The 57671-nt window shown below is 51.7% G+C and carries 50 protein-coding genes, 15 tRNA genes, 1 pseudogene and 1 riboswitch (1 of these 67 running past the window's edge); of the genes and pseudogenes, 15 read left to right on the top strand and 51 right to left on the bottom strand.

Translation table 11 applies throughout. From position 1 onward, the window contains the following. From secA to DG046_RS00320, 4 genes are all read right to left on the bottom strand, one after another. Positions 1-1228: the start of a preprotein translocase subunit SecA gene (gene secA, locus DG046_RS00335; protein WP_108830635.1), read on the bottom strand. The gene continues 1511 nt to the left of window position 1, outside the view; only the first 1228 of its 2739 coding nucleotides appear in the window; its start codon is at positions 1226-1228; its stop codon lies beyond the left edge, outside the window. A gap of 79 nt (positions 1229-1307) precedes the next feature. Beyond that, complete coding sequence (locus DG046_RS00330; RefSeq protein ID WP_108830634.1) at positions 1308-1553, bottom strand: DUF951 domain-containing protein; 246 nt, start codon at positions 1551-1553, stop codon at positions 1308-1310. After that, the gene (locus DG046_RS00325) at positions 1550-2389 is read right to left on the bottom strand and encodes a mechanosensitive ion channel family protein (RefSeq protein ID WP_159082003.1); all 840 of its coding nucleotides are present in this window, start codon (positions 2387-2389) and stop codon (positions 1550-1552) included. Before DG046_RS00325 ends, DG046_RS00330 begins: the two co-directional genes overlap by 4 nt. A gap of 15 nt (positions 2390-2404) precedes the next feature. Then, positions 2405-3475: a hypothetical protein gene (locus tag DG046_RS00320; protein ID WP_108830632.1), complete on the bottom strand. Its 1071-nt coding sequence runs from the start codon at positions 3473-3475 to the stop codon at positions 2405-2407. A 58-nt stretch (positions 3476-3533) separates the two neighbouring features. On the opposite strand from DG046_RS00320, the gene pgeF reads away from it, so the two are divergent. The 9 genes from pgeF (at position 3534) to DG046_RS00275 (ending at position 12179) form a co-directional block, all read left to right on the top strand. Further along, on the top strand, positions 3534-4256 hold the full coding sequence (gene pgeF / locus DG046_RS00315; RefSeq protein ID WP_159082002.1) for a peptidoglycan editing factor PgeF: 723 nt from the start codon (positions 3534-3536) through the stop codon (positions 4254-4256). A 54-nt stretch (positions 4257-4310) separates the two neighbouring features. Next, positions 4311-4386: transfer RNA gene (locus DG046_RS00310), tRNA-Ala, on the top strand. A gap of 120 nt (positions 4387-4506) precedes the next feature. Further along, a complete protein-coding gene (murI, locus tag DG046_RS00305) occupies positions 4507-5301 on the top strand; it encodes a glutamate racemase (protein WP_108830630.1) in 795 nt (264 codons plus the stop codon). Further along, the gene (locus tag DG046_RS00300; protein WP_108830629.1) at positions 5294-6376 is read left to right on the top strand and encodes a bifunctional glycosyltransferase family 2/GtrA family protein; all 1083 of its coding nucleotides are present in this window, start codon (positions 5294-5296) and stop codon (positions 6374-6376) included. Before murI ends, DG046_RS00300 begins: the two co-directional genes overlap by 8 nt. Positions 6377-6483: 107 nt before the next feature. Continuing rightward, positions 6484-7347, top strand: a complete 864-nt coding sequence (locus DG046_RS00295; protein WP_108830628.1) for a methylenetetrahydrofolate reductase — start codon at positions 6484-6486, stop codon at positions 7345-7347. Continuing rightward, complete coding sequence (locus DG046_RS00290) at positions 7340-7966, top strand: hypothetical protein (RefSeq protein WP_108830627.1); 627 nt, start codon at positions 7340-7342, stop codon at positions 7964-7966. The genes DG046_RS00295 and DG046_RS00290 overlap by 8 nt, the downstream gene beginning before the upstream one ends. Further along, positions 7963-10335: a homocysteine S-methyltransferase family protein gene (locus DG046_RS00285; RefSeq protein WP_108830626.1), complete on the top strand. Its 2373-nt coding sequence runs from the start codon at positions 7963-7965 to the stop codon at positions 10333-10335. Before DG046_RS00290 ends, DG046_RS00285 begins: the two co-directional genes overlap by 4 nt. Before the next feature lie 285 nt (positions 10336-10620). After that, a complete protein-coding gene (locus DG046_RS00280) occupies positions 10621-11136 on the top strand; it encodes a sigma-70 family RNA polymerase sigma factor (protein ID WP_108830625.1) in 516 nt (171 codons plus the stop codon). After that, positions 11133-12179 carry a hypothetical protein gene (locus tag DG046_RS00275; RefSeq protein ID WP_108830624.1) on the top strand — a complete coding sequence of 349 codons (1047 nt, stop codon included), beginning with the start codon at positions 11133-11135 and terminating at the stop codon, positions 12177-12179. The genes DG046_RS00280 and DG046_RS00275 overlap by 4 nt, the downstream gene beginning before the upstream one ends. A gap of 201 nt (positions 12180-12380) precedes the next feature. Here the strand turns inward: DG046_RS00275 and DG046_RS00270 are convergent, their stop codons facing one another. From DG046_RS00270 to DG046_RS00215, 12 genes are all read right to left on the bottom strand, one after another. After that, positions 12381-12686: a hypothetical protein gene (locus DG046_RS00270; protein ID WP_108830623.1), complete on the bottom strand. Its 306-nt coding sequence runs from the start codon at positions 12684-12686 to the stop codon at positions 12381-12383. After that, a complete protein-coding gene (locus DG046_RS00265) occupies positions 12683-14026 on the bottom strand; it encodes an aminotransferase class I/II-fold pyridoxal phosphate-dependent enzyme (RefSeq protein ID WP_108830622.1) in 1344 nt (447 codons plus the stop codon). Before DG046_RS00265 ends, DG046_RS00270 begins: the two co-directional genes overlap by 4 nt. Then, positions 14026-14904 carry a radical SAM protein gene (locus DG046_RS00260; RefSeq protein ID WP_108830621.1) on the bottom strand — a complete coding sequence of 293 codons (879 nt, stop codon included), beginning with the start codon at positions 14902-14904 and terminating at the stop codon, positions 14026-14028. The genes DG046_RS00265 and DG046_RS00260 overlap by 1 nt, the downstream gene beginning before the upstream one ends. A 124-nt stretch (positions 14905-15028) precedes the next feature. Next, positions 15029-15781, bottom strand: coding sequence for a formate/nitrite transporter family protein (locus DG046_RS00255; protein WP_108830620.1), 753 nt, complete (start codon positions 15779-15781; stop codon positions 15029-15031). A 99-nt stretch (positions 15782-15880) separates the two neighbouring features. Beyond that, complete coding sequence (locus DG046_RS00250; RefSeq protein ID WP_108830619.1) at positions 15881-17032, bottom strand: ABC transporter permease subunit; 1152 nt, start codon at positions 17030-17032, stop codon at positions 15881-15883. Next, entirely contained in the window at positions 17025-18095 is a 1071-nt protein-coding gene (locus DG046_RS00245; protein ID WP_234411427.1) for an ABC transporter permease subunit, read from the bottom strand. The genes DG046_RS00250 and DG046_RS00245 overlap by 8 nt, the downstream gene beginning before the upstream one ends. After that, entirely contained in the window at positions 18088-19683 is a 1596-nt protein-coding gene (locus DG046_RS00240) for a sugar ABC transporter ATP-binding protein (RefSeq protein ID WP_108830617.1), read from the bottom strand. The genes DG046_RS00245 and DG046_RS00240 overlap by 8 nt, the downstream gene beginning before the upstream one ends. A gap of 76 nt (positions 19684-19759) precedes the next feature. Further along, a complete protein-coding gene (locus DG046_RS00235) occupies positions 19760-21103 on the bottom strand; it encodes a DUF3798 domain-containing protein (RefSeq protein WP_108830616.1) in 1344 nt (447 codons plus the stop codon). A gap of 190 nt (positions 21104-21293) precedes the next feature. Continuing rightward, the gene (locus tag DG046_RS00230) at positions 21294-23474 is read right to left on the bottom strand and encodes a YhgE/Pip domain-containing protein (RefSeq protein ID WP_108830615.1); all 2181 of its coding nucleotides are present in this window, start codon (positions 23472-23474) and stop codon (positions 21294-21296) included. Beyond that, complete coding sequence (locus DG046_RS00225; protein WP_108830614.1) at positions 23467-25995, bottom strand: YhgE/Pip domain-containing protein; 2529 nt, start codon at positions 25993-25995, stop codon at positions 23467-23469. The genes DG046_RS00230 and DG046_RS00225 overlap by 8 nt, the downstream gene beginning before the upstream one ends. A 201-nt stretch (positions 25996-26196) precedes the next feature. After that, positions 26197-26556, bottom strand: a complete 360-nt coding sequence (locus tag DG046_RS00220; protein ID WP_159082001.1) for a hypothetical protein — start codon at positions 26554-26556, stop codon at positions 26197-26199. A 108-nt stretch (positions 26557-26664) separates the two neighbouring features. Further along, entirely contained in the window at positions 26665-27831 is a 1167-nt protein-coding gene (locus tag DG046_RS00215; RefSeq protein WP_199909554.1) for a CD0519/CD1768 family membrane protein, read from the bottom strand. An 809-nt stretch (positions 27832-28640) separates the two neighbouring features. On the opposite strand from DG046_RS00215, the gene nifJ reads away from it, so the two are divergent. Then, positions 28641-32162: a pyruvate:ferredoxin (flavodoxin) oxidoreductase gene (gene nifJ / locus DG046_RS00210; protein ID WP_108830612.1), complete on the top strand. Its 3522-nt coding sequence runs from the start codon at positions 28641-28643 to the stop codon at positions 32160-32162. Positions 32163-32242: 80 nt separating this feature from the next. Here nifJ and DG046_RS00205 read toward each other — a convergent pair whose 3' ends face one another. The 5 genes from DG046_RS00205 to ribD all read right to left on the bottom strand — a co-directional run bounded on the left by DG046_RS00205 (position 32243) and on the right by ribD (position 36282). Then, positions 32243-32668: a hypothetical protein gene (locus DG046_RS00205; RefSeq protein WP_234411426.1), complete on the bottom strand. Its 426-nt coding sequence runs from the start codon at positions 32666-32668 to the stop codon at positions 32243-32245. 205 nt (positions 32669-32873) lie between these two features. Next, positions 32874-33335: a 6,7-dimethyl-8-ribityllumazine synthase gene (gene ribH / locus DG046_RS00195; protein ID WP_108830609.1), complete on the bottom strand. Its 462-nt coding sequence runs from the start codon at positions 33333-33335 to the stop codon at positions 32874-32876. After that, positions 33332-34567: a bifunctional 3,4-dihydroxy-2-butanone-4-phosphate synthase/GTP cyclohydrolase II gene (locus DG046_RS00190; RefSeq protein WP_108830608.1), complete on the bottom strand. Its 1236-nt coding sequence runs from the start codon at positions 34565-34567 to the stop codon at positions 33332-33334. The genes ribH and DG046_RS00190 overlap by 4 nt, the downstream gene beginning before the upstream one ends. A gap of 9 nt (positions 34568-34576) precedes the next feature. After that, positions 34577-35215, bottom strand: a complete 639-nt coding sequence (locus DG046_RS00185) for a riboflavin synthase (protein ID WP_108830607.1) — start codon at positions 35213-35215, stop codon at positions 34577-34579. Further along, complete coding sequence (ribD, locus tag DG046_RS00180; protein WP_108830606.1) at positions 35197-36282, bottom strand: bifunctional diaminohydroxyphosphoribosylaminopyrimidine deaminase/5-amino-6-(5-phosphoribosylamino)uracil reductase RibD; 1086 nt, start codon at positions 36280-36282, stop codon at positions 35197-35199. The genes DG046_RS00185 and ribD overlap by 19 nt, the downstream gene beginning before the upstream one ends. 75 nt (positions 36283-36357) lie before the next feature. Then, a riboswitch (FMN riboswitch) is annotated at positions 36358-36472 on the bottom strand. Between the two features lie 186 nt (positions 36473-36658). On the opposite strand from ribD, the gene DG046_RS00175 reads away from it, so the two are divergent. Continuing rightward, a complete protein-coding gene (locus DG046_RS00175; RefSeq protein WP_108830605.1) occupies positions 36659-37198 on the top strand; it encodes an RNA polymerase sigma factor in 540 nt (179 codons plus the stop codon). Then, positions 37191-38024 (top strand): hypothetical protein, encoded by an 834-nt coding sequence (locus DG046_RS00170; protein ID WP_108830604.1) that lies wholly within the window; start codon positions 37191-37193, stop codon positions 38022-38024. The genes DG046_RS00175 and DG046_RS00170 overlap by 8 nt, the downstream gene beginning before the upstream one ends. Positions 38025-38107: 83 nt before the next feature. Here DG046_RS00170 and rpsI read toward each other — a convergent pair whose 3' ends face one another. Together rpsI and rplM are read right to left on the bottom strand one after the other, a co-directional pair. After that, a complete protein-coding gene (rpsI, locus tag DG046_RS00165) occupies positions 38108-38497 on the bottom strand; it encodes a 30S ribosomal protein S9 (protein ID WP_108830603.1) in 390 nt (129 codons plus the stop codon). Positions 38498-38512: 15 nt separating this feature from the next. Continuing rightward, the gene (gene rplM, locus DG046_RS00160; protein WP_108830602.1) at positions 38513-38941 is read right to left on the bottom strand and encodes a 50S ribosomal protein L13; all 429 of its coding nucleotides are present in this window, start codon (positions 38939-38941) and stop codon (positions 38513-38515) included. Positions 38942-39284: 343 nt separating this feature from the next. On the opposite strand from rplM, the gene DG046_RS00155 reads away from it, so the two are divergent. Then, positions 39285-40061, top strand: coding sequence for a restriction endonuclease (locus DG046_RS00155; protein ID WP_159082000.1), 777 nt, complete (start codon positions 39285-39287; stop codon positions 40059-40061). Between the two features lie 266 nt (positions 40062-40327). Here the strand turns inward: DG046_RS00155 and DG046_RS00150 are convergent, their stop codons facing one another. The 13 genes from DG046_RS00150 to DG046_RS00090 all read right to left on the bottom strand — a co-directional run bounded on the left by DG046_RS00150 (position 40328) and on the right by DG046_RS00090 (position 53859). Then, positions 40328-41869, bottom strand: a complete 1542-nt coding sequence (locus DG046_RS00150; protein ID WP_108830600.1) for an AlbA family DNA-binding domain-containing protein — start codon at positions 41867-41869, stop codon at positions 40328-40330. 138 nt (positions 41870-42007) lie between these two features. Beyond that, positions 42008-44536, bottom strand: a complete 2529-nt coding sequence (gene mprF / locus DG046_RS00145) for a bifunctional lysylphosphatidylglycerol flippase/synthetase MprF (protein WP_108830599.1) — start codon at positions 44534-44536, stop codon at positions 42008-42010. Further along, complete coding sequence (locus DG046_RS00140) at positions 44533-45252, bottom strand: alpha/beta fold hydrolase (RefSeq protein ID WP_108830598.1); 720 nt, start codon at positions 45250-45252, stop codon at positions 44533-44535. Before DG046_RS00140 ends, mprF begins: the two co-directional genes overlap by 4 nt. A 139-nt stretch (positions 45253-45391) precedes the next feature. Next, on the bottom strand, positions 45392-46906 hold the full coding sequence (locus DG046_RS00135) for a 4Fe-4S dicluster domain-containing protein (RefSeq protein WP_108830597.1): 1515 nt from the start codon (positions 46904-46906) through the stop codon (positions 45392-45394). A 38-nt stretch (positions 46907-46944) separates the two neighbouring features. After that, positions 46945-47199, bottom strand: a complete 255-nt coding sequence (locus tag DG046_RS00130) for a (2Fe-2S) ferredoxin domain-containing protein (protein ID WP_108830596.1) — start codon at positions 47197-47199, stop codon at positions 46945-46947. A 21-nt stretch (positions 47200-47220) separates the two neighbouring features. Next, positions 47221-47718, bottom strand: a complete 498-nt coding sequence (locus DG046_RS00125) for a QueT transporter family protein (protein ID WP_108830595.1) — start codon at positions 47716-47718, stop codon at positions 47221-47223. Beyond that, positions 47708-48223: a phosphatidylglycerophosphatase A family protein gene (locus DG046_RS00120; protein ID WP_108830594.1), complete on the bottom strand. Its 516-nt coding sequence runs from the start codon at positions 48221-48223 to the stop codon at positions 47708-47710. Before DG046_RS00120 ends, DG046_RS00125 begins: the two co-directional genes overlap by 11 nt. Positions 48224-48235: 12 nt before the next feature. Further along, a complete protein-coding gene (locus DG046_RS00115; protein WP_108830593.1) occupies positions 48236-48733 on the bottom strand; it encodes a hypothetical protein in 498 nt (165 codons plus the stop codon). Continuing rightward, a complete protein-coding gene (locus DG046_RS00110) occupies positions 48723-49898 on the bottom strand; it encodes an FAD:protein FMN transferase (protein ID WP_108830592.1) in 1176 nt (391 codons plus the stop codon). Before DG046_RS00110 ends, DG046_RS00115 begins: the two co-directional genes overlap by 11 nt. A 298-nt stretch (positions 49899-50196) precedes the next feature. After that, complete coding sequence (locus DG046_RS00105) at positions 50197-50988, bottom strand: TPM domain-containing protein (RefSeq protein WP_108830591.1); 792 nt, start codon at positions 50986-50988, stop codon at positions 50197-50199. 9 nt (positions 50989-50997) lie between these two features. Beyond that, the gene (locus DG046_RS00100) at positions 50998-51549 is read right to left on the bottom strand and encodes a LemA family protein (protein ID WP_108830590.1); all 552 of its coding nucleotides are present in this window, start codon (positions 51547-51549) and stop codon (positions 50998-51000) included. Next, on the bottom strand, positions 51546-52733 hold the full coding sequence (gene thiI, locus DG046_RS00095; RefSeq protein ID WP_108830589.1) for a tRNA uracil 4-sulfurtransferase ThiI: 1188 nt from the start codon (positions 52731-52733) through the stop codon (positions 51546-51548). Before thiI ends, DG046_RS00100 begins: the two co-directional genes overlap by 4 nt. A 1-nt stretch (position 52734) precedes the next feature. Next, positions 52735-53859: a cysteine desulfurase family protein gene (locus tag DG046_RS00090; RefSeq protein ID WP_108830588.1), complete on the bottom strand. Its 1125-nt coding sequence runs from the start codon at positions 53857-53859 to the stop codon at positions 52735-52737. A 44-nt stretch (positions 53860-53903) separates the two neighbouring features. Here DG046_RS00090 and DG046_RS00085 point away from each other — a divergent pair, with 44 nt between their 5' ends. Next, on the top strand, positions 53904-54707 hold the full coding sequence (locus DG046_RS00085; RefSeq protein ID WP_108830587.1) for a hypothetical protein: 804 nt from the start codon (positions 53904-53906) through the stop codon (positions 54705-54707). Positions 54708-54871: 164 nt separating this feature from the next. Further along, positions 54872-55039: pseudogene (locus DG046_RS09965) on the top strand (transposase); the annotation flags it as partial. A gap of 154 nt (positions 55040-55193) precedes the next feature. On the opposite strand, the gene DG046_RS00075 reads toward DG046_RS09965, so the two are convergent. The 15 genes from DG046_RS00075 to DG046_RS00005 form a co-directional block, all read right to left on the bottom strand. Beyond that, positions 55194-55706: a hypothetical protein gene (locus tag DG046_RS00075; protein WP_159081999.1), complete on the bottom strand. Its 513-nt coding sequence runs from the start codon at positions 55704-55706 to the stop codon at positions 55194-55196. Between the two features lie 514 nt (positions 55707-56220). Beyond that, positions 56221-56295, bottom strand: a tRNA-Trp gene (locus DG046_RS00070). A gap of 122 nt (positions 56296-56417) precedes the next feature. Continuing rightward, positions 56418-56493 (bottom strand) — tRNA-Phe (locus DG046_RS00065). Between the two features lie 4 nt (positions 56494-56497). Then, positions 56498-56574: transfer RNA gene (locus DG046_RS00060), tRNA-Ile, on the bottom strand. 8 nt (positions 56575-56582) lie between these two features. Next, a tRNA-Ser gene (locus DG046_RS00055) sits at positions 56583-56673 on the bottom strand. Between the two features lie 4 nt (positions 56674-56677). Then, positions 56678-56766: transfer RNA gene (locus DG046_RS00050), tRNA-Ser, on the bottom strand. Between the two features lie 5 nt (positions 56767-56771). Next, positions 56772-56847, bottom strand: a tRNA-Lys gene (locus tag DG046_RS00045). Positions 56848-56851: 4 nt separating this feature from the next. Beyond that, positions 56852-56928 (bottom strand) — tRNA-Gln (locus tag DG046_RS00040). Positions 56929-56937: 9 nt separating this feature from the next. Further along, a tRNA-Arg gene (locus tag DG046_RS00035) sits at positions 56938-57014 on the bottom strand. A gap of 3 nt (positions 57015-57017) precedes the next feature. Beyond that, positions 57018-57091, bottom strand: a tRNA-Gly gene (locus DG046_RS00030). Between the two features lie 94 nt (positions 57092-57185). Next, positions 57186-57271, bottom strand: a tRNA-Tyr gene (locus tag DG046_RS00025). A gap of 16 nt (positions 57272-57287) precedes the next feature. Next, positions 57288-57363, bottom strand: a tRNA-Thr gene (locus DG046_RS00020). Positions 57364-57422: 59 nt separating this feature from the next. Then, a tRNA-Asp gene (locus tag DG046_RS00015) sits at positions 57423-57499 on the bottom strand. A gap of 4 nt (positions 57500-57503) precedes the next feature. Continuing rightward, positions 57504-57579 (bottom strand) — tRNA-Val (locus tag DG046_RS00010). A 5-nt stretch (positions 57580-57584) separates the two neighbouring features. After that, a tRNA-Glu gene (locus DG046_RS00005) sits at positions 57585-57659 on the bottom strand. Positions 57660-57671 lie beyond the last annotated feature (12 nt).

The raw sequence follows: 57671 nt of genomic DNA, 5'->3' as shown, positions 1-57671 counted from the left end.
CGACGTCGATGTTGTAGATTTCTCTGAATTCCGATTCTTCCGTCATAGCCGTCCCGGTCATGCCGGCGAGCTTTTTGTACATACGGAAGAAGTTTTGGAAGGTTACCGTAGCCAGGGTTTTCGATTCGGCCCGCACTTCGATGCCTTCCTTCGCTTCGATGGCTTGGTGCAGGCCTTCGGAGTAGCGGCGGCCGTACATGAGACGACCGGTAAATTCGTCGACGATGATGATTTCGCCGTCGTCCACCACGTAGTCGATGTCTTTGTGCATGGTTCCCTGTGCCTTTAAGGCTTGGTGAATGTGGTGGAGAAGCTCGGTGTTGTCGGGATCGGTTAAATTGTCGATGCCGAAGTATTTTTCAGCCTTGCCTTGGCCGATTTCGGTCAAAGTGGCGGTCTTTTGCTTTTCGTCGATGACGTAGTCCACGGTTTCGTCGCGGAATTCGCGGTTAAAGCGGTCTTCCGCTTCTTCCGCCTGATCCTTGATTCTAAAGCTCAAGGTGTCCACGAAGTTTTTCGCTTGGGTGTAGAGTTCCGTGGATTCATCCCCTTGACCGGAGATAATTAACGGGGTACGGGCTTCGTCGATTAAGATCGAGTCCACTTCGTCCACGATACAGTAGTACAGTTCCCGTTGAACTTGGTTTTCCTGATAGACGACCATGTTGTCGCGAAGGTAGTCGAAACCGAATTCGTTGTTGGTCCCGTAGGTAATGTCGGCGCCGTAGGCCACTTGCCGCTCTTCCGGCGTCATGTCGTGGAGAATACAGCCAACGGACATGCCTAAGAAGGTATACACCTTGCCCATCCATTGCTTGTCCCGTTCGGCCAAGTAGTCGTTGACCGTGACCACGTGGGCGCCCTTGCCGGCCAAGGCATTTAAGTAGGCGGGCAGGGTGGCGACCAAGGTCTTCCCTTCACCGGTTTTCATTTCGGCGATACGGCCTTGGTGCAATACAATCCCCCCGAGAATTTGCACGGGGAAGTGTTTCATCCCGAGAACCCGGTCGGCGGCTTCGCGAACCACGGCAAAGGCTTCGGGGAGGATGTCGTCGAGGCTTTCGCCGCCGGCCACACGGCCTTTAAATTCAGCGGTCTTTGCCTTTAATTCTTCGTCGGTTAATTTTTGCATGGCACTGTCCAAAGCGAGGACTTTTTCCATGATCGGGCGGATTTTTTTAATCTCCCGATTGGAGTAGGTGCCGAAGATTTTATCTAATAGAGACATTTATACACGTTCCTTTCACTAACTTTCTATTTTAGCAAATCCGCCCGAATCCCGCAACGAATGGCGAATATTTCATCATTTATTCACCTTCGTTTGAGGCGTCTTTCGGAAGATGGTGGACGATGGCCACCATTTTTTCTCCTTCTTTTATTTTCCTCACGCGCTTTTCAAAATCCATGCGCGCCATCCAGATGGTTCTGTCGCAGCCCATGCAGGCCAGTTTAATGTCCACGCCGGTGCGCAAAATCTTCCACAGATTTTCGCCGCAGGGGTGGCCTTTTTTCAGGGTGACCACGTCGCCTTCTTCGTAATACAGTCGGTTCATTTCACCTCTCCTTTAAGGGGGCCCGCCTGGTAACGGGCGATGGGTATGTTGATATTTTCCGCGTTCATGGCCTTGGCGATGGCCTTTCTCAGATCGTATTCCAAATCAAATTGATAGCGCGCCTCGTCCCAGGCCACCACGGTGATTTCATAGCCGTTGGCGATAAAATCCGTCACGCCCCACACTTCCGTCGTGGCGTGGGGGTACGTGTCTTTTAAGGATTTTGCCGCGCCGTCGATGGCGGCAATCGCCCGGTCCGGATCCTCGCTGCGGTCGATGGGCACCACGACTTTGGCCCGCTTTCTGCCTCGTCCGCGATTGGTGACGATGCGAATGGCGGAATTGGGAATGGTGTGCAGGGTGCCGTCGAAGTCGCGGATCACTGTGGCGCGAAAGCCCAGAGACGCCACGTAGCCTTTTCTGTCGGCACACTCCACGTACTCGCCCACGGCAAATTGGTCGTCGAAAATAATGAAAAAGCCGTTGAGAAAGTCTTTAATAATTTCCTGGGCGCCCATGGCAATGGCCAGAGAGCCGATCCCCGCCGTGGCGATTAAGGTAGATGTGTTGACCCGGCAGAGATTTAAAAAGATCAAGAGGGCCACGCCGTAGATGGCATATTTCGATGCGCTTCCCGCCAAATGGGTTAAGGTAATGACCCGTCTTTTGTTTCGCACCTGTTTTTGCTCCCGATTGGCGATGTACTTGCCCAGGGCCGTGCCGATAAGGCTCACGGCAATCCGCGATACAAAAAAGAGAATGATCCCCGAGAGGATCATGCCGGGAATGCTAAATTTCCCGGGCGCCGTAAATAAAAAGGCTTTGACTTCAGCCATAACAACTCCCATCTGTTACTCTGTGTGTTTTAATTCCTGAATCTTGTCCTTGCTGAATGAAAAGTGGGGCTTCAGGCGATAAAAAGCCACGTGCTTGTGTTCGTAGGCGGCCAGGTAGCCGTCTTTTAAAAGGAGCTTTTCCTGATTGTCGTCGAAGCGAATGTGAAAAGGCGCCTTGGACATGGGCCGGGACAAAATCTCCCGATTGCCGTAGGCGAAAAGCCCTTCCTTCATCACCGCCAGCCGATCCACATTGGCCTCCATAAGGTAGTGTTTCTTCTCCTTCAGGTGGCCGTCGTACACGCTCAACAAACCGCTGTGCAGAGAGTACAAGCGGCCGTTGTACAAGGTGATGTCGGATAAAATCGGCGTCTTTTCCGTAATCAATTCCTTGTCCAGGCCGTAGAGATGCTTTTCCGTCACCACGACGGGGTACTTCCCGATCACCATGCCCATGGCCACTTCCATGGGAAATTCCGTGGAGGCCATGGCGCCGCGATCGCCCTTTCCCTCTTCGCGGTACACCGTGGTCTTGTAGCCGTTGGCCGCGTTGGAAAGCTCCGTCACCACAAAGGACTTCGACGAATCGAAGCGGTAGTCCAAAATGTAATTCTTCGTCTGAAACACTTCCGTGAGGCTGCCGCCGTCCGATGCGACAAAAAGTTTCTCCCCGTCGTCGTAGCGGCAGTGGAAAATTCGCGTGCCGTCCTGCACCCTGGCGTTGAACAGGGTGCCGTCGACGCGGTAAGTTTGTTTTTCTTTTCCGTCTTCCCCGAAGACCGCCACTTTGTCCACGTCTTCGTCGTAGAGCATGGCGTCGGCCTCGCCGAAAAAGGCCTTTTGCCCTTCGCCCAGACGATCCACCGTCTTCTTTCGGCCCTGTCTGTCGTAAAAGGCCAGGCGGTCGCCGTCGAATGTGGCCAGCACGCCGCCCTTTAAAATGCCCATGTTCATGATTTCCTGATCGGTCTTCAGCTGAAACAGGGGCTCGGCCTTGTAGGGAAGAAGGGTCTTTCCTTTGATTCCCAGACTCGCCGCCATTATAATAATAAGAAAGAGGACGATCCTCTTTTTAAATTTGCTCATAAAATCCTCCAGCACCATTATAACCAATGGAAACAAAGATGGAAAGGCGGATCAAACCGTGTTACTCAGAGATTCTAAAGGGATACGCTTCAACCTGTCGAAAAAGCCCTACGATTTTCGCGCCGCATTGGGAGAAGACCATTTCCGAAAGGATACGGAGAATTTTCTCAACGAACTGGGCGTCAAAGCGAGAGACGTTTACTTTATGAACCAAACCCATTCCGATCACGTGGCGGTGATCGACGAAGACTCAGGCGAAGACTACTTCGGCTACCGCATTTTAATCGACACCGACGCCATGATTACGAACAAAAAGAATATAGCCCTCGCGACGCGTATTTCCGACTGCACGCCGGTGCTGCTTTACGATCCCGCGAAAGGCGCCATGGCTTCCGTACACGCGGGCTGGCGCTCCACGGTGCAGAAATTGCCGGCGAAGGCCCTGACCGCCTTGACAAAGCACTACGGCACGAACCCCGAGGACGTGCTTGCCTTTATCGGGCCCTGCATCGGCCCCGCGAGCTTTCAGGTGGGAAAGGAAGTGAGCGCCCTTTGGCGGGAAACTTTTGCTTTTGCAAGTGATGTGATTTCTCCGGACGACGACGCACACGACTTTATCGACATGAAACAAACCAACGCCCGCATGCTTTGTGAGGCCGGTATTTTGGCGGAAAACATCGAAATCGATCCCGCCGATACCCTCGCCGATTCCCGCTACCATTCCTACCGCCGCGACGCGCCGGATTTCGGGAGCAATGCTTTATTTTCCATTCTCCTTTAAAAAAGGCTTGACATTTATCTTACATCCCCGTATACTAATCAAGAACTCAATTGCGGGGGTGTAGCTCACATGGGAGAGCGCTTGAATGGCATTCAAGAGGTAAGGAGTTCGATTCTCCTCATCTCCACCAAGGTCGCCTATAGGGCGACTTTTTTTATGCCCGTTTTCCGAAACTTTGACATATAAAGACGGCTCTGTAACGAACCGCTCTTTTCCATCTGTTATAATATTTTCAGAAAGGATGTGACTTATGGGAGATTCGATCGTCATTTTCGACTCCGGCCTCGGCGGCGTCACGGCGCTTATGGAAGCGATTCGCGCCATGCCGGCGGAGCATTTTATTTATTACGGGGACACGGCCCACGTGCCCTACGGCCCGAAAGATGCCGAGGAAATTCGCAGCTATTTGGATCAGATGATGGCGGCCACGCGCCCCTTTTCACCGAAGGCCGTGCTCCTCGCCTGCAACACGGCCACGGTCACATCCGCCGATTATCTGAGAAAAAAATACACCATTCCCATCGTGGGCATGGAGCCCGCCGTGAAGCCCGCCATCGAACACGATGTGGACCTGAAGCGGATCTTGGTGCTTTCCACTGAGGGCACGGGAAAAAGCGCCCGCCTGCGCCGCCTCGTCGAAAAATTCGACGACGACCGCTTGGTGGACATTTTGCCTCTGCCGAATTTGGTGGATTTTGCCGAGCGTTTGGAATTCGACACAGACGCCGTTCGCTACGATCTGGAGACCATTCTCGCCTCCTATCCTCTCGAGGAATACGGCGCCTTGGTCTTGGGCTGCACCCATTTTATTTGGTACCGGGATCTGTTTCGCGAGCTTCTTCCCGAGCACATGGAAATTTTAGACGGAAACGCCGCCACGGTGCGCCAGCTCATGCGAAAACTTGAGGGAAACATTCAAAAGGAGGGAGAGGGAAAATTGCAAATGGCTTTTACCGGCGAGCTGAGCGACGACACGGCCGCATTTTTACGCAGCCGCCTTGCGCAGGAAGTTGAATTTATTTCCCTCGGCGCGAACAATGACTGATCGCGGCCTACAACTGAACAGGGATTTGGTTTTGATTCCCGCCTACGAGCCCGACGACAGCCTGCTTTCCTTTGCCGAGGCTCTCTTGGCCGAGGATCTTCAGGTAATGGTGGTGGACGACGGAAGCGGCGAGGCCTTTAGGCCCGTATTCGATCGTCTTCCCGAAGCGGTCACCCTTCTCTCTTACGAAACCAATCGAGGCAAGGGCTACGCCATGAAGTATGCCATGGAAAAGATTTTATCCATGCCCCAAGTGGAATTTATCGTCACCGCCGATGCCGACGGCCAGCACAGCCCGAAAGATACCCTGCGCATTCTCAAGGCGGCCCACGAAAATCCCGAGGCCCTCGTCTTAGGTGTGCGGGATTTTCCCGAGAACACGCCCCTGCGCTCCCGCATCGGCAATCGCCTCACGGCGAAAGTTTTCGGCCGGTTGACGGGAATAAAGGATTTGGAAGATACCCAAACGGGCCTTCGGGCTTTCAGCACCAAGCATTTGGACCTGCTCCTTTCCATGGAAGGGGAACGCTACGAATACGAAATGCGCCAGCTTATGGATTGGGCGAAAAGCCCCTATCCTCTCGTGCAGGTGCCCATCGAGACCATTTACCGGGACAAGGAAAATTCCACTTCCCACTACAACGCCCTGAAGGATTCTTCCAGGATCTTTCGCAGCCTCTTGGATAACGGCGAAGCGGTGCTCTTTACATTGAGCGGCATCATCAGCTTTACTCTGGACTTTTTGCTCTTTAACTTATTTTATTACCTCGCCCGCCCCCTCCATATGACCTACGCCTTGGCCATTCCCAATGTGGCGGCGAGGCTCATCAGCGCCAATTTGAATTTCTACTTAAACCGCAATTACGTCTTTGAATCCAAGGATCCCCTGATTAAAGACTTTTTGCAGTACGCCGCCCTCGTCGCCGTCCTTCTCACCGCCAACAGTTTGCTTTTAAGCTTCTACGGCAATATTTTAGGTCTTCAGGCCACGGTGGCGAAACTCTGCGTGGAATTTACCGTATTCATCATCAGCTACCTGGTTCAACATTTTTATATCTTCGCCAAGAAAAAATAAAGCACGTCGCCATAGATGCCGTGAAGTGTGTGTTGCACATTGCCCGGGCCTCTATTCGCTACGTGCTTTCTATGTTATAATGTGAAAATTACATTTGGAGGTAATTTATGCACATTAAAGAATTTTTCTCACCCGATCACACGCGACTTTCATTTGAAATCTTTCCCCCGAATCAACGAATGTCATTAAAAGCCGTCATGGCCTCCGCGGCGCGCATGGCAGCCTACGAGCCCGACTTTATGTCCGTGACCTTTAAGGCCGACGGAAGCGGCGGGGATCAGACCATTCAAATTTCAAATGCCGTCAGCGAAGTGATGGGAATTCCCTCCATCGCACACTTGACCTGCTCGGGCATTCCGAAAACCGAACTCTCCGCCGTTTACGACGAGCTCACGGAAAACAAGGTCAAGAATATTCTGGTTTTAGGCGGCGATTCCGCTCGGGAGCTGGGCGAAGATGCGTACTTGCCCTATGCCAAGGACATGGTGGCCTACTTCCGCGAGCGCGGCGCTTTCACCATCGGCGCCGCCTGCTTCCCCGAAGGCAACGATCCCGCCCTTTCCATGGACGAAGAATTGCGCCACCTAAAGGAGAAAGTGGACATGGGCGTGGATTTTTTGACCACGCAAATGTTTTTCGACAACGAGGTCTTTTACCGCTTTCTTGAAAAGGCCCGCAACCTGGGCATCGACGTGCCCGTTTTGGCCGGCATTATGCCCATTACGAGCGCCGGGCAAGTGCGCCGCATCAAAGATTTAAGCGACGCCGCCCTGCCCGATTCCCTCTTGCGCATGGTGGATCGCTTTAAGGACGATTCCGACGCCATGTTCGATGCGGGGCTCACCTTTGCCGAAAATCAAATGGCGGATCTCGTGGCTGCAGGCGTCAGCGGTATTCACGTCTACACCATGAACAAGCCGGCCATTCCGGAGCGCATCGTCCGGGATTTGGGCCGCCTCTTCCATGCTTAATCTATCGTCTATTCGCGACGTGCCCGCCATCGGTATCGAGGATCTTAGGCGCAGGGAAATATACCGCTACCTGCGCCTGGAGGGAAATGCCCCCGATGCCGCCACTTCCGACGATGTGGAGCGTAATTTAAAGCGTCTCGAGGATGCGATCTCCCTGCGCCACGTGGCTTCCCTTCGCCCCATAACGAAACAAGGCGGCGCCATCGTCTTCGGCGATTTTTCTACTGAAAGTGAAATGCTTCAAAAGAATATGAAGACCAGCAAATACGCCCTTCTCTTCGCCATGACCTTGGGCCCGGCCGTGGACCGACTGATCAGCCGCCTGCTCATTACATCCAAGGCCGACGCTTTTATTACCGATGCCTGCTGCACGGAATATTTGGAAAGCTACGCCAACGCCTACTGCGCCCGGGTGCGGGAAGAGGCGACGCAACAGGGCTTTATCGCCCATCCCCGCTTCTCCCCCGGCTTCGCCGATTTCGGCTTGGAATTTCAGTGGCCCCTGATACGGAGTTTGCAGGCGGATAAAAAAATGCACATCGCCCTGACGGAAGGTAATATGCTCGTCCCGACAAAAACCATTACCGCCCTTATGGGATTGGATCGGAGGAATGTATGACATCGCTACTTGATTCATTAAAAAACGGCCGCCTCTACTACGACGGCGCCTGCGGCACCTATTTGCAACAACAGGGCTTGAAGGCCGGCGCCCTGCCGGAACTTTTAAACATCGATGCCCCCGAGGTGATCGTGGACATGCACCGAGCCTATTTAAGGAGCGGCGCGGACATTATTCTCACCAATACCTTCGGCGCCAACCGCTTTAAGTTTGCGGATTCCGACGTGTCCGTAGAAACGGTGGTGGCCGCTGCCGTGGCCAACGGAAAAGCCGCCGTAAAGGCGGAAGGTGCCGGCTACGTGTCGTTGGACATCGGCCCCTTGGGAAAAATCCTGGCGCCTTTGGGGGATGTGGCCTTCGAAGACGCCTACGATTGTTTTAAGGAAATCGTCGTAGCCGGCGCCGCGGCCGGGGCGGATCTCATTACCATCGAAACCATGTCCGATACTTACGAAATCAAAGCGGCTCTTCTCGCCGCAAAAGAAAATTCCGATCTTCCCGTCTTCGTCACCGCCGCCTTTCAGGAAGACGGGCGCCTCTTAACGGGCTGCGACATGGACGCCTATGTGGAAATGACCACGGCCTTAGGCGCCGACGCCATGGGCATGAACTGCTCCTTCGGCCCGGTGCAAACCCTCCCACTTATGGAAAAAATGGCTTCCCTCTCAACGATCCCCCTGATCGTGAGCCCCAATGCCGGCCTGCCCAGCATGAAAGACGGAAAAACCACCTACGACATCGACGCCGAGGCCTTTTCCGATTACATGATTCAGTTTGCGGAGATGGGCGTGCGCGTGCTCGGCGGCTGCTGCGGCACCCTGCCCGCCTACATCGAAAAAACCGTGGAGAAAACCCGCGCCATTGACGTCGCCCCGCCGAAGGGGCGTCCCCGATCCGCCGTAAGCTCCTACACCCATGTCGTGGACTTCGACGAAAAACCGGTGATGATCGGCGAGCGGCTCAATCCCACGGGAAAGAAATACCTCGGGCAGGCCCTGAAGGATCGCCACACCTCGGCGGTATTAGCCATCGCCCTGGAGGAGGAAGAGGACGGCGCCCACGTCCTGGACGTGAATGTGGGCGTGCCAGGCCTGGATGAAGTGGCGGTGCTCCCGGAAATGATCCGCGCCCTGCAAGGGGTGTGCGATCTGCCCCTGGCCATCGACACAAGCAATCCCGATGCCATGGAAGCCGCCGCCCGAATCTACAACGGCCGGCCCTTACTTAATTCCGTGAGCGGCAAAAAATCCACCATGGACGCCGTCTTTCCCATCGCGAAAAAATACGGCGGCCTGTGCGTGGCCCTTCTCTTAGACGACGAGGGCATTCCGAAAACCGTGGAAAAGCGCATGGCCATCGTGGATGCCATCCTCCGAGAAGGCGCCCGCTACGGACTGGAGCCTGAAGCTTTTCTCTTCGATCCTTTGGCCATGACCATCTCCAGCCAAAAAGACGGTGCCGTCGTCGTCCTGGAGACCTTGCGCCGATTGAAGGCTCGCGGACTCCACTCCACCTTGGGCGTGTCCAACATTTCCTTCGGCCTGCCCAATCGGGAGCTCATTAACAGCAATTTCTACGCCATGTGCCTCGCCGCAGGCCTCAGCGCAGGGATCGTGAATCCCTCCTCGGCCCTTATGCAAAAGGCCTACAAATCCTCCATGGCCCTCTTAGGCTGCGATCCGGATTTCAGCGAATTTATCGCCGCCTTTACGGAGGAAGAAAAGACCGCGGCCCATAGCGGCGACCGGGATTTATCCTACGCCATCGAAAAGGGCCTGAGTAAAGACGCCAAAGACATGACCGTGGCCCTTCTTTCCGATCACAGCCCCATCGACATTATTAACGGCTACTTGGTTCCCTCTTTGGACAAAGTGGGCCGGGGCTTCGAGGAAAAGACCCTCTTCCTTCCCCAACTTCTTCGCGCCGCCGATGCCGCCGCCGCGGCCTTTACGGTGATCCGCGCCAAGATGGACGAAGAAGGCAATGTTGCCGAAAACAAAGGTCGCATACTCGTGGCCACGGTAAAAGGCGACATCCACGACATCGGAAAAAACATCGTGAAGGCCCTCTTGGAAAATTACGGCTTCGATATTTTGGACTTGGGAAAAGACGTGTCTCCGGAAAAAATCGTCGAGGCCGTGAAAGAAGAGAACATTCCCCTTGTGGGCCTCTCCGCTCTCATGACCACCACGGTTCCCTTTATGGAAGAAACCATTCGCCTCCTGAAAAAAGAAGCGCCGGAGACGAAGGTCATGGTGGGCGGCGCCGTCTTAACGGAAGACTACGCCGAAGAAATCGGCGCCCACGCTTACTGCAAAGACGCCATGGCTTCCGTGCGCTATGCGGAAACATTTTTTGAAGACAAGTAAATTTCGACATAGAAAAAGCGAGCCGATGCTCGCTTCAGAGTAATGGTTAAGGAAGGGAGAATCACCCGATTCACCCTTCCTTTTTTGTGTCTTCAAACCTCTTTAAGCTCTAAGTAGTAAACTATTAAAAACAGCCGGTCGGCTTCACACCATAAAAAAAGGGACGTTTTCGATTTGTCTGCAATCCGAAATAGATGGGCTTGTCTTTTTTTAATAACAAGTTCCTTCAAAAAAATTGTCAGAACGACGACTCTCAACACGAATATACTAGTGAAAGGAGGAAGTATGGAGAATAGAGATTTGATACAAAGGCTGAAGAACAGAGATGAAGACGCGTTGTACGTCGTGATCGAAGTCTATGGAAAAGTGTTAAAAGGCGTTATCTCAAAAACACTTTGGAAATACCCGAGCCTTTGGGACGAGGCGATGAATGATTCTCTTTTAAGTATCTGGCAAAATATCGACTATTTTGATCCGAAGAGGTCTTCTTTTAAAAATTGGTGTGCTGCGGTTTCAAAATATAAAGCCATCGATTTGCTCCGAAGAGAAAGTAAATTTGAAGCTATTCTTCTCGACGAAAATTCCGCGACAAAAGATTCCGACATCCATTCCAATTTAGAAATAGAAGAAGCTCTGTCCGCCTTAGACGATGAGGATAAAAAACTCTTTGAAAATATTTTTATTCGCGGGCTTTCCTATGGCGAGGCGGCATCGGAGCAACATATTTCTACGGAAAATGCCTATCAAAAGGTCAGCAGGGCGAGGAAGCTTTTAAGAAGATGGAGAGGTGAAAATGTATGAAAGATAATCTTTACGATCGATTGAACGATATAAAAATAGAGTACGAAGAGATTCCTCTCGAGACTTTTGAAAGAGAAAATCTCAAAAAGGCGGTGAAGAAATTGAAACGCAACAACAAGAGACAACTTTTCGTCAGAAATACGGGGACAATCGCGGCCATATTGCTGTTGGCTTTTGGCGTCACGAACCACGCATCCAACGGCTATGTTTTAGCAAAGACGAAAGACCTCGCGGACAGCATCACCTTGAGCTTATCGAGTGCAATGGGTCTTTCAGCCGATGTAGACAAGTATAGCGTCAAATTACATGAACCCTTCGAAATCGACGGCAAAAAATATGTTTTGGATACCATCACGACAGAGGACAATAATCTCTACGCCGTGCTTTTGAGCTTCAATGGTCCGGGTGAAAAGCTGTCGGAGGGTGCCAACTTAACGGAGCTTAAAGTAAACGGAAAAAAAGTCAGCATCCTCGGCTCAAGCGGCCAGGAAGGAAATTTGCCGGGCAATCCGAATGTTACTGCCACATCTTTAATGTATTCCTTGGAAAGTCCCCTACCGAAGGAAGGCACTGCACAGCTGGAGTTTATCTTTGACACGCTTTTAGGCAACAGCAAAAAAATTTCTATTACCACCCATGTGGATATGGCGAAGATGAAAATGGAGAAAAGGATCATCTCAAAAGATTTTGTCGTGCCGAATTCAAACGGGATTATGATTAAAGAATTCACCATGAGCCCGGCTTCACAAAAAATGACACTCACCTATCCGCCATCGGCGAAGGACACTATTTTTTCGGTGAAGGCGAGAGATTCCAAAGGTCGCTTGGTTTATTTTGAAACGATCGAAGCAGATGAAAACACGTCGACCCTCTACTTCTCGCCGGTTACCAGCGAAGTCACTGCCGATGAATTGTTAAACGACATCACATCATTGAAATGTCAATTATACAAAGCGGAGCTTCCCAACCGTAGCGGGAAAGAGTCCGGTGAGGAACAGGCAACGGGCGACGAATTTACCTTTGATTTGACTGCAGGCCAATGAATCGTGCCCTTCGTAAAATGACGTCTTTGGAAGTAAAAAATAAATCACATCAGCTATTAACCCATTAATCGCAAAAATGCCGAAGCCCCTTTGGACTTCGGCATTTTTCATAAAGGTACGCACATCAGAAGATAAACCCCTAATAGTGTTTGTCGTTTGTCTTGCGTCCAAAGCGAGCCTATGTGCTCGCTTTTTGCTTGTTTATTTTTCTAAAAATTTCTCCGGATGCTTGCTGATCACGGCATCTTCGATTTCCACGATTCGGTATTCCACCACATCGGCCAAGGTCAGCGGATCGCTTTCGAATTCCGAAAGCACATCGTCTAAATGGCTGCCTTTTGCCAGGCCGAGAAGGCCGTGGGCCTTGTCGCCGAACATGAGGAAATCCCCCCGGTCCATGCCCGCTTGGATAAAGGCGTCGAATTCCGCCTTCAGATCCTTGTTTTCGTCGTCGTAAAGTGAAAAGCTGAAGGTCTTGAACTTGCCTTCGATGAGATAATACTTCATAATGCCTCCTTAATGACCGTGATTTTTCCGCCTTCAAAGCCCGGGATGTCTTTCCTCCCTTTAATCGCCCGAATCACTTCCTCCGTGATCCGCTCGCCATAGGTGACGACGGGAATGCCCGGCGGATAAGGCGTCATGTTTTGTGCCGCCACTCGGCCTTTCGCCTCGTCGATGGATACGCTTTCCGTCTCCGCAAAAAAGGCTTCCCTCGGCCGAAAGACCGCCTCCGTTTCGGGATATATACCCTTTTCGAAGCCGCTTCCCTCTTCTTTTTTCGGAAGGGATCGAATGGCGCGAATCAAGCGTTCCACGTCCTCGTCCTCGTGATAGGGAGACAAAATCGCCAGGGCGTAATAAGCGTCGCCCATCTCCAAGTAAACACCTTCCTCCGCCAAAAGGGACACCACATCGTCGCCCCGATAGCCGGGCAGGTGAAAGAGAAACTTCATGGGATCTTCGCAGGCTATAAAATTCCCCCGCGCCTTTACGACAGTAAGTTGGGGCAGGCGCTTTTCGATTTGCTCACGAAAGCGCAGGAGTTTCTTCCAATCCATGTCTTTCCCCGCCGCCACGGCGTATTCCGAGGACAACATGAGCAAATAGGATGGCGAGGTGGAGAGAAAGAGGCCCATGCCTTTTAAGAGCTTCTTCTCGTCCACTTCTTTATTTATGTGCAAGAGCGCCGCTCCGGTGAGAGCCGCCATGGTTTTGTGCAGAGACTGCACCGTGTAATCGGCATAATTGACGGCGCTGAACTTCGCCAGAGGCGTAAAGGCCCAGTGGGCGCCGTGGGCCTCGTCCACGATGAGAGTCTTGTTCCGAGCGTGGACGATGTCCGCGATTTCTTTCAGCTTTAAGCCGCCGCCGAAGTAGTCGGGGCTCGTCAAAAACACGGCGGCAATGGACGGGTCTTCGTCTAAAGCCTTTTTCACATCCTCGGGATCCACGCCGGAAAAGAGACCCGTGGCCTCGTCCACATTTGCCGACAGGTAAGAGAGGTGAAGATCCAACGCCACGGCCCCGTGAAAGAGGGACTGGTGGGAATTGCGCTGAATCAAAATCTTCTCCCCGGGCTTTAACGCGAGATAAAGGGCCAGCTTGATCCCCGCAGTGGAGCCCGCCGGGACGATGACGCTTTTCTTCACGCCGTAGGCCGCGGCGATTTCAGCTTGGGCTTCGGCGATGGCCTCCGTGGGATCCAAGAGATTGTCCGCCCCGGTGACTTCCGTCCAATCGTCCCCGAAGTCAAAATCGAAAGCCACACGGCCCTTATGCCCGGGCATGGCGAAGTTCGCCCCGCCGCGAAGGCCTTTTACAGCTTCATAGAGAGGCCTTTTCATTAATAGCCGTAGCGTTGCAGCCGCGCGTTTTTCTGTTCTTCCGTCATGCTATCGTAGACCGCCCGAAGCTTTCTGAGCATCTCTTCTTTTTCCGAGAAGCGGCCGATGACCGGCGCCGTGTTATAGGCGTGAACGCCGAAAAACAGCGCCCGCGGGTTGAGATCCAATTTTTCCAAAAGGTGGATTTCCTCGAGAAGAATGTCCCCTTCCGTCAGAGGCACGAAATCCCCCCGCGCCACTTCTTCCGCGAGCTCCGTGCCCGCGTGAACCGAGGTGGTGAGAGGCGAGACGCTCAAGGGTTGATGCTTGTTTAAAAGTGCCGCAGTTTCCTCGGCGTGGGCGAAGCTGTCTTCCTTGCCGGCAATGCCTGACATGACCATGCAGATCCAGTCGATGCCCGCTTCTTCCAACTTGGCCAGTTCCCGATACTCGTCTTCTTGGGTGCAGCCCTTTTTAATGCGCTTTAATGTGGGATCGTGGGCCGTTTCGATGCCGATGTACAATTGATTGTACCCGGCCTTTCTCAGCCGCTTCAAATCCTCCACGCTTTTATTTTTTATGTCGAAAATCGACGCGTAGCAGGTAATGGTCTCGATATTGGGCAGGTACTCGTAAATCCAATCGGCGATTTCCAGAAGGTAGTCCGTGTCCAAAATAAAGGGATCGCCGTTTAAGAGAAAGATGCGGTCCAGGCGATCGGCATAGGACGAAAGCTCTTGAAGATCCGCAATCACCTGCTCCTTCGGCGCCTTTCTGAAACTCACGTCCTTATACATGGCGCAGTAAGTGCATTCGTTATGGGAACAGCCCACCGTCACTTCCAATAGGGGGCTGTATGCCTCTCTCGGCGGGCGAAATGTTTGTCCTGTGTAGTGCATAAAATCTTCCTTTCTGTTTCTGAACTTTACTGTTGTCTACTTAACTATACCATGAACCGAGCTTTTAAGCATGGAAATAAGCAAAAAGCGACCGGAACGCCGATCGCTTTGCTATTAGAAAAATTTATTTTTTCGCCATAAGGGTGTAGGGCACGGCGACGAAGAAAACGCCCCCGATCATATTGCCCAAAGAGACCGTTAAAATATTGTAGAGGTAACTTCCCATGGTCATGGCCGTGGCCGGCGCCATAAAATCCAGGGATAAGAGCGTCATATTGGCGACGGAGTGTTCGAAGCCTGCGGTGAAAAAAATGACGATGATCCAGAAGATCATAATGAGTTTCCCCGACTCCGAGGCCATTTTTATGGAGCACCACACGCCGAGGCACACGAGCATATTACATAATGCGGCGCGAAGAAGCAGCGCGCCGAAGGGAATGCTCACCTTTGCCGCAGCCGCCTTCGCCACCGTCTCGCAGAAGGCCTCGGTCATAAGCCCGGTGCGGGAAAAAATCCAGGCGAGAAGAATGCTCCCCAGCCAATTGCCCACGTAGCAAATCAGCCAGAGCTTCAGCATCTCCTTGGCCGACACGGTTTTTTGCATAAAGCCCGTGGCCATGACCATGTTATTGCCCGTAAAAAGCTCCGCCCCGGCCATAACGACTAAACTCAAGGCACAGGCGAAGGACATGCCCATGAAAAGCTTCATAAGGGGCAAGGAGCCCATGGAGCCAATTGTAAAGGAAAGCAAAATACCGAAACCGATGTACATCCCCGCCATGAGGGATGAGACGAAATAGCCGCCGGGATTTTCATTTAAAAAGCGAACCTTGTCCGCCGCCGCCTGCCCGACGCGGTCGACTTCATTCTTAAACATAAACACCTCCTGGAAAAACCAATCCTTTTTCGATGCTATCTATTTTACCACCTCTTGCGGCCAAAATGAAAAGAGACCCTTTCGAGTCTCTTCATCATGTTACGATGCCGCCGATTCACCGGATGTGGGTTCGCCGCCACTCAATGCCTCTCGCCTGTTTTCCTGACGCGCTTCTTCCGCTTGTTTCAGGCGGTTGTACGCGTGCATAATCAAGGCAACGGTTACGACGCCGTAGGAGATGAAGGTACGGAAGTACTCGCCCATCATGGCATCGCCGGTAAGGATCCGGCCGGCTTGGGGCAGGATAATAAACATTAAGTGGAACAGCATGGTTCCCAAAACGGCGTTGGGAATGGAGGCCCGCATGACGCTGGCGCCGCCGACGAGGATGGAGGCCGCCGCGTAAAGGGCCGCTTGGTCTTGCCCGGCGTAGGTGGCCAGGGTGCCGATGTTTTGCAGATAGATAATTTGCCCGTAGCAGGCCAATACGGTGGAGATGACGATGGATTGTACCCGCACCTTGTCGGAGTAGATCCCGGCATTTCCGGAAATCACTTGGTCCATGCCGACGGCCTTCATGTCGTGGCCCAGCTTGGTCTTTTTGAACCATACAATGAAGACGCAGAGCAGGGCGATGATCAAAATCGTCACCACGGGGATGTCGATGTTTACCCTTTGCGTCGCCGACACGGGGAAATTAATGTTGTAGAGCAGAATGTTGTCGATGGCATGACCCGTCGTCAGGGTAATGGAGTTTTTGATTCCGTAGCCTTTCGACAAAATCATGGATTGATTGTGCATGGGCACCAAGGACCCGCACAGGTAGAGCAAAAAGAGCATGTACACGCCCAGCATAAAGAAGGCGAGCATCATTGAGGTGATCATTTCTCGACCCCGGGCACGATTTAAGACGTGGCCGGAGAATTTGCCCAGCATAATGGCGATGGGCGTGCCGATTAAGACGGCGACGAGAATGCCGGCCGGGCCGGTGATGCCCCAGTCTTGGGCGAAGATCAGGCCGATTTGGCCGCTCATGGCGCCCAGGGGGATACCGAAGTTGATCCCCATGCCGGCGATAATGGGAATGATCAGGGAAAGGACGAGGAAGGTGTTGCGCACCATGCGCTTGCCGATTTCCGAGGTAACGTAGCTTAAGGGGGGCTTTGCGATCCATAAGCCGATGGCGATGATGATTGTAAACAGAATCGGCACGGCGTATCGCGACAGCTTTGATGTAAAGGACTTATTCATTGCGATTCCTCCTGGTCAATGCGTAGACGATCATACCGTTGGTGACGATCAATCTGAGAACTTCCGACACGTCGATGTTAATGGCGCCGTTGATGACCGTCGGCGTTAAGGTAATAATCCCCTGGAACAGGAAGGTCCCGATGATGACATTGGGGATCGTCGCCTTGTTAATGCTGGCGCCGCCGATTAAGAGGGCCGCGACGGTTTGGAAGGTAAAGGACAGAGGCGATTGATAGAGTTGAATAAATCCGTAGGATTGTTGATAGACGATGATGCCCACTGCGGCGATGACCGTGGAAAGGATGACCGAGAACAGGCGCATGCGGTTGATGTTAATGCCCCCGGCTCTGGCATATTCCGGATTCGATCCCACGGCGGTCATGGCCGTACCGGTTTTCGTGCGGAAGAAGGCCCACACGGCCAGTGCCAGGATGGCGAAGATCAAGTACATCCCCACGGGAATGCGCACGCCGAAAATATGGAAGCTTAAGAAGTCCGTCAAGACACCGGTGGAGGTTCTGGTCCCCGCCGCATCCACGGCGCTGTTCATCCAGTAATCGGCGACGGGAATTTGTTGGGAAAGGCCCTTGCCGGCGTAACTTAATACGGAAACCGGGTTTTTGTAGGGCAGGATCAAGTAGATCATACACATAAATGCCGTAAAGGAATAGCCGACGTAGGTGGCAATCAACATTTCGTCGCCTTTGATTTTGTTGAGCAGGACGCCGTAGCCCCATCCGAAGACGATGGCCACCAAGGCGCCTAACAGCATCCCTAAAAAGATGCCGGCAAAACCCGTGAGGCCGAACTCGATGCTGGTGACGCCGCCTAAGATGCCGGCGACGACGCCGATGGGCAAGCCGAAGTTCAGCCCGCAGCCCGATTGGACCATGGGAATCAAACTAAGAACTAAGATCGAGAACATGCCGAAGCGCGCCAGGACGTTTTCGATGGAATCGCCCAGGGACACGCCGGCGGCCGGTGCCGCCGCAAAGAGGGCCAATAGGAACAGACCGATGATCAGTCGAGGCAGCCCGATTCGTTGAATCCATGTTTTATTCAAGAGTATCCACCTCTACTTTCTCACCACTCATTAATAAGCCGAATTTTCTCGCATCTTCCGTCGCAGGCAAGATCCCCGCGATGCGCCCTTCGCAGATGACGGCGATGCGGTCGCAAATGCTACGCAATTCTTCCAGTTCCGAAGAGATCATGACGATGGTCGTCTCTTCTTCCCGATTGATTTTCTCCAGGGCGTTTAACACCAATTCCTTGGCGCCGATGTCGATCCCGCGGGTGGGCTCCGATACAAACAGGAGCTCCGGATCCATGCACAGGGCCTTGGCGAGGCAAACTTTTTGTTGATTGCCCCCGGAAAGGTTCCCGGCTTTTTGATCGCCGCCGGTGGTTTTAATGGCTAAGGACTGAATGTATTCGTCGGAGACGCGGCGCATTTCCGCTTCGTCTCTGAAGCGCATCCCGAGGACGCGTTTCACGAATTTATTTTGCACCTGCATGGCGTTAAAGGAAATATTCCAGTAAATAGGCTCGTCCAGCAAGAGGCCCACGCCCCGGCGGTCTTCGGAAACGAAGGCGATTTTGCTCTTTAAAATTTTATTGGTGTTTCCGAGTTCCAAAGGTTCTCCGTGAAATTCCACGGAGCCTGTGACGGGATAGGTGCCCAAGATGCCGTTGGCGATGCCGAGTTTGCCTTGGCCGGCGAGACCGGCGATGCCTAAGATCTCCCCTTCACGGACGTCGAGATTCACATCGTAAACCTGTTCGCCGGGCATGTCCACAGCCAGGTTGCGAATACTGAGGGCCACTTCGTCGGAAGCCTTTCTTCGTTCTTCTCTCGCCTCGGGACGAATGCCGTTTTCGCGGCCCACCATCCACGCGGCAATTTGGTCGATGTTCAGACCTTCATTTTTTCGGCGTTCCACGATTTCGCCGTCTCTTAAAACGACGATGGAATCGCACACATTTAAGATCTCTCTCAATCGGTGGGTGATGAAGATAATGGCGATGCCCAGATCCGACAATCGTTTCAATGCCGCCATGAGTTGGTCGGCTTCGGATTCCGTCAAGACGGCGGTGGGCTCGTCCATAATAATAAGCTTCACATCTTCTCGGGTAATTTCCCGAGCGATTTCGATAAACTGTTTATGACCTACGGGCATTTCGGACACCATCCCTCTCGGGTCGATGGCCACGCCTAAGGTATCAAGGGATTCGCCGGAGAGGGCGATGTTTGCCTCCGTGTCAATGGTGGCGTATTTCTTTCCGAAGATGGAAGAGATCACCGATTGCTTGGTGCGCTCCATATTAAACGTAATGTTTTCGGCGGCGGTAAAACCGGGAATTAAGTTAAACTCCTGGTGCACCATGCCGATCCCCGCATCCAACGCGTCGATGGGGGATTTAAAGTCGATGGGCTCTCCGTTCAGTAAAATTTCTCCGTCGAAGCCTCCGGTGTCCCGGATGACTTCCATTCCGAAGATAATGTTCATTAAGGTCGATTTGCCTGCGCCGTTTTCGCCGACGAGCCCGAGAATTTCCCCGGGCGCCAGGGCGAAGCTCACGTCTCTTAATACGACGTTTTCGCCAAAGCGCTTTTCGACATGTCGAACCTCCAACATGTTCTCAGCCAAAATTTACCTCCTAATAGGAAATAAACCAACGAAAATCGCTGGTTTATCTCCGATGCTTATGCTCGTCTTGCGACGATTATTCACCTGTTTCGCCTTCCGCTTGTTCTTGCGATGCTTTAATTGCATCCAAGTCGATATTCATGGTCATATATTTTTCAGGTACTTCGACCTTATCCATGCCCAGGTAACCCTTGCCGTAGACATAGGTGTCTTGTGCGAGCAGGATGTGATTGTCTTTCTTTTCGCCGGATGCACGGTCGACGTAGTTGACGGCCATCCATTTTGCACCTTCGGTGTAGTTGTCGACGCAGTCGATGATGTTGTCGATGTTGGTGAGTTCCATTTTGCCGTGGAGAACTTCTTGTACTAAGTCAACGGCACCTAAGGTGAGGGAGTAACCTAAGGAGTATGCCCAGGTACCCATGCGACCGGAACCGCCGGCTGCGACAACTGATTTTTCGACTTCGGCGTTGATGGCTTGCCAGTCACCGGCCTTATCTTGAATGTCGACGGAGAATGCTTTCGGATAACCCATAATCGGGGAAGGTAAGTCTTGTTCGACGAAGATGGCGCCGCCGGCTGCAACCCCTCTTAACAAGGGTTCCGTGTGGGCGTCGTTGGTACAGAAGAACGCCGTGTCCTTGCCGTATTTGTCGATCCAGGGTTGAATGTTTTCTGCGATGTATTGTTGTGCGCCGGGAACACCGATGTCGGTGGTCGGGTCGGGAGCGTTTAAGGAAATAAATTCAAGACCTAAGTCCTTGCAGGCTTCTTCCATAATGGCACGACGCAGAGCCAAGAGCTCGATGGACATGTGGCGGGGGAAGGTAATGTGTGCAAACTTCGTTGCGCCCATGTCTTTTGCAGCCTTGATGATGCGGTAGCCGCGGCTGACGTTGTCGGCGTCTAAGACTAAGTCCGAGCTGTTTTCAGCCATGACCGTATCTTCTTGTGCGGTTAAGTTGATCAAGATAATGTCCGGGCGTTTGGCGCGGATTTGTTGGAATGCGGCGGAGGTTCCGGGAACCGCTTGGTTCACGATGACAGCGCGCATATCCGGGTCGTCTGCCATGGCGACGATTTTGGAAATGGTGGTTTCTTGTTCCGCTTCGAAACGGTCCGGATAGGTGTCGTGGCGAATCATGCCGCCTTCGTCGGCGTTGCCGTATTTCTTAATGGCTTCTTGAGCCGCACGGAATTCGTCTTCCGCTTGGGATACGGTACCGGTGATAATACCGATATGGATCGTGTCGCCGTCTTTTAAGGTTTCGAATTTTGCACGAGTGGCTTCTTGGGGCGCATCTTTGCCGCCGTTGTCGCCGGCTTTTCCGGTATCGACTTTGGTACAGGCTGCCGTGAACACTAACAGCATCATGGCTACGAGAGCCATGGACAGAATGCGTCTTCTTCTTAGTTTCATAGTCATCTCTCCTAAATCCCTAAGTATTTTTTCTGCACTTAAGTGTTTCCTTAAGTTGCTAATATTCTAGTCTACTAAAGTCCGAAAGTCAAGGAATTATAAAAGTCTGTTCCATTTTCCCACTAAAAAAATTAATAATAAAAAATCTTCCCCGTCGCAAAAAGGACAGAGAAGATTTTTTCTCGTTTGTCTACATTATTTTGGTCTCTTCCAATCGCTCCATAAAGCGGTCGTTCAGTTTTACAATGGGCTTTCTGAGAACGAGGCCGAGCACCAAGGATCCGATCAGATAGATTTGTAGGATTAAGAGGGAGCGGGTGTAGGTTGCGCCGTAAAAACCGGCGATGGTTTCTTTCATGGCATTCATGCTGTACACGAAGGGCAAGAAAGGATACATGACTCTGAAAAATTTCGGCGCCACATCGATGGGAAAGGTCCCGCCGCTGCCCGCCACTTGAATAACCATGAGCACGACGCAGATGGCTTTTCCGATGTCGCCGAAGGAGACGGTCAAGGTGTAGATGACCATGGTGAACACCATGGATGCCACCCAGGTGGTAAAGAGGAAATGGGCCGGATGCAAACACTGAATGTCCAAAAAGTACAGATCGCCCAAGGCGATGAGCAGGCTTTGGATGGTGGCGATAATCAGAAACAGACTCAGCCTTCCCAAATACTGCTCGTGGGGCTTAAATTCGCCGTATTTCTCTTCGTAGGACGCCGGCGTCTTCACGTCGATCAATGCAACCTGGATCACCGCGCCGACCCACAATGCCAAGGTCGTGTAGAAGGCCGCCATGGCCGATCCGTAGTTTTCCACGGCAAAAATGTGGTGGATGCGCGTCTGCATGGGCTTTGCGAGGAATTGGCTCAACTGTTTCGTATCTTCCGATAAAAAGAGTTTTATCTTGTCCACGCCTTCGGAATTTTCCAATACCACGGTTTTGTCGTAGAGGTCGTCGACGGATTGTTTCGCCCCGTCGATTAATTCAATGGAACGATCCATATGATTGGATAAATCGGACAAATTTCCCTGAAGCCGGGCCGACAGGCGGGCCACTTCCTTCGCCGACTGACGGGCATCGGCCCAGAGTTTTTCCGTATCTTTGCCCACGCCGTCCAATTGATTTTGAACGGAATCCAGGCGCGCAAACATGGTTTCGTTGATTTCCCGGCGAAGGGCATCTAAATTCTCTTGGTTTCTCTCTTTGCTGTCGAGAAATTCACGGCGCAAGGCGGCGATGTCTTCGTAGGCTTCGGCCTCCCCGTCGTCCACGGCCTTGAGGTCCTTGAGCATGGCCTCTTCGTAGCCTTTGCTTCGGCAAATTTTTTCCGCCGCCCGTTCCAAGCCCATAAGGGGAATGGGGAGTTCGTCATTGAGATCCGTGATTTTTCTCACCATCTCTTCTTTGTCTTTGATGTCCTGTTCCAAGGTGCTGATCACGGCCCGACGATTGGCCACAAAGCGGTCACGCTTCGCTTCTCCGTCTTCGAAGAGGTCGTCCACGTCGCCGCCTAATTTTTCCATGTAGGCGATGTTTTTATCCAAGGCCGTTTCCATGTTTCGGCGAAAGAGGTTTAATGTGGATTTTAATTCATTTAAATCCTTTCGATCTTCCTTCATACGCCCCATGTTTTCGTCCAGGGCGCTTTTGGACGTATCCATGAGATTGTCGCCGCTTTTCATGACCACTTTCGAGGCCTCGGCCAATTGTTTAAAGGAGCGCAGGGTGGCGGCCTGCACGCTTAAGGCGTCGCTGCTTTGGCCCAATTGTTGCTGCAGCTGATCCCACAGGGCGTCGGTGCGGGCATTTTCCCCGTCTTCTTTGAACGTCAGAAGGGAATCGAAGACCGTGTCGTAGAGGGTTTTCGTGAAGGTTTCTTTCACCCAATCGGTTAGATTGCCCGCTTCTTTTCCCACAACTTTCGGGGCGATGGCGTTTTTCTTTTCGTTGACATAGTACTCCAGCTCCGGCGCTTCGCCTCCCGGAGACAGGAATGAAAACATCTTTTCACTGAAATCGGCGGGAATAATAATGGCGGCGTAATAGGTGCCGCTTTTCACGCCTTCCACGGCATCTTCCCGGTCCGTAAAGATCCAATTCACCGTCTCTTCCACGGCGAGGTTCATCTTCAGCTTCTCGCCGATGTCGAAGGTTTTGGGAATCAAGGTGGGCTCGTAGCCCTTGTCTTCATTGACCACGGCCATGGGAATGTTCTCCGTATGTTTGTAAGGATCCCAGGAGGCGGCAATGTTAAACCAGGCGTAGAGGCAGGGAATCAAACTAATGCCCAAAAACACCACGAGGACGATGCTGTTGTTTTTAATTCTGGAAAAATCTTCCTTAATATGGTTCTTAATTTTATTCATGGGCGTCCTTGCCTTTCAGTCGATCCAGTACTTCCGATTCGGAAAGGGCCAACCACTCCGCTTCCACTTCGTAGCGACGGCGGTAATATTCCAGCCAAATCAAGTAGGTTGCAAAGGCGATAATAGAGGCGACCCAAATGACCAGGTAGCGAATCTTGGTGTCCATGCCCAGGAGCAGGCAGAGGGAAATGCCGGGCACCAGGGCCAGGGCCACAAAGGCGTAGTACTTCTTTTTTTCATAGCCGGCAAAGAAGCGTGCGTGCTTATCCTTCACGCGTTCCAAGCCTCGAGTATCTTGGGATAAAATCATGGGGATCAAGTCGCCGCTCATAATGCTTTGTTTTTCCGGAAGGTCGCCGTGGATCAACTCGCTTTCCGCCAGTCTTAAATCGAAAATATGGTTGAGGCCGCCGAAGATCCGAGGACCGACCAGGCCGATGAATAGAGACAGGGGCAAATAGGCCAGCAATATCAGCCAATATTTTCCCAAATGGAATCCATACACGCCGAGCATGGCCTCCCGCATGGCGTCGATGCCGTAGTGGAAGGGCAGCGCGGGATAGATGGAGCGGAAAAAGGGTGCCATCATTTCGATAGGATAGGTGCCGGAAGCGCCGGGAATTTGCAGGATCAGCACGATAACGGCGATGGCCTTGCCGATGTTTCTGAAGGTGGCCGCCAAGGAATAGATCATGGACACATAGGCCAGGGAGGACAAAAGGGCCGTAAGCACAAAGAGGAAGGGATGGGCGCACTGGACCTTCAAAAGCCACAGGTCGCCGACGCTGACGATAAGGGCCTGAATCAGGCCGATCGAGGCAAAGAGGGCCCAGCGGCCGACGTAGGCTCCTTTAAAGCTCAATGGTTCCACGGACTCGTCTCTGTCTACGTCGATTTTTATAATCGAAATAAGAATCATGCCGCCGACCCAAAGGGCCAGGTTCGTGAAAAAGGGCGTCATGGCGCTGCCGTAGTTCTCGCTTTGATAAACCACGTGTTCGTTGATCTTCACCGGACTTTCCATAAAGGTGGTAAAGGTGTTTTCGTCGAAGATGGTAGCCCGGCGAATTTTTTCGTAGAGGGGACCGCGGTCCAATTGCCCCAAATCCTTTTGCAGGCCGGAAATGCTGTTTTGGGCGCGTCCAAGGCTCTCCAAGCTGTTTTCCACGGTTTTGTGGGCTTCGCCGCACATGGCCTCCATGTCGCCGAGCAGGCGATCAAATTCGTCCAGGAGCACGGGCATGGTGGATAAGCTTGCGGAAAAATGCCCTTCCACCTGATTCAGCAAATCGAAGCTTTGATTCATGATAGGAGGAACGCTGCTCCGGAAATCAAGCCTTAAATCGTCGAGGGCGTCAGAGGATTCCTTCAGGCGATTTTGAATCGTGCGGTGGTTGTCTTCCAGAGAGATTCTCGCCGATTTGATGGCCGCATTTTGCTCCCTCGCGGCGTCTAAAAGGGCGCCGTTTCTTCTATTGATTTGCTGCCAACGCCCCACGACATCCAGGGGCCGCGCCTCTTTCGGTATGGGCGTGAGGCAGTCCAAATCCCTCAGAATTCGTCTGTTTATATCGTTAATCAATTCCATGTCCACGAGACTGCGCTCGATGCGCTGCTTTTCATGGGTAAAGTCTCGGTCCAAAGATAAGTACTTTTTCTCGGAATAGGTGTCTGCCATGCGCGCCATGCGATCCATGTCGTCCATCATGTCTTCGTAGGCGCCGGCGATCTTTTCACTTTGCCGCCGGGTCTCTTCCAGGAGCGCCGAGGCTTCATCCAGCGTAATTTCGCCTTTTCTCACCGCATCCTTCAAAGCCGTGACGTCCTTGCGGGCGCCGCGGCTCAATTCCGACAGGCGATTCAGCTCGCCGTCCATGTTTTTTAACACCGTTTCATATTCCGCCAGGTTTTGATTCACCTTGCCCAGACTTTGAATGGCATCGTCGCGCTTTTCCTCCGTCTCGCCGCGGAAATCCGTCGTGGTCTTCGCCACTTTTTCCCCTAAAATCTCCGAACTCATGGCCACGAAGCGACTGTCGATTTGCGCTTCCAGGGTGCCGAGCCCCGTGGAGGTAATCTTCGGCGCGATGGCGTTGAGTTTTTCGTTGACGTAGTAATCCAGGGCCGGGAAGCGAATGGCGCCTTCATCTAAAATGGACAGAAAAGACGAGGAAAAATCCGAAGGAATGACGATGGCGGCGTAGTAATCCCCCGCCTTCACTCCCTCGATGGCCGCCTCTTTATCCACAAAGGTCCACCCGAGCTGGTCGTTCTTTTTTAGTTCCGCCACGATTTCGTCGCCGGCATTGAGGTCCTTTCCCTGAAAGGGCACGGCTGTGTCTTCGTTGGCGACAGCGATCTTTACCTGATCCAAATTTCCATAGGGATCCATGTTTGCGGCAATATTGAACCACGCGTAAAAAGACGGAAGCAAAGAAATACCCACGAGAACGAGAAGTGCCGCCTCGTTGGTCAGTATCCGCTTAAAATCCCGTTTTAAAATTGTCATTACTTTTTTCATAAAGGCTCTTTCCAATATTCGATTGATCCGTACCGGTCGCTAAAATGGTTTTCTCCGATTTATAATTTTTACCCGCCATAGGGGCAAATACACAAACTTCCGTTCTTTTCTTTTTCCATTTATTTCCCATATTTTGAAAATAAAAAAATACAGGCCTCAAATCAAAACAGGATCTCCGCAGAGATCCCATGGCTGTTCATCTTATGATTGTTTTACATTGCGAATTAACTTCGTAAAAAGCAGAAGCAAGCCGCCGAAGAGGACACCGATAATCAGACCCTTTGCCAATGTCAGCGCAAAAAAGAACAGCGACAAGGCGACGATAAGCCCGCCGTGAAGCATCGGCCCGCCGAAGAGCACTTCTTCGCCTTCAGGAGACATGCCCCGGCCGCGGCGCAATTCAAGATGAAAGACGACGAAGCCGATGGCCGCAAGGGCCATGCCCCATGCGGCGATGAAATTCGTGGTCGCCCGCATAAATCCCGCGGCCATTACCCCTTGCCTCAATAAAATCATGGCGATGCCGAGAATGGCATAGCTTCGTAATCTTTTTTTATTCAAACTTTGCAAATTGATTCCCCATTTCTTTCACGGTTTTCTACATGATTTTAACACAAATCTCATAAAGGGCAATGAAAAAAAGCGCAGATTCCTCCGCGCCTTTGTGTCTTAACCGATAAGCATAAAAATGAAGTGCGCTGCGATGCCCGCCGCCAAGCCGCCGATGGTGTGGGACAAAATTGCTTTGCCCGCCAATTCTCTGGAATCCAAGGCGTCCATCATGGCGATGTGGGTGCTTAAATAACCGGACCAACACATGCCCATGGCCGTAAAGACGGCGATGTCGTTGGGCAGGGCCACGCCCGTTGCAATAAAGTTCGGCACGAGGGAAATCGCCGCACCGACGGCACCAAGGGCCGTAATGGGAAAGGCGATGGCTTCCGGCGATTGGAATCCGAAGATCGGTTCAAAGATAAATTGCAGCTTTTGGCCGACCAAGGGCAGAAATTCCACGCCTTCGTAGGCCGCGCCGGTGTATTGGCCGCCTTCGCCGGGTCCGAAGGTAATCATCATGACGAAAGTACAGACGATGAGCACGCCGGGGATCACGGACACGCCCATGTCCACGCCGTTTCTTCCCCCTTCGAGGAGCGCATCCAAGGTGCGTTGGAAGAGATTGCCTTCGCGAATGTAGCGGAATTCATTTTTGCCTTCGAGGTCTTCCGCCGTCAAGGTTTCGTCGTAGGGATCTTCGGCCGCGTCGCCGTAATACTTTTTCGTTTGAATCAGCATCAGGCGCACGCTGACGACGGAGCCGATAACAGCGCCGAGATTTCCGATAATGGCCGGCACGATAAATTCCTCGCCTTGGGCGATCATAAAGGTGGTGACGATGAGGCCCATGCCGAAAGATGTCCCTAAATTACAAAGGGCAGGCACTTGATACTTCCTAAAGTATTGGGTAAAGGTCTTGTCCTTTGCAAAGGAGATAATCGCCGGATTGTCCGACAAAAAGGTGGCCACGGCACCGGTGACACTGGCGCCGGGAAGTCCCCAGACGGGTTTCATCAAGGGCGCGAAGATTTTATTAATCAGGGCGATGGCGCCGAATTCCGACATGACGCCGCTAATGGCGCCGGCCAACACGGCCATGGCCATAATTAAAAAGACCGTCGACAAGAGCAGGTCATGGGCCGTGGCCATCATGGTCTTGAACATCATGCCGACGCCCATTTTGTGACCGATTAAATAGAATCCGCCGAGAAGTATAACGAGAAACACAAAAGTCTCGACGCCTATGGCTTTTACTTTCTTCTTTCCATTCATGCTGTCCATAAAAACCTCCGTACACCTGTGTTGCGCCTAAATTTTTCGGATTCATCTCCGGTAACAGAAAATTGATTATTTAAAGATATATTATAATCGAATTTCTCTACGAGATCAATCAAAATTTCAGGCCCCTTAAGGAAAAAGAAATCCCTCAACTCCGTGTCTTCTGACGACTTTTGCTTCGGTTACTTCTCTCTTCTTTCAATTAATTACACCTCGATTAAAAGCATTCATTACATGAATCGGTCTCCCAGCCACCGTCTTACGATTCCATACACTTTTTCCTCCTCTCTTTCTTTCCGGCGATCACTTCCGCCTTCGGATTCGCTTTGTCGACGCCACGGTTCGCGTCCCTTTTTCGTCGACTTTCCCGCCTGCCGAAGATGGGCGCGTAAAATCGGGCCGGGTTAACCATTGCAACGGCTGTCCCTGAAAAATTTCGACCATCGAGTCATTCGGTCCGCACATTTTAATGAAGCTTCGTCATTTTTCTCACCCTTGATTTGTAAAAACAGCCGAAAATTTTTGACTCGGACCGTGAAAGTTTTAACTTTCCCCTTCTTCTTCGTTCATTTTTTAGTTTTTTCAATTTACATCCGCCAATATTGTTGTTTGTCGACAAAATTCTTTAGAAATTATGCTTTTTCACAATTTTCTGAAAATCAGCTATCATTTTTCTACGCCTTTGTATATAATGTTTTTCGAGGACGGGGAATTCAGCCTGATAACGTTTTCACATTCGGGCCGCACCCCGCACCTGTCGGTTCCGCCGACGATTGGACATAATACTCGCAAGAATATTAAGGAGTGTGTACATGACCGAAAAAGTCTATAAGTCTATGGACGGTAACGAAGCGGCGGCTTACGTCTCTTACGCGTTTACCGAAGTAGCAGCAATTTTCCCGATTACCCCTTCTTCCCCCATGGCAGCTTCAGTCGACAGCTGGTCTGCTGACGGAAAGAAGAATCTTTTCGGACAAGAAGTACGTTTAGTAGAAATGCAAGCTGAAGCCGGTGCTGCAGCTACCCTGCACGGCTCTTTGGAAGCGGGCGCATTGACCACGACCTACACCGCATCGCAAGGTCTTGCTCTCATGATCCCCAGTATGTTTCGTACCGCCGGTTCGCTGTATCCGGGCGTTATGCACGTTGCCGCACGTACCTTAGGTTCCCACGTTCTTTCTATTTACGGGGATCATTCGGACGTTATGGCTTGCCGTCAAACAGGCTGGGCCATGCTCGCATCCGGCGATGTTCAAGAAACCATGAACTTGGCCGCCGTCGCCCACTTGGCAGCCATTGAAGGTTCCGTACCCTTCATGCACTTCTTCGACGGTTTCAGAACCTCCCACGAAATTCAAAAAGTCGAAGTCTTCGATTACGAAGATCTGGGCAATCTCTTAAACTGGGATGCCGTCGAACACTACAAACAAAACGCCATGAATCCGGAACGCCCGAAACAAAGAGGGATCGTTCAAAACCCGGATACTTACTTCCAATCCAGAGAATCCATTAACGTTTTCTACGACCGTCTGCCTGAAATCGTAGAAAGCTACATGAATAAAGTCAACGAATTAAAGGGCACGGACTACCGCCTCTTTAATTACTACGGCGCAGACGATGCAGAACACGTCATCGTCGGCATGGGCTCCGTCAGCGGTTTGGTAAAAGACACCGTCGACCGTTTAAATGAAGAAGGCCAAAAGACCGGTTACTTACAAGTTCACCTCTTCCGCCCCTTCTCCAAAAAACATTTCTTAGCTGAAATGCCCAAGAGCGTCAAACGGATTTCCGTCATCGACCGTACCAAAGAACCGGGCGGCAGAGATCCCTTGTTCTTAGACGTTTCCGCTGTTTACAACAACATGGAAAATGCGCCTGAAATTTACGGCGGCCGCTACGGTCTTTCCTCCAAAGACGTGGACCACGCACAAATTAACGCCATCTTCGAAAACCTCAATCAAAACGAACCGAAAGACGACTTCACCGTCGGTATCGTCGACGACGTTACCTATCGTTCCTTACCGGTGGATCACAGCTTCGTTATTCGCAATCCCAAGATCATCAACTGCAAGTTCTGGGGTCTCGGCGGCGACGGTACCGTCGGTGCCAACAAAAACTCCATTAAGATCATTGGCGACAATACGGATATGTATGTACAAGCGTACTTCGAATACGACGCCAAGAAGACCGGCGGGATCACCAAATCCAACCTGCGCTTCGGCCACGAACCGATTCGTAACAGCAACGCCGTTACCTACGGCGACTTCATCGCTTGCCACAACCAAAGCTACATTTCCCGTTACGACATCGTCAACGAAATTCGTCCGGGCGGCGTCTTCTTATTGAACACCACCTGGGACGACGAAACCCTCGCAGGTCATTTGCCCAACAAGGTTAAGAAATACCTGGCTGAAAACGACATTCAATTCTACACCATTGACGCCGTCGAATTGGCTGAAGAAATCGGCTTAGGTCGTCGTACCAACACGATTCTGCAATCCGCATTCTTTAAGCTCGCAGAAATCATCCCCATGGATGAAGCCGAACGCTTAATGAAGGAATTTGCAAAGAAATCTTACGGCAAAAAAGGCGATAAGATCGTCAACATGAACTACAAGGCCATCGAAGTGGGCTACCAAAACCTCCGCAAATTCGAAGTACCGGCCGAATGGAAGAACCTCACCGTGGAAAAACCGGAAGTCGATCCGACTTTATCCGACTACGTCCGCAACATGATGCTTCCCATTACGGAACTTCACGGGGACGACCTGCCCGTATCCGCATTTAAAGGCTACGAATCCGGCTTCATTCCCTTGGGTACCTCGAAATTCGAAAAACGGGGCATCGCCGTTCACGTTCCCCGTTGGCAACCGGATAACTGTATCCAATGTAACCAATGTTCTTTCGTCTGCCCCCACGCAGCCATTCGCCCCTTCTTGTTAGATGAAGAAGAAGCAAAGAACAAACCCGAAAACTTCCGCACACTCCCCGCGAAGGGCTTCAAAGAATACGAATTCGCCATTCAAGTGGATCCCCTCGACTGTACAGGATGCGGCAACTGTGTTCAAACTTGCCCGGCCAAGGAAAAAGCCCTGGTCTTCGAAGATTTCGAAACACAACTTCCGGAACAAGAAAACTGGGATTACGCCATGACCTTGTCCCACAAGAAAAACCCCATGGACAAGTTTACCATCAAGGGTAGCCAATTCGAACAACCGCTTCTCGAATTCTCGGGCGCATGTGCCGGCTGTTCCGAATCTCCCTATGCGAAACTTCTCACCCAACTCTTCGGCGACAGAATGTACATCGCCAATGCGACGGGTTGTTCCCAAGCTTGGGGCTGCGCATTCCCCATCGCACCTTACACCACCAACCACCAAGGCTTCGGTCCCGCATGGTCCAACTTGTTGTTTGAAAACAATGCGGAATTCTGCTTAGGTCTGTACCTGGCTACCGGTCAACAACGTGAAAAAGTGGCCATGGAATTGGATAAGGTCGCTGCAGCCATCGACGACAAAGAAGCAAAAGCCGCCATCAAAGAATGGGTCGACAACTACAATGTCGGCGAAGGCACCCGCGAACGCAGCGACGCTGTGATCGAAGCGCTGAAACGCCTGGATCTCGACGGCGAAGCCTTGAAGGCAAGAGACTATGTCCTCGCTCACAAAGAACAACTCACCAAGAAATCCTTCTGGATGTACGGCGGCGACGGCTGGGCTTATGACATCGGCTACGGCGGATTGGACCACGTCCTCGCAACAGGCGCCGACTTAAACGTCCTCGTCGTTGACAACGAACTTTACGCCAACACCGGCGGTCAATCCTCGAAAGCTACCCCGAAGGGTGCTGTCGTACAATTTGCCGCTGCAGGTAAGAAGACCGCGAAGAAAGACTTGGGTCTGTTGGCCATGAGCTACCGCGACATCTACGTCGCCAAGGTCGCTCTCGGTGCCAATATGAACCACTTGATCAAGGTCATTAAAGAAGCCGAAGCTTACGACGGACCGTCTCTCATCGTCGCATACTCCCCCTGTATCAACCACGGTATTACCAAGGGCATGGCTTATGCTACGAAACAACAAAAAGAAGCCGTCGAAAGTAACTACTGGCAACTGTACCACTACAATCCCGAGCTCATCGCCAAGGGCGAAAATCCCTTCATCATGGATTCCAAGGAACCCTCCAAGTCCTATCGCGAATTCCTTATGAGCGAAAACCGTTACGCATCCCTGCTCCGTCGCTCCCCCGAAGAAGGCGAAGAACTTCTCGACGCTTCGGAAGAAGATGCAAGACAAACCTACAAACGCTACAAAGAACTGTCTGAAGAAAACTAATTTTCAGCTTAATCACAAAGACCCTCGCCTCGGCGGGGGTCTTTTCTTGCGCAAAAAAAGCACCTGCTTTTGCAGATGCTTTACTCTTCGCTCACGGCCTTCCTGTCGTAGCCGATGTAATTCGCCAAAAACAAAATTCCCGCCATGGCGAGAGCCGTCCCGAGGCCCGTATAGAAAAAGGCGATGAAGCTTTCGGGCATCAGGTTCATGACCCGAATGGTAATGCCGAAGGTCATCATAAAGGCCATGATCAGAAAGGATTTTTTATCGAAGAAATTCCACGGCCGCTTGTACTCCTCTTCGTAGCCGTGAATGCGGATCACGTGCTTTCCCACCAAGGGACGGAAGACTTTCGTCCAAAACAGGAAAAACACCAGGGCGGTGAGGCCGACATTGAGCACGCTGAAGGCGTTTGTATAGGCCTGAAGGCCGATTTTTAAGACATTGCCCCCGGCCAGGGACCAAATCAGCCCGGCCAGCAAAAATAAAGTTCTCTTTTTTACCACAATCTCATCTCCTCATAATATGCGCCCACAGACGCTTTATTCGAATCGCCGATACGCAAGTGACACCTTGTCACTTCCATTATACCCTTTTCGCCATGAAAATCATGGCTGTTCGAAAAATTTTTTACGCAAAAAAAGACGCCTCCCGAATCGGAAGCGTCTTTCTGAACTTTTCGCTTATTCTTCTCGCGAAGTTCTACGACCATTACATGGCGTCGAAGAGATCCGCCATTTCCAACACGCTCATGGCCGTGTCGTAGCCCTTGTTGCCGCTCTTCGTGCCGGCCCGTTCGATGGCCTGTTCGATGTTTTCCGTGGTGACGATGCCGAAGCCCACGGGAATGTTCGTATCCAAAGAAACTTTGGCGATGCCCTTGGAGACTTCGCTGCAGACGTAGTCGTAGTGGGTGGTGGCGCCGCGGATCACGGCCCCCAGGCAGATGACGCCGTCGTAGTTGCCGGATTGGGCGAGCTTTTGTGCCGCCAGGGGAATTTCAAAGGCCCCGGGAACGCGGATCAGGCTCAAATCGTCGTCCTTAACGCCGTGGCGATGCAAGCAGTCCAGCGCGCCGTCTAAAAGTTTCGACGTAATAAAGTCGTTGAAGCGGCTCACGACAATGGCGAATTTTTTGCCTTCACCTCTTAGCATTCCTTCGATGATTCTCATTTGTTGGCCTCCTTGTTTTCCTTGTGGCAGTCGCAGTCAAATTCTTTTAAATAGTGGTTCATCTTTTTCGCTTTGGTTTCCAAATAGAAGTGATCGCCTTCGTGGGCTTTGATTTCGATGGGCACGCGCTCGATAATTTCCATGCCGTATTGGCCCAGGTGGTAGACCTTATCCGGATTGTTGGTCAACAGACGCATGGTCTTGGCGCCGAGGTCACGCAGGATTTGCGCGCCGATGTAGTATTCTCTCGCATCTTCCGGAAAGCCCAAGGCCAGATTGGCTTCCACCGTGTCCATGCCCTGATCTTGAAGAGCGTAGGCCTTGAGTTTATTCAAGAGGCCGATGCCACGGCCTTCTTGGCGCATGTAGAGGACGATGCCCCGGCCTTCTTTTTCGATTTGCATCATGGCCCGGGCCAGCTGATCGCCGCAGTCGCATCGCAAAGAGCCGAAGGCGTCGCCGGTTAGGCATTCGGAGTGGACGCGGGTAAGGACATTTTCGCCGTTTCCGATGTCCCCTTTTACCAGGGCCACGTGGTGCTCGCCGTTTAGGGTGTTTCTGTAACCGACCGCTTTAAAGTGGCCGTACTTCGTAGGCATATCCGCTTCGGCTACCCGCTCGATGAGGCAGTCGTGGGTTTTTCTGTATTCTTTTAATTGCTCAATATTAATAAGGGGGACATTTAATTCCTTGGCCAGCTCACAAATGCGATCCCGTTGCATCATTTCCCCGTCATCTTCCATGATTTCGCAGCAAAGGCCCACTTCTTTTAGGCCGGCGAGGCGCATAAGATCCACCGTGCCTTCCGTGTGGCCGTCACGCTCCAATACCCCGCCGGGCTTGGCGATAAGAGGAAACATATGGCCCGGGCGGCGGAAGTCTTCAGCTTTCGAATTGGGATCGGCGGTCATGCGAGCAGTCAATGCCCGTTCAACGGCGCTTATCCCCGTGCTCGTGTCCACGTGGTCGATGGAAACGGTAAAGGCCGTTTCGTGATTGTCCGTATTGTCGGAGACCATGGGCTTTAAGTGCAGGCGATCCGCTTCTTTTTTGCTCATGGGCATACAGATCAGCCCCTTGGCGTAGGTGGCCATGGCGTTTAATTGCTCTGTGGTGCAGGTTTCAGCGGCGACGATCATGTCCCCTTCGTTTTCGCGGTCTTCCGCATCCATGGCAATGATCATCTTGCCGGCTTTCAGTGCTTCAATGGCCTCTTCAATGGTGTTCCACATAATATCCTCCTAAAATCCATGCTTTCTTAAAAAATTCATATCAAGGGGGGAAGCTTCTTCCGCCACTTCATTTTGTCTCAATAAATATTTTCCCACGATGTCGAATTCCACGGTGATGGGATCGCCGGGCTTCAGCGCGCCTAAATTGGTGGAGCGCAGGGTCTCCGGAATGAGGGAGACTGAAAAATCACTCCGCCCGGCCCGCGCCAGGGTCAAACTCACGCCGTTTAAAGTGACCGAGCCCTGGGCCACGAAATAAGGCGCCCAGGCCGGTTCCACACCGATGTGAAGGAGGTAGCCCCCTTCCTTTGGCTCGATGCCCTGAACCTTTCCCACCGTGTCCACGTGGCCCTGAACGATGTGTCCGCCCATGTGCGTCGTGGGGAGAAGGGCCCGCTCCAAATTCACGGCACTGCCCGGCCGCAACTGATCCAGTGCGGATTTCTTCGCCGTCACCGTCATCATGTCCGCCGTAAAGGTGCCCTCCGCCATGGAAGTCACCGTGAGGCAGACGCCGTTGGTGGCGATGGAATCGCCGATCTTCGTATCTTCTAGGACCGTTTCTGCTCTGACCCGCAGGACGATTTTTTCGCCCCGCTTTTCCAGAGCGGCCACGGTGCCCACTTCTTCTACGATTCCCGTAAACATCGTCTGACCCCTCCTATAAACAGGTCCGGCCCCAGCATTTTCACCTCATCAAAGACGAAATCTCGCCGTTCAGTAAGGGAAGCGATGGCCCGGCCCGCGACGGCATCTTTTCCGCCGCCGAACAAGGTCGGGGCCAGGTAGAGGGCGAATTCATCCACTAAATCCTCGTCGATGAGGCTGCCGTGGAGGCGTCCGCCCCCTTCCACCAATATGCGGCCCATGTCCTTGGCGTACAGGTCCTTTAAAACGGCGCGAAGATCCAGCTTGCCCTTCTTCTCTTTCACGACTTCCACGACGACACCCCGTTCTTTTAAGACCTTCATCTTGGCCTCCTCCATATGCACCGTGTAGACGATGGTGGGCTGGGTGCCGTCGTAGACATTGGCTTCGAGATCCACGGCGCCGCGGCGGTCCAAGATAATCCGCGTGGGATCGCCGCCTACGCCGCTGCGATTGGAGAGGCGGGGATTGTCTCTGATCACCGTGTTGGTGCCCACGAGAATCCCGTCGACCACGCCGCGAAGCTTGTGACCGTCATTCCGCGCCGCTTCCGAGGTGATCCATTGGCTTTCCCCTGAATCGGTTGCGATTTTTCCGTCGATAGTCGTAGCAAATTTACAAATCACATAGGGGGTCTGCGTCCTGATGCTGGTGAAAAAGGCGCGGTTAAGCGATTGGCAGGCCGCTTCCAAGACGCCGACATCCACCTGAATTCCCGCCGCCTTCAAAGCGCCGACGCCGCGGCCCGCCACCTTGGGATTGGGATCCAATGTGCCGACCACTACGCGGGCGATGCCCGCCTTTTCAATGGCCACGACACAGGGCGGCGTCTTTCCGTAGTGGGAACAGGGCTCCAGCGTCACGTACATGGTGCCGCCCTTTGGCGACTCTTCCACCTGCTTCAGGCAATCCACCTCGGCGTGGTCCATGCCGAAGCCGTGGTGATAGCCCTCGGCGATGATGCGCCCGTCTTTGACCAAGACCGCACCGACCATGGGATTGGTCTTTGTTTTGCCCAATCCCTTTTTCGCAAGAGCCAATGCCCGATTCATATACTGCTCATCCATAAAGCCTCCTGCATAAAAAAACCGAAGCGCAATGCTTCGGAGTGACAATCAAATGAAAGACAACAAGGGTTGTCTTCGCTTCTTCTTTCATCCGGACTATACCGTCGGTATCGGAATTGCACCGATTCAATCAAAATGACTCGTGGACTTTACCACCGGTGAGGAATCGCACCTCGCCCCGAAGAATACTTATAAAATTGAGGAAATGTTTTCCTTCCATTATGATACCACTTATAGCTTACCCTGTAAAGAAAATTTATCGCCACATGGTTAAAATTTTATCCCCCACTCGGTACAATAAATAAAACGAGAAAATTTTGTAATAAAGAGTGCCCTCCTGCGTATATACAAGTGAAGGGACAAGGAGGTGAAGCCAATGGATAAAACCACCGACATGCCGACGGTCATAGACGATGCCGTCACATTTGAAGCGGTCTACGATCGCTACTTCGATCCCGTGTTTCGGTTCGTCACCTACCGCACCGGAAATCGGGAGGTGGCCAAGGATCTCACGGCAGACATTTTTCTCAAGGTCTACAGGAAGTTTTCCGCCTACGATCCGAAAAAAGGCAGCTTCGAGGTATGGCTCTATACCATCGCCGGCAATCAAGTGAAGGATTACTACCGCCGAAAGAACCGCTTTCAGTGGTTGCCTATCACCGCGGCGAACGACGTGGCGGAAGACGAGCCGGCTGCCGAAGAACAGGTAGAAAACAAAGAAGAAATCGCCTTTTTGCGGCGGGCTGTGAAAAAACTGAAGCCTCGGGATCAACTATTGGTCAGCTACAAATTCGGCGCGGAGCTTTCCAATCAAACCATCGCCGAGCTCATGGACACGAATGCCAATCACGTGGGCGTCATGATCCACCGCTTGCTGAATCAATTGCGAAAAGAAATGGAGGCCTATTATGAATGAAAATAAAAACCCCCACGACGATTTAAGCCAAAATTTAAAAAACCTGTATGAAGCCGACGAAAAAGACAAGCAGGAGGTCTACGCAAAAATGAAAAACAAACAAAGAAAACAATACAAAAAGCCCGCCATCGCCGCGGCCTGCGCCCTTTTAATCGCCACCCTCCCCTTTACGAGCTTCGGCGGCGGCATCGTGAACACGGTGAAACAAGTCGTGAGCCCCTCGGGCCGCATCGTCGTCAACGAAGACGAGCCGGCCGTGGCCATCCCCTTCCCCGAGGAATTAAAGGGAAAGGTCTTCGACAAAGAGGGAAATGAAATCACCGACCTCGAAGTCCTGAAAAAGGCAGAGCACGTCTACTCCAAAGACGGCCGGGAAATCGTGGGAAGCAATTACGACGAAGCCACCCGCACCGGCGAAGTCACCTTTGAGTACGCCGACGAAGCGAAGTCCACAGGCGACAAGGCCCCGGTGGAAGAAATCGCCAAAAAATTAAGCTTCAATCCCCTGGTATTTTCGGATAAATACAAGTACGTGGAATCGGAAATCTTCGCCGATCCGGGGACACTTTCCGATTACGTCGCCTTCACCTATGAAAAAGACGGCAAGACCATCTATATTGACGAGCGGGTCTCCACCCCGGAAAACGCCTATGAAACCGGCGGCGAAGGCAAGATCTACGAAGTCAATGTGGACGGCGTGAAAGTCATCATTCAAGGCCGTGATGCCGACTTCGAACGAGACGGCCTGCTCGTCTCCATCTCCGCCGAAGGCGCGGACAAAGACGATCTCATCGCCATGGTAAAAGATTTACATCTGTTGAAATAACTTCCCCACACCGCCGGTTCGCCCCGGCGGTTTTTTTGCGCAACAAAAAAACACCGCACGCGGCGGTGTTTGTCTGTATGTGCTTAACGTTTGGAGAATTGGGGAGATTTACGGGCTTTCTTCAAGCCGTATTTCTTTCTTTCCTTCATTCTCGGGTCGCGGGTCAAGAAACCTGCTTTTTTAAGAACGGGACGGAAATCGGGATTGGCTTCTTGCAGTGCGCGTGCAAGACCCATGCGGATGGCACCGGCTTGTCCGGTGTAGCCGCCGCCGTTGACCTTGACGAGGACGTCGTATTGGCCTTCGGTTTCCGTAATGGTTAAGGGCTCTTTTGCCACGGTACGTAAGGTTTCGTAACCGAAGAAGTCGTCGAGTTCTCTGCCGTTGACGAGGAATTTACCGCTGCCGGAGAGGAGTCTGACTTGGGCTACGGACGTTTTTCTTCTACCTGTTGCTCTAATTTGATCTGCCATGTAATTCACCCTTCCTTACACTTCGTAGACTTCCGGTTTTTGCGCTTCGTGGGGATGGTTCGGACCGGCGTAAACTTTTAATTTACCAAACATGGACCGACCCAAACGGCTCTTGGGAAGCATGCCCTTGACCGCGTATTCGATGACGCGTTCCGGGTGTTTTTCGCGAATTTCTTTGTAAACAACTTCGCGACGTCCGCCCGGGTAACCGGTGTGGGATGCGTGAATCTTGTTGTCCCATTTGGTGCCGGTTAATTTTACCTTATCGGCGTTAATGACGATAACGAAATCGCCGGTGTCCACGTGGGGGGTGTAAATGGGCTTGTGCTTGCCGCGTAAAAGCGTTGCGACTTCGGTAGCCAAGCGGCCGAGGACTTTATCTTCGGCATCGATGACGTACCATTTTCTATCTACTTCATTGGCTTTCGCCATGGTTGTCTTCATGGATGACCTCCTGCTATATCAAAAGGGATAATGTTCAAAAGTTTCCGGGGCTTTAAAACACTAGCAATTAGTATAGAGCAAACCGCAGTATCTGTCAAGTGTTTTTCGCTGATTTCCGCCCTTTTCTCCCATGGCGAAGTTTTTTACTTCAGGCTATAATAAAGATATGAACGAGAAAGGACGTGACTTATGACGAACCACAACGGGCACCTTCCCCGCTTTAAATATTTTTCCTACGACTGCGACCACCACGTAAAAAAAAGACTACTCCATCGTTCACGACCCGCGGCCCCTGCCTCTCTCCGAGGCCATTACGCGGGCGCTGGAGTATCTCTTGTGGTACGTGCCCAATATTAATTCCTTTCAGTCCCCTTCCAATGTGTTGATTACCGAGCCACTCTACGAGGATTTCAGCTTCGGCCTGGTCACCGAGGCCCTTCGCCTGAATGCCGAGGACATCTTGTTTTTGGATTACATCGACGACGACATCGTAGACTACTACATGGAAGCCATTTGCACCAACTGCCAAAAGGTGATCCTTACCACCGGGGAACACGAGACGAAGATTTCCGCCTTGGTGCGCCACATGCGAAACGCCATCGCCCACGGCTATTTCACCGTAGTTGAGGACCGCATGATCGCCTTTGACGTGAAGCATTTTCCGAAAAAGGAGGATTCCTACGGCTGCACCGCCGTGTTGAAATTGGATCCCCTGCACCTGGTCAGTGCCTTAAAGCTTTTGGAAGAGGAAATGACCCACGAGCGCCTGGCGGCCATGGCCTTTTCCCGCTGCGGCTACGAGATTTTGGAAAACGACTACGACAATCCCGAGCTGCCCTACGATTTTACCATGGAAAAAGACGGCCGCATCTACGCCGTGGAAATTAAGCGCATCGCTATCGAAGGCGTGGCCCACGCGGAACATTTGGACAGCATTCTCGCCCACTTCCCGAAAGAAGTAAAGGATAAGAAGGTGCTTCTCATGGATTCCGCCGTCTTGGATTCCGAGGCAAAAAAGGCCCTTCGTGAAAACAAAATTCTGCTTTTGGACCGGGACAATCTAAAATCCCTTATGTCCGGCGACGATATTTTAAGCCGCATTCAACGAAAGATGAAGTAGATCTTTCTTTTTCTTGTGTGAAAAGCTTATTATTGTCTAAATAAAAGATGTTTAAAAGGAGGAAATACCATGGCATTTGACGATGCAACAGGCGTCGCTGCGGGAGGCGATAAAATTCAGGCCACCATGGTCTTCGAACGCATCGACTGATTCCGCTGAAACAAATCGGCCTTCAGAAAATTTTCGCAAAAATTAAAAGGCTTCGACTGACCGAGTACATACTCGGCGTTCGGAGCCTTTTTTCTTACTAAGTTTTTTCGGTCTACCTATTTCAGTACGATCCACTTTCCCGACTTCGTAGAGCCTTCTCTTTTAATCACACCACGTGCTCTTAATTTTTTGATGTGGTAGCGAACACCATCAAAGGTAATACCTAAATGTTCGGCGATTTGTCTTGCTGTAACTCTTGGCTCAATTTCCATCAGTGCGACAATCTGATCCGGGATAGACTTTTCAATTTCTATTTCTTGGGTAGTTTCTTGGGTAGTTTCTTGGGTAGTGCTACCATTAAACACTTTCAAAAACTCTGTATTTATCTCCATTACCGCGTTTGTGTAGTTGTCTTCCATATTGTCCGGATAGAATTTAAGTGCCGGTGATCCATTTTCCGAGAGTGCATCTTTTGCACGCCTTATTCCCGAACCGTAGGACTCAATCAAATTAAGTGAAAAGAACATATCTTTAAGCTCTCTATTTAGGTACTGCCTCCTGTCAAAACTTCTGTCTCGATTAAGGGCTTCAATAGTGACGGGAGGCAGGGGTCTATTGTGATTTACAAAAGAAATTCTATCTTTGTAAATGTAGATTCCTACATACTCAGGTGTGTCATACTCTTTGTGCAGAATCGCATTGGTCGCAAGCTCCTCAAATGCCGTAAGCGGATAGTTGTAAATAATCTTGTGCTCGATTTTATCGGCTTCCCTTATGGTATAAGAAGCCATAACATTGTCTTCGAAGTATTTGCTAACCTGTTTTACCTGCATCCAAACAGGCCCGTCAAATCTTTTCGATTCCATTTTATCCGTTCCGTCAATTTCTCTTATAACTTCCACATGGGCATTGGGAATGTATTTATTCGGCGTTTCCGCAAACATGAGCACGGCAAAGTTTTTCGCTCTATAACCTCCATATTCGCTTTCGCTAATAAGCCCCATGCTCTTTGCCATGTCGAGCTTGGACATTTCCCTAATGTCTTTTTTTGCGCCCGTTTGAATCAAATATTCCTTCAAGTACTCATAGCTTAAGTCGTCTATGGTGGCAGTATCATTTAAATTGGAACTGAATGCAAAGTTTGCAAATTTTTTCAAAAGCTCAAACTCTTCCGTCGGACTCGGAAGCCTCGAATCTCTACCAACGCGAATATATCTACCCGCTTTTAATTTGATGCTTTTATCCTTTTCCGCCTTTTCGCTCGTCTGAAACGGGCCTTTGCTGCCGCTTTCCACCGCAACGACAAGATAGTATTCATCGTCGATCTTATCTGCAAGAATATGGTAGTTTATTTTAGGATGGATATTGGAAAGGAGTGATTTCAATTCATTTTCGATCCCTTCGATTTTCGACTCTTTCACTCCCTCTATCGGTCGTTTTGGTATTGCTTTTTCTCCGGTTTCTTTATCGTCAACTTCCTCGATCCCAATAAACAACAAGCCGACTTCATTATTCATATAGTTATTGGCAAAGGCACAAGCTGTTTTCAGAATTTTATCCTTAAAATTGGCTGACTTTTTATATTCGACGAAGCTATTTTCTATGTTTTGGTTTTCAAGAATGGTATGAGCCATTCTCTTTATATCTGAAAGCTGCATAGTACCTCTCCTTTAAGCTTTTATTGTCCTATTATATCATTTTTAGAACATAGCCTATTCGATCCGAGTGGCGACGTGCCCGGTAAAGAAAAAGACTTCGACTTGGAGAATATACTCGGTGGTCGGAGCCTTTTTTCTTTACAAATTGTCTTTCATCTGTCCCTTCTTGTCGGTTCGCACCAGGCTCAGCACCGTAAAGAGCAGGCTGCTCCGATGGCTGTAACCCGTGTATTTCGCCTCCCAGCGGCTCGCGTATTTGCTTTTAAAGCTCCGCAGGCCTTCGAAGGAGTAGAGGCTGCTGCCGAATTTAAAGACGAAGTAGGCCAGTTTTTCCTGCAAAAAGCTGTGTTCGTTGATGCCTACATTGGCCAAGGGCGCCATGCCCATGTCGAAGGCGATTTTGCCTTGGTCTTTAAAGTGAGCGAAAAGATTCAAAAAGATAAAGTCCATGGTGCCCGCCGGAGCATCTTCCGGATCGTAGCGCATGAGGTCGATGGTTGCCCAGCCTTCTTTGTACACGGGCATGAGATTGGCAAAGGCGATGACCTCGCCTTCTCCGTCTTTTACCACGGCCATGGGCGCGCGGTTCAAATACGCTTCGTCGAAGTAGCCCATGGAAAAGCCCCGCTCGCCCCTGCCTTCCAACCATTTGTCGGAAATGGCTTTTAAATCGGCGAGAAGGAACGGGTCGTAGGGCGGCTCGAGGATCTCAAAGTGCATGTCTTCCTTGGCGAATTTATTGAGCACATTGCGAAAGGCCTTTTTGCTCTTTCCTTCTAAAGTAAAATTTTCCAGATCCACCACGGCGGTTTCGCCGAATTTCATAAAGTGGAAGCCGTAGTCGTGGAGCTTCATAATCAGCTCTTTCGACACTTCGTAAAAGACCGTCTCGTAACCCAGGGCGTCCACGTCCCGAATAAACTCTTTTACACAATCGTCTACATAGTCGGGATTTCCCATGGGCTCGCCCATGACGATGACCCGGTCTTGGGCGGTGCGCAGTTGAAGGGCGCACATGTCCTCTCCCTCCACCTGATACCAATAGAGGCCCTTGTCCCCCAAGTACACGAGGCCGGCGTCCATATCGCCGCCGTAGGCCTTCAGAAGGGCTTCGACGCGCGCCATGTCCGGCGCCTCGCCCACGGTTTCCCCTTCCCCCGCCACGTGGCGGTAAATGGCCCAGAGCACGCCGGTGATAATGAGAAGCATCAGGCTGATACGCAGCCAGTTTTCTTCAAAGGGCAGGACGATAAATTCCCGGGCCTTCAACAAAAACCCCATGCCCTTGGCCTTGTTGGCGATGGAAAGCAGGTACATGGTAATAAAGAGAAGGGCAATGCCCAAGTCCGTAAACAGGCTTTCTTTTCGGTAGATGAATTGTTTGCGATACAGGTCCCGCCGGGAGGCGACGGTGAGGGTCGTGAGGAGGATCAGGTAAATGTAGGTGATGAGCCCGAAGCCCGTCATGACGGCGTAGACGAAGGTGAGGGCCAAGAAGAGCAAGGTGGGCCCCATGGCTTTTTCCTGCCGCTCCACGTGAATCCGCCCGAGGAAGATAAAGACCAGGCCCAAAAGGATGCTCGGCGATTGGTAGAGAATGTTGGCGTGAATGGGATTGAGTTTCGCCAAAAGCTTGATGGTGTTTACTTTGTCGGGAATCGTGGCGGACAAAATCATAAAGATTCCGAAGATATACATCATCAGGGAACAGAGGTCGTGGCCGATGGACTTGGCGAATTCCGCCGGCACGCCGTCGTTTTCTTCGTTGAAGCTGCGGCCGAAGTGTTTGATGAAAAAGTACAGGCCGATAAAAAAGGGCACCACGTAGTAAAAGAGGCGATACAAGAGTAGCCAGGCCAAGGCATTTTCGTAGCCGATGCCTAAATTCCCGAGGCCCACCAAGGTCATGAGATCGAAGGAGCCCAGGCCGCCGGGCATTAAGGACACCATGCCGATCAGGTTCGTGGCCACCACCACGGTAAAGACTTCCGCCGGGTGAAAAGACTGGCCCATGGCCCGCCCGATGAGCAAAAAGGTGCCGATGGCGCCGAGCCATTCCAACACCGACGTCAGAAAGAGCTCTCGTTGTGCCCATCGGGGCACTCTTTTTTTGTCGTCTTTTTTTCGATTGGAAAAGAGGAGCACCGCCGGGGAGTAAATCAAGCCGCCGACGAGCCAGGGGGCGTAGATCGCCGCCGTGGAATCCCGATGAAAATACAGGTACACGAGGCCGAAAAGGCTCAGGGCGGAAATGCCGATTAAGTAGTAAAAGTACGTTTCCACCACGACTTTCACCATTTCCACCTTGTCCTGCTTTCGGCCGTAAAAGTAGTGGCGCAGGCCCATATTGATCAAGCCGCCGAAGCCGATGAGATTGTTCATTGTGTTCACGGTGTAGCTGGTTTCGTAAATGGTGCGCCTGTCCATGTCGTTTCCCAAAAGGCGATTAAAGATCACATCGTAGTTCAACATGGGTAAGACGGCGAGTACGCCCGCGATAAGCATGAGCAGGACATTTAAAAAGGGAATGCCGCCTAAGGTGGTCACCACTTTGTCGTAAGAAATTTCCTTGGACAGGCTCTTAAATTCCACGACGACGAGAATAAATACGCTCAGTACAAACAGGGGCTCCCCGTATTTCTTCAGGGTTTCGATGATTTTTTTCATGACGCTCCTTTTAAAAATTTTATGACGATTTCATTAAATGCTTTCGCATTGGTCCTGGCCAGGCGATGGCCGTGGTCGGGCAACTCCACGTAGCGGCAATTAGGAATCAGCGAGGCGATGTATTTGGAATGGGCCGTCTCCACCACGTCCCGAGCGCCGACGATGACCAGACTCGGGCAGCGCAGACGGCGCAAGTCCTCTTCCGAAATGTCCGGATCCTTTACGAGGAGCTTTGCCTTCAGATGCGCGTCCTTAAATCGCTCGGAAAGGGCATTTAAGACGTGGCTAAAGGCATACTGCAGGCAGGAGGTGATGCGGCCGGATAATTTCGTGCCGCCGAAGGAGAGATTGCCGGAATTTAATACCAGTTTGTTCACCGCATAGGGGTAAAGCGCGGCGAAGGCCATGGCCAGATTGGCCCCGTCGGAAAAGCCCACGATGGAAGTTTTTTCGATTCCCAAGGCGTCCAGAGCTTCTTTCGTATCTTTTGCCATGAGGCGAAAGTTTAATGCCTCTCCCCCATTGGTGCTCCTGCCGTGGGCGCGGCTGTCCAGAAAGATCAATTGAAAATAAGGTTCAAAAGAAGGGACCTGGTACCTAAAAAAGCGACTGCTGCCGCCGTTTCCGTGTAAAAATAAGACCGGCTCGCCGGCGCCCATGCGCCGATAATAAATATCCGTGCCATCGGTCATAGTGAAATACCCGCTGTCTTTCATCTTGCGCCTCGATTCATTTATTTACGAAAAACACGCGCCTTTACCTTTATTATAGTCGGCTCAATAAAAAAGAAAAGGCATCTTTCTGAAGGAGAAAAATGCCTTTTCTTTGAATTTTCAATCGGTTTGACACCGCTTTTTATTTACTGAAGTCCTTTAAAGAATCGTCGATCAGGACGTTTTCCAGAGGCGTTTGATATTCGGAATCTTTCATGTAGTTGGTCAATGCCTTGCGCACGCGGGTGGTGGAGGCGATGGTGCCCATTCCTGCGATGCAGCCGCCTTCGCAAGCCATGCCTTCCAAGAGGTAGCCGTCTTTCTTGCCGGCCTTGGCCATTTGAAGCATGCGGATACATTCCTTAAGGGAGTTGGCGCCTTCGATCTTAATGTGGCGTTCGGGATCGATCTTTTCGGCTACTTCCTTTACCGCTGCGGCGACGCCGCCGGCCATGGCATAGCCCTTAGCGGAAGAGGAGGATTCTTCCTCTTCGTCCACTGCTTCGATTTCAGAGGGTTCGATGTCTTTTGCCACGAACATGCCCATGAGCTCTTCGAAGGTAATGACGAAGTCCACATAGTCTTTGACTTCACCGGTAATGGCTTCCACTTTTTTCGACGTACAGGGACCGACGAAGCAAACCAGTGCGTCGGGATCCTTGCGCTTAATGTGTTCCGCCGTGTAGCGCATGGGGCTGCCGGAATCGGAGACGTATTCTTTCAGTTCGGGGAACTTGTATTCGATGAGAAGCGTCCAGGAGTGGCAGCAGCTGGTACCCATGAAGGGGATTTCTTCCGGCACGCGCTCCAAGTATTCCTTGGCTTCGTGGAGGGTAGTGTAGTCTGCACCGAGGCCGACTTCCACCATGTCTTCAAAGCCCAGTGCCTTTACTGCGGCGCGGACTTGCTCCGGCGAGGTGTCGGCGCCGAATTGGCCGATGTAGCTCGGCGCGGGAATGGCGTAAATGCGCTTGTTCTTTTCCTTCAAGGCCTTGACCAACTGATAGATCATGGTCTTGTCGCCGATAGCGCCCCAAGGACATTGCACGACGCAGCGGCCGCAGCCCACACATTTGTCGTGGTTAATGATGGCGCGATCCTTGTCGTCGCTTTCGATGGCGCCGACGCCGCAAACCGAGGCACAGGGGCGATCGTATTCGACGATGGCGTTGTAGGGGCAGGTACGCTTACAGCGACCGCACTTCACGCATTTCGATTGGTCGATGACGGCGCCGTATTGGCCGATGGACACGGCATTCACCGGGCACACATTGGTACAGGGATGGGCCATGCACTTGCGGCAGTTGTTGGTTACGGTAAAGGCGCGGGTGGGGCAGGATTCGCAGGCGAATTTAATGACGTCGACTAAGGGCGTCTTGAAGATGCTCGTGGAGACGTCCACGTCGTCGAAGCCTTCGGTTACCTTTATGTACTCGTCGTAATCACGCAAGTTCATACCCATAGCCAGGCGCGTCATTTCTTCTACGATGGCGCGCTTTCTGAAGAGCTCCTCTCTGTCGTCGGGAGACGTACCGGGATAGAGACGGTGACCGATGGATTCCAATTCTTGCAGCGGGGTGTCCGCATAGGCCATCTTTGCGATTTCAGAGAATACGCGACGGCGAAGACTTACGATACTTGCATAACTTTCTTTCATTTTTTTACCTCCTCATATTCTGAATTATTCGATCCGTTTTATTGTATTCCGGCGCGTTCTAAGATAACGCCCGAAATCTCGTGGGGTTTTACGGTCGTAAAAACCTCGCCGTCGATTTCAACGACCGGCGTATACTTCTCGCCCTTTTCTTTACATACGTTCATGCAGTTGACGTGGACGATATCCAGGCCGCCGTCTTTAAAATAGCGTTGTTGAAGATCTTCCAAGGCGTCGAGAACGGCACTTGCGCCCATCATGGTGCAGCGGGCGCCGACACAAACTTTTACTCTCATACTCTCTCCTTCTGAATTTACCTACTGCGGATTCTTGCTGACAATGGAACGAAAGGCCGCATTTCTGTCCAAAGCTTCGTACACGGGCAAGCTGATCAGGGTGCAGATGATCACTTCGCTGGCCGCAACCGATAGGCTCATGGTCAAAAATCCGACGAGTCCGCCGCCGAAAGCAAGAACCAACTCGAAACCAATAATCCAGGAGAATAGGGCGGGCATGAGGCTTGCCACCCACTTCTTGTGGAGCTTACACATAAAATACAAGCTGATCGCCGTGTGAAAGGTGCCGAAGAATAAATCGTATAGGCCGAGGGGCGAGCTTATATTCGAAAGGAAGACGCCGAGGACGATGCCCGGCGCAAAGGCGGGATTGTAAAAGGCCAAAAGGTTCATAATTTCCGATACGCGGAATTGAACGGGGCCGTAGGAAATAGGGGCAAAAACCACAGTAAGGGCGTAGTAAACCGCCGCCAATACGGCTGTGGTCGCGATCCAATGGGTCGTGAGTTTACGCTTCATGATTTTCTCCCTCCTCTTTCATTCTATTGCTATGGGCCAATCGAGAGGCCGCTGCGGCGGCGATGGCCGCCACCATGTCGTCGCTGAAGGTGGTAACTTCATCGCCTTTTCGTTTATCTAATTCATCGATGATGCCGATTTTCTTTTTATCTAAAAAGCCGAAATTCGTGAGCCCGATGGAGCCGTAAATATTGACGATGGAAAGGCTCAGCACCTCGTCGATGCCGTAGAGACCTTCGTCGTTTGCAATAATGGATTGAATGGGCTCTTCAAAGCGCCCTTGTTCCACGGCTTTGTCGATGGCCAGGGCCGTTAAGACGGCGTGGATGGTTTCTCTTTTTCGAAGCACGGCCAGGACGTGCTCTTCGCACAGATCCATGGTAACGGGCACGTAGTCCTTTTGCAGCTCGTAAACGATGTCCGCAATGTCTGAAATTTCTATGCCTTTATCTTTTAACGCCTCGATGGTGGTTTCATACAGGCGCTTCATATCGTAATTATACATCTTGTCCTCTTTCTATTTCTCCCGACGTCTGCTGTCGCGTCGGCGCCGGTAGGTGACGGGGCCTCGTGCCGCCACAAGAAGGGCGAGGCACTGGGGAATCACCGCCGATGCCGCGTAAACCGCCGTGGTTTGCTTAAGCCTGAGAAGGCTCACCACGGCCATTTGGGGCAGCATGGTGATGTCGGCGGGAAAACGCCACAGGGAACGGAAGGCGCCGCGCACAAATCCTTCGGCGCCGCCGCCGAAGTAGGCCATGGCGAGGCAAATGCCCCAAATCACAGCCGGCAGAACCAAGACCAACATGCCGTCGGTGAGCCCTTTGACATTCATAAAGCGGCCGACGACGAGATAGACCAAGGCCGTGAGCACCGCCGGAATCAGCCGGAGAAAAAAGTGGCCGTAAACGGCACTTTCAAGCGCAGGCGATAAGTGCAGATAGATCAACACCACGGCGTAGATCAATATCAAAAACAATTGAGCCAGTGAGAAAATGAGCAAATTATTGCGCATTCGTCGCCCCCTGACTGTCAAGCATGGGTTTCAGGCCGTCGGTGAAAGCCGTGGAGCCGTCTTCGAAAATCCAATAGGCCTCGACGCCGTCCAAGCTTTCGATGAGGGCGCGGCCCTTTTCATAGGGCAGGCAGAAAGCCGTAGTGGAAAGAAAATCCGCCAAGCCGCTGTCTTTGGTCACGATGGTGACGGAGCGGAAATGATCCGCCGGCATCAAAGTGTCCGGGTCGATTAAGTGGTGATAATGCTTCCCGTTCACAATGTAGTAGCGTTGGTAATCGCCGCTGGTCACCACGGAAGTGTCGTTGGTGTAGATGATGTCTTTCATGTTGTCTTCCGCCGAGCCTTCGCCTGTAATGGCTTCCGGATTTTGCAGGCCGATGCCGAAGCTGTTGCGCTCCGCCTCCGGCGCGGAACCGATGATTTTTACATTGCCGCCGGCACTGATCAGGGCGGTTTTCAGGCCCGATGCCCGCAGCTCTTCGCCGATCAGCTCCGTGGCATAGCCTTTGGCCACGGCGCCCACGTCGATTTTCAGCTCGGGATCCTTTATTTCTACGGAATGATCCGCGTCGTTTAAGACGATGTCGTCGATGTTCGTATGTTTATTGGCCGCCTGAAGCTCCTCCATGGTAGGGATCTTCGCGTCGGGCAGGCCTTTTTTCAAGGCCTCGTCGTCGGCAGAGCGTTCCGATTCCGGCACCACTTCGTAGGCATCCCGGTAGCTTTGCCAAATGGACGTGACGGCGCCGAAGGCGATGTTCGTCTCGCCGTATTTCTTGTACTGCTCCTCCGAGAAGCGAAGCAGATCGTACAATTCCTCGTCCACGACGACCTTGCCCTTGCCGGCCTGATCGTTCACGGACTTCACATTGACGATGCCGTCGTAATTTTTAAAGCTGCTGTACAGGTGGTCCAGCTCCTGGTAGCGCTTGTGAATGGTTTCAAAATACGCGTTGGCCTCTTCTTCGCTGGAAGCGTAGACGATGGCGCTCACCACCGTATCGAAGGTGTCGTAAAAAGTGGTTTGGTAGCGGGAAATTTCCCCCGTCTCACTTGCCTGCACCTCGTTCTTATTGCTCGGCTCGTTCTGTGCCGTATTCTTTTGTCCGCACCCGGTCATAAGGACCAGGACCGCCATCCATAGGGCCAGTAATTTTTTCATGCTTTCCTTCTCTCAGCGCCCGATTGGGCGAAAACATAGAAAAAGAACGGGTTTGCCGTTCCTATTGCGTACACTCATTGCGCTACATGCCTGGCATGGCGCCGCGAACCGATGCGTTCGCTCGTTGTCGTCGAAATTCTGTCAAAGAATCTCTGTACTACCTATTTTATCGGACGGAAGGCTTCTTGGCAAGTTTTTCACGGAAATAATACAGTCGAATTGAGAAGATTGCCACAAAAAAATCGAGAAAGCAAAAGCTCTCTCGATTAAATGGTTTTTGGGCTCTATGTCGGGATTTTTACCAACCGCCGCTGGCGCCGCCGCCGCCGGAGGATCCGCCGCCGCCGAAGTTGCCTCCGCCGCCGAAACCGCCACCGCCTCCGAAGCTGCCTCCGCCAAAGCCGCCTCCGCCGAAGCCACCGCCAAAGGGGAAGAAGAACGGTCCTCTATAGCCGCCTCGGCCGCCGCGATTATTTCCGCGACCGAATATGATGATGATCAGAACGACGAGCATCGCCAGACGAATCATCTCTTTCCATTCCCCTATATCAGTCTCCTCTTCGACGGCCTCGATCACAGCATCTTTGCCCTCGATGGTGATTTGGTATTCCTCTTCCACCTTCGACAGGATTTCGCCAAAGGCCACGCGGATGCCCGCTTCGTAATTGCCGTCTTGGAAATAGGGCACCATGTCGTCTAAAATCTCTTTGGCCACCATGTCCGGAATGGCGCCTTCCAAACCGTAGCCCACTTCGATTCTAAACTTTCTGTCTTTCATGGCGATAAGTAGCAGGATGCCGTTGTCTTTTTCCTTGGTGCCGATGTCCCATTTGTCGAATAGATCCACGGCCGTTTCTTCGACGGTTTTGTCCTCGGGCAAGTGATTCAGAATGCAGACCACTACCTGGGCCCCGGTTTGTTCGAAAAGGGACTCATTGGTTCTGACGATGTCGCTTTTCGCCTCGTCGCTTAATATGCCTTCCTCGTCGTAGACGTAGAATTCCTTCGTGGCCTCGGGAAGGCCGGCGGCAAAGACGGGTAGGGACAAAAAGCACAGGGCCAGAACCAGTAGGAACAGGCGCTTTTTCATAACCCGATCCTAAAATTTAACTTGGGGCACCTTTTCGGCACCGGGCGCCGCTTGGAAGTACTCTCTTTCACTGAAACCCAACACCTTCGCCACGAGATTGGTGGGGAAATGCTTCACCGATTTGTTGAAATCCGCTACGGACTCGTTGTAGCGCTTGCGTTCCACGGCGATGCGGTTTTCCGTGCCGGCCAGTTCCGCTTGTAAGTTTGCGAAGTTGCTGTTGGCTTGAAGCTCGGGATAGGCTTCGGCGACCACATTGATGTTTTTCACCGCTTCATCCATTTGCGCATTGGCCGCGGCGTATTCCTTCGGCGTGGAGGCGGCCTTGACGGCGCTCCGCGCTTCGGTCACCTTTGTAAACACATCTTCTTCGTGTTTTGCGTAGCCCTTCACCGTTTCCACTAAATTGGGAATGAGGTCCGCCCGGCGCTGCATGGTGTTTTCCACTTGGGCCCAGGCTTGGTTTACATCTTCGTCTTTTACTTGGAGTTTGTTGTACGTGGATCCGAAAATGCCGGCAATAATCAACACAATCGCCAGTACGGGAATTAATTTTTTCATCGGTCCTCCTTTGCTCGAATGGTTGTGACTTTCAATGTTTCCATGGACGCGTCCACCAGGGCCTCGATGTCTAAATTCGCCTCCGAGGCTTCCATATCTTCCACCGTGGGCCTGAGGCTCGGGTGTTTCGGCAAAAAGACGGTGCAGCAATCTTCAAAGGGCTGAATGGAGGTCTCGTAGGTCTCGATGCGCTCGGCCCAGCGAATAATGTCCACCTTGTCCATGCCGATGAGGGGGCGGAAGACGATGCGCTCCGCCACGTCGTTCATGACCGTGAGGCCGTCGATGGTTTGGCTCGCCACCTGTCCCAGGTTTTCCCCGGTAATCACGCTTTTGTAGCCGTGCTGATCCGCCAGGCGATTGGCGATGCGCATCATAAAGCGACGGGAAAGGACGGTCATTTCCTCCGGCGGGCAGTGCTTGTTCAGCTCTTTTTGAATGGGCAAAAGATTCACGCTGTACACATTCATCTTGACCACGTAGCGGGCGAGAATTTTCGCCAGATTCATGACCTTTTCCTCGGCCTGAGGCGAGGTGAAGGGATAGGAGTGGAAATGCAGGGCATCCACCTGCACGCCGCGCTTCGCCATTAAAAAGCCCGCCACCGGCGAATCGATGCCGCCGCTTAAAAGGAGCAGGCCTTTGCCGTTGGTGCCCAGGGGCAGGCCGCCGTAGGTGGGGATTTTTTTGTGGTACAGGTACATCTCGTTTTTAATGTCCACGTAGAGATAGAAGTCCGGATCGTGGACGTCCACGGCGAGGCGATCTGAGAAATGATCCAGTATCACTCCCCCGAGATCCATATTCACCTCTTGGGAGTCCTTGAAAAAGGCCTTGTCGCTCCGCTTTGTCACGACCTTAAAGGTCTTGTATTCCGGCTCTTCTTTTAAAAGGCCGTCGATGTAATTGACCGTCTCTTCTTTCAGCCGGTCCCAGTCTTTTTCAAAGCACCAACTCGGGGAAATGTACACGATCCCGAAGACGAAGCGCAGGCGATTGATGGCCGTCGCCTCCACCGCCGGGTCGATTTCCACCTGGATTTTCCCCATTTCCGACTTAATGTCTATATACCCGACATCGGACAAGCTACTCTCGATGTTCTGAATGATCCTGCGGATAAAATAGCGGCGATTGGCGCCTTTCAGCACCACCTCGCCTAAACTTAAACTGAGTATACGCTTCATATTACCTCCTCATAATGGAGCGAATGGTCTCCACTGCTTCCTTCAGGGCCTCGACGAATTCGTCGCATTCCTCCATAGTCGTTTCCCGACTCAAACACAGACGGATGGTCCCTTCGGCAAAATTATCCGAAAGGCCCAGGGCCGTTAACACGGGATTTTTTCCGGTGCGATGGCTGGAGCAGGCACTGGAGGTGGAAATGTAGATTTCTTTTTCCTCCAACATATGGAGAAGCACCTCGCCCCGGGTGTCTGCCAAGCTGACATTTAAAATATAGGGACTCGCCGGCGCCGTGGTGTTAATGGAAATCGCGTCGATGGTTTCGATGGCGGCTCTTAAATGGGCCATGCGCGCCTCGGCTTCATCCAATGCGATGCCCTCTTCTTTCAATGCATCGAAGGCGGCGCCCAGGCCGTAAATTCCCGGAATGTTTTCCGTGCCGCTGCGCATGCCCATTTCCTGTCCGCCCCCGTAAATAAAGGGCTTCACGGATTTTTTCACGAGGAGGCCTCCGATGCCCTTGGGGCCGTGAAATTTGTGGCCGCTAAAGGAATAGGTGTCGCAACCCATGGCGTCAAAGTCGACCGGGAGTTTTCCCACGGCCTGCACCCCGTCCACGTGGACCTTCACCGTCGGGTAGGCCGCCTTTATCTTCGGAATCCATTCTTCCACGGGATTGATGCTCCCCAGCTCGTTGTTCACGTGAAAGAGGCTCACAAGCACCGTGTCCTCGTCCATGGCAGCCATGAGTTTCTCGAAAGCGATATGCCCCGTTTCGTCGATGGCCACTTGGCGCAGCTCCATCTCCGATGCTTTAATGACATTTAATATAGAAGGGTGCTCGATATTCGTCGTCACCACATTTTTTCCCGCGCCCTTGTTTTCGATGGCGGAGCGAATGGCCGTGTTGTTGGACTCCGTGCCGCCGGAGGTGAAGTAGAGTTCGCCGCTTCGGCAATTAAAATAGTCCTTGATGCTTTCGCGAATGGCTTCCTTTTTCTTGCTCACGGAATAGCCGAATTGGTGCAAACTGGAGGGGTTGGAAAAATCCTCCTGCAATGCGACGGTCATGGCGTCGATTACGGATTTCAGCGGCCGCGTCGTGGCGCAGTTATCTAAGTAAATCATCGGTGCCTCCTTTTCCTGTGGTATACTTGCCCCAGGAGGAAATCATGGTTTATTTCTTACAAATTTATTGTTCTCATTACGGTCCCAAGGCGCGCCCTGTGGCCTACGGCATCCTCGGAGAAGATTTCATCATCGAAAGGGAGGCGGAAGATCCGGCAGAAGATTGGATCGCTCCCTTAAATCGCGCCTTGGAATCTTTACCTATACAGAATACCCTATATCTCTTTCACGGGCAATTTGAAACCCGCATTCTTTGGCCTTATTTAACAAAAAAAGCACGGGAGCGTCTGGAAAGGGCGGCGGATCTTTACGACGAAATAAAAAAACGCACGGCCCTCGCGCCCCTCGCCTCCTATCGCCTGTCTAATTTGGCCCTTCAAGGCGGCTACGTGGGATCCGTGTGCGTCGGCGAGGATTTCTCCCGATTTTTTAAAGAAGCGACGCCTGAGGCCCTCGTGGAGCAAATAAAAGGTAATCTGAATGCCATGGCGGCGGCAGAAAAATATTTACAGCAGTTGAAGAGTCGCCTGCGCCGCGGCGATTTGGAAATCGACGGCTTCACGCTTCATCCCTTTCAAATCACGGGAAAAACCGATGGAGCCATGGACCGCTATGTACAATGGGACGATCTGCTCTACGTGGAAAAGGCGGGCCGCTTTACCCTGGATGCTCCGGCGAAAATCCTTCCCTACGACGCCGAACGCCGCGCCCTCGTCCTTGAAAGCGACATGCCCATCGAACAAAGCGTGCCGGTGCCGGAAGGCTATTTGATTTTTGCTTTGGATCCTGTCGTCTATTACGATACCCTGCTTTCATTCATTCATGAACTCCGCAACAAAAGTCGATAGTTCGCCACCTAAAAGGCTCTATCCTATCCATTGGAGAGTAAGCTCCTCAATGGATATTTTTGTGCAAAAAGATAGCTGCTTCAAAGCATTCTCCTTTTACATGGAATAGGCAAGGCGAAAAAAACGGATAAGGGGAGCGGCGCACTTGCTTACGCGACTACCGGAATCGGTTTGGAGTGCTACCCGGCAGCGTTGATTTCCCACAGAGCAACGGCTATGTGGAAGAAACACACAACAAGATCAAGACGGTGAAGCACATCGCCTGTGAGATGCGCAACTTTCACCATTTTCGAATCAAATGGGTGTTTGTTCGACAGATCGGTGATGAGTAACTTATAGAAAAATAAAGAGGAGCCTGGTTTTCACTAGATTCCCCAATGGTTGACATAGAACCGATTTTTCATGGAGACTAAATTGTAAGAGATTGACCAAAAAAGGCTGCCGGCAGAATGACCATGGCATTTGCTAGCAGACTTTTTACTTCCCTCACAGGTCAAAAACCTGGCTGGGACTTTCCAAATAGAAAATTTTTTGGCGAATAGTAGCCCTGAGGACATGCCGGGTCTCTCGGTCCCCCTTCTTGGTGACAAAGACCAGGTCGTAGCTATCATCATCCGGGTCCACTCTTGTAACAGAAACAAGATCCACACTGTCCAAGTTCCTCTCTCTTAGGGGGAAGTAGGGGTAATCCCCATTGGCCACCATCGTCTCCAGTGCCTCCCGGGTCATGACTTCCTTAAAGGGGTCATAGAGAGCGGGCAGATCCCGGGCCGCTTCTTGTCTAGCTTCCAGGTCTCCATCCAGTCTAAGGACCTGACCTGCCCGGCTAAGATCTTCCTCCAACTGCCTCCAATCCTCTTCCTTAAAGTCCAGCTGGGTCAGGTAGAGCTTGGCAAAGTCTTCGGCCAGTGCTTGGGCCGGGTCTTTGGTCTCTTTGGGACCACAGGCCACCAGGGTCAGGGCCAAAGATAATAAACTAAATATAGATACTCTTTTCATAATCTTCAAAGTATTCATGTTTCCCTCTCTTTCTCTTTTTTTGGTTATTCCGGTGCTGTTTACCAACTCAATTTTGTAGGCCCACTTAAGCTAGCCGAGCCTTACTCAATATGTCGCCATTACTATACTTAGCTGAATTTAACAATAATTTATCGACAAACATATTTCCTTTCTCACTTTTTTGTAATAAGTGGTATATAGCAAAATATTTTAATTCACACTATACTGTCTGTTTATGAAATAAGGTAACATTATTTAAATATTTTGTCAAACGTTTGCACATTTAGCTGTTGTTATTTTATAACCCTTTCACCCTAAAATTAATCAATGAATCTTTCATCCCTAGGCGCTGCTTTTGTTCATAGAAATGATTGTTTTTTTCCCTTGATCAAACACTCGTTAATTCGTATCAAAAATATGGCTCTATGACAACCATTGAAGAGTTACTCCCCAATGAATAGTGTAGAGCCATATTATAAAGACACAAAAAAGCCGAGGCGAACTCGGCTTCATTTGGCAGGAGTAGTAGGATTTGAACCCACGACATTTGGTTTTGGAGACCAACGTTCTACCACTGAACTATACTCCTATACTTGATGTTAATATACTAACAGATTTTTACACTGTTTTCAATCCCTTTTCATGGTTCCCGATTAGGAAATTGTATAAAAAAACTGTAGCCACGGCTACAGCTCCGAGTCTTTACTCAACTGGTGCCCAGAGCCGGAATCGAACCAGCGACACGCAGATTTTCAGTCTGCTGCTCTACCGACTGAGCTATCTGGGCTTAATGGTGGGCCCTCAGGGACTCGAACCCTGGACCTACCGGTTATGAGCCGGGAGCTCTAACCAACTGAGCTAAAGGCCCTCACAAATTGGCGGAGAAGGAGGGATTTGAACCCTCGCGCCCCGTGAAGGACCTACTCCCTTAGCAGGGGAGCCTCTTCAGCCACTTGAGTACTTCTCCTTATTGGCGGAGAGGGTGGGATTCGAACCCACGTGGGCGTGAACCCTAACGGTTTTCAAGACCGCCTCGTTATGACCGCTTCGATACCTCTCCTATTATGGTGATCCATCCGCGACTCGAACGCGGGACACCCTGATTAAAAGTCAGGTGCTCTGCCAACTGAGCTAATGGATCATAATGGCTGGGGCGACAGGACTCGAACCTGTGGAATGCCAGAGTCAAAGTCTGGTGCCTTACCGACTTGGCTACGCCCCAATAAATTAATGGCGCACCTAGGAGGATTCGAACCCCCGACACACGGATTAGAAGTCCGTTGCTCTATCCTACTGAGCTATAGGTGCTCGTGGAGCGGGTGAAGGGAATCGAACCCTCGCAACCAGCTTGGAAGGCTGGGGCTCTACCACTGAGCTACACCCGCAGGTGAATATCGAAATAACTCCCGGTACTGGAGAAGGTCGATTCGAAGAACCGCATAGCGACCCAACTACCGCCTCTAACTTAAATTGGTAATATGGTGGAGGAGAGTGGATTCGAACCACTGAAAGCTGAGCTAACGGATTTACAGTCCGTCCCCTTTGGCCAACTCGGGAACTCCTCCAAAAGTGCTTTCGCACTGGAGCTGGTGGGAGGACTTGAACCCCTAACCTACTGATTACAAATCAGTTGCTCTACCAATTGAGCTACACCAGCACAATGACAACTAATTAAGAGCTCTTCTTTCAAAAAAACATAAGCGGCAACTTATGTAATGGCGACCTGGATCGGACTCGAACCGACGACCTCCAGCGTGACAGGCTGGCATTCTAACCAACTGAACTACCAGGCCAGGTTGGTGGGCGCAATAGGGCTCGAACCTATGACCCCCTGCTTGTAAGGCAGATGCTCTCCCAACTGAGCTATGCGCCCTTATATGGTGACCCCGCCGGGATTCGAACCCGGGTAACCGCCGTGAAAGGGCGGTGTCTTAACCGCTTGACCACGGGGCCATTTGGTAGCGG

Source organism: Aedoeadaptatus coli (assembly GCF_900343085.1).
Taxonomy (GTDB): Bacteria; Bacillota; Clostridia; order Tissierellales; family Peptoniphilaceae; genus Aedoeadaptatus; species Aedoeadaptatus coli.
The sequence above is the reverse complement of the archived record's forward strand: the minus strand, read 5'-3'. Positions and strand labels throughout refer to the sequence as shown.

Bases quoted from the DNA above. Each gene is read 5' to 3' on its own strand.
- DG046_RS00330 (WP_108830634.1), bottom strand. From the start codon at position 1,553: ATGAACCGACTGTATTACGAAGAAGGCGACGTGGTCACCCTGAAAAAA.
- DG046_RS00325 (WP_159082003.1), bottom strand. From the start codon at position 2,389: ATGGCTGAAGTCAAAGCCTTTTTATTTACGGCGCCCGGGAAATTTAGC.
- DG046_RS00320 (WP_108830632.1), bottom strand. From the start codon at position 3,475: ATGAGCAAATTTAAAAAGAGGATCGTCCTCTTTCTTATTATTATAATG.
- murI (WP_108830630.1), top strand. From the start codon at position 4,507: ATGGGAGATTCGATCGTCATTTTCGACTCCGGCCTCGGCGGCGTCACG.
- DG046_RS00300 (WP_108830629.1), top strand. From the start codon at position 5,294: ATGACTGATCGCGGCCTACAACTGAACAGGGATTTGGTTTTGATTCCC.
- DG046_RS00295 (WP_108830628.1), top strand. From the start codon at position 6,484: ATGCACATTAAAGAATTTTTCTCACCCGATCACACGCGACTTTCATTT.
- DG046_RS00290 (WP_108830627.1), top strand. From the start codon at position 7,340: ATGCTTAATCTATCGTCTATTCGCGACGTGCCCGCCATCGGTATCGAG.
- DG046_RS00285 (WP_108830626.1), top strand. From the start codon at position 7,963: ATGACATCGCTACTTGATTCATTAAAAAACGGCCGCCTCTACTACGAC.
- DG046_RS00280 (WP_108830625.1), top strand. From the start codon at position 10,621: ATGGAGAATAGAGATTTGATACAAAGGCTGAAGAACAGAGATGAAGAC.
- DG046_RS00275 (WP_108830624.1), top strand. From the start codon at position 11,133: ATGAAAGATAATCTTTACGATCGATTGAACGATATAAAAATAGAGTAC.
- DG046_RS00270 (WP_108830623.1), bottom strand. From the start codon at position 12,686: ATGAAGTATTATCTCATCGAAGGCAAGTTCAAGACCTTCAGCTTTTCA.
- DG046_RS00265 (WP_108830622.1), bottom strand. From the start codon at position 14,026: ATGAAAAGGCCTCTCTATGAAGCTGTAAAAGGCCTTCGCGGCGGGGCG.
- DG046_RS00260 (WP_108830621.1), bottom strand. From the start codon at position 14,904: ATGCACTACACAGGACAAACATTTCGCCCGCCGAGAGAGGCATACAGC.
- DG046_RS00255 (WP_108830620.1), bottom strand. From the start codon at position 15,781: ATGTTTAAGAATGAAGTCGACCGCGTCGGGCAGGCGGCGGCGGACAAG.
- DG046_RS00250 (WP_108830619.1), bottom strand. From the start codon at position 17,032: ATGAATAAGTCCTTTACATCAAAGCTGTCGCGATACGCCGTGCCGATT.
- DG046_RS00235 (WP_108830616.1), bottom strand. From the start codon at position 21,103: ATGAAACTAAGAAGAAGACGCATTCTGTCCATGGCTCTCGTAGCCATG.
- DG046_RS00230 (WP_108830615.1), bottom strand. From the start codon at position 23,474: ATGAATAAAATTAAGAACCATATTAAGGAAGATTTTTCCAGAATTAAA.
- DG046_RS00225 (WP_108830614.1), bottom strand. From the start codon at position 25,995: ATGAAAAAAGTAATGACAATTTTAAAACGGGATTTTAAGCGGATACTG.
- DG046_RS00215 (WP_199909554.1), bottom strand. From the start codon at position 27,831: ATGGACAGCATGAATGGAAAGAAGAAAGTAAAAGCCATAGGCGTCGAG.
- nifJ (WP_108830612.1), top strand. From the start codon at position 28,641: ATGACCGAAAAAGTCTATAAGTCTATGGACGGTAACGAAGCGGCGGCT.
- ribH (WP_108830609.1), bottom strand. From the start codon at position 33,335: ATGAGAATCATCGAAGGAATGCTAAGAGGTGAAGGCAAAAAATTCGCC.
- DG046_RS00190 (WP_108830608.1), bottom strand. From the start codon at position 34,567: ATGTGGAACACCATTGAAGAGGCCATTGAAGCACTGAAAGCCGGCAAG.
- DG046_RS00185 (WP_108830607.1), bottom strand. From the start codon at position 35,215: ATGTTTACGGGAATCGTAGAAGAAGTGGGCACCGTGGCCGCTCTGGAA.
- ribD (WP_108830606.1), bottom strand. From the start codon at position 36,282: ATGGATGAGCAGTATATGAATCGGGCATTGGCTCTTGCGAAAAAGGGA.
- DG046_RS00175 (WP_108830605.1), top strand. From the start codon at position 36,659: ATGGATAAAACCACCGACATGCCGACGGTCATAGACGATGCCGTCACA.
- DG046_RS00170 (WP_108830604.1), top strand. From the start codon at position 37,191: ATGAATGAAAATAAAAACCCCCACGACGATTTAAGCCAAAATTTAAAA.
- rpsI (WP_108830603.1), bottom strand. From the start codon at position 38,497: ATGGCAGATCAAATTAGAGCAACAGGTAGAAGAAAAACGTCCGTAGCC.
- rplM (WP_108830602.1), bottom strand. From the start codon at position 38,941: ATGAAGACAACCATGGCGAAAGCCAATGAAGTAGATAGAAAATGGTAC.
- DG046_RS00150 (WP_108830600.1), bottom strand. From the start codon at position 41,869: ATGCAGCTTTCAGATATAAAGAGAATGGCTCATACCATTCTTGAAAAC.
- mprF (WP_108830599.1), bottom strand. From the start codon at position 44,536: ATGAAAAAAATCATCGAAACCCTGAAGAAATACGGGGAGCCCCTGTTT.
- DG046_RS00140 (WP_108830598.1), bottom strand. From the start codon at position 45,252: ATGAAAGACAGCGGGTATTTCACTATGACCGATGGCACGGATATTTAT.
- DG046_RS00135 (WP_108830597.1), bottom strand. From the start codon at position 46,906: ATGAAAGAAAGTTATGCAAGTATCGTAAGTCTTCGCCGTCGCGTATTC.
- DG046_RS00130 (WP_108830596.1), bottom strand. From the start codon at position 47,199: ATGAGAGTAAAAGTTTGTGTCGGCGCCCGCTGCACCATGATGGGCGCA.
- DG046_RS00125 (WP_108830595.1), bottom strand. From the start codon at position 47,718: ATGAAGCGTAAACTCACGACCCATTGGATCGCGACCACAGCCGTATTG.
- DG046_RS00120 (WP_108830594.1), bottom strand. From the start codon at position 48,223: ATGTATAATTACGATATGAAGCGCCTGTATGAAACCACCATCGAGGCG.
- DG046_RS00115 (WP_108830593.1), bottom strand. From the start codon at position 48,733: ATGCGCAATAATTTGCTCATTTTCTCACTGGCTCAATTGTTTTTGATA.
- DG046_RS00110 (WP_108830592.1), bottom strand. From the start codon at position 49,898: ATGAAAAAATTACTGGCCCTATGGATGGCGGTCCTGGTCCTTATGACC.
- DG046_RS00105 (WP_108830591.1), bottom strand. From the start codon at position 50,988: ATGAAAAAGCGCCTGTTCCTACTGGTTCTGGCCCTGTGCTTTTTGTCC.
- DG046_RS00100 (WP_108830590.1), bottom strand. From the start codon at position 51,549: ATGAAAAAATTAATTCCCGTACTGGCGATTGTGTTGATTATTGCCGGC.
- thiI (WP_108830589.1), bottom strand. From the start codon at position 52,733: ATGAAGCGTATACTCAGTTTAAGTTTAGGCGAGGTGGTGCTGAAAGGC.
- DG046_RS00090 (WP_108830588.1), bottom strand. From the start codon at position 53,859: ATGATTTACTTAGATAACTGCGCCACGACGCGGCCGCTGAAATCCGTA.
- DG046_RS00085 (WP_108830587.1), top strand. From the start codon at position 53,904: ATGGTTTATTTCTTACAAATTTATTGTTCTCATTACGGTCCCAAGGCG.
- DG046_RS00075 (WP_159081999.1), bottom strand. From the start codon at position 55,706: ATGAAAAGAGTATCTATATTTAGTTTATTATCTTTGGCCCTGACCCTG.